The organism is Micromonospora sp. NPDC049801, from assembly GCF_040656575.1.
GTDB lineage: Bacteria > Actinomycetota > Actinomycetes > Mycobacteriales > Micromonosporaceae > Micromonospora.
In genome coordinates this window covers 1-53,886 of the sequence record NZ_JBFAMS010000028.1, presented here as the reverse complement: position 1 = coordinate 53,886, position 53,886 = coordinate 1, and the positions used below count along the sequence as shown (strand labels likewise).

Annotated in this window: 60 protein-coding genes (1 of these 60 only partly in view); 33 read left to right on the top strand and 27 right to left on the bottom strand. The window is 70.7% G+C overall.

Going from position 1 to position 53,886, the window contains the following annotated elements:
- On the bottom strand, window positions 1-246 hold the 5' end (the start) of the coding sequence (locus tag AB0I89_RS32225; RefSeq protein ID WP_357134459.1) for a family 10 glycosylhydrolase. Its footprint begins 1,401 nt before the window's first position; the window shows 246 of its 1,647 coding nt (coding positions 1-246); its start codon is at window positions 244-246; its stop codon lies beyond the left edge, outside the window.
- A 198-nt stretch (window positions 247-444) separates the two neighbouring features.
- On the opposite strand from AB0I89_RS32225, the gene AB0I89_RS32220 reads away from it, so the two are divergent.
- Together AB0I89_RS32220 and AB0I89_RS32215 are read left to right on the top strand one after the other, a co-directional pair.
- Window positions 445-1,941 (top strand): amino acid permease, encoded by a 1,497-nt coding sequence (locus tag AB0I89_RS32220; RefSeq protein WP_357134457.1) that lies wholly within the window; start codon window positions 445-447, stop codon window positions 1,939-1,941.
- Window positions 1,942-2,059: 118 nt separating this feature from the next.
- Complete coding sequence (locus AB0I89_RS32215; RefSeq protein ID WP_357134455.1) at window positions 2,060-3,067, top strand: LacI family DNA-binding transcriptional regulator; 1,008 nt, start codon at window positions 2,060-2,062, stop codon at window positions 3,065-3,067.
- On the opposite strand, the gene AB0I89_RS32210 is transcribed toward AB0I89_RS32215, so the two are convergent.
- From AB0I89_RS32210 to AB0I89_RS32200, 3 genes are all read right to left on the bottom strand, one after another.
- Window positions 3,064-3,789 carry a methyltransferase domain-containing protein gene (locus AB0I89_RS32210; protein ID WP_357134454.1) on the bottom strand — a complete coding sequence of 242 codons (726 nt, stop codon included), beginning with the start codon at window positions 3,787-3,789 and terminating at the stop codon, window positions 3,064-3,066. The two genes, AB0I89_RS32215 and AB0I89_RS32210, sit on opposite strands and share 4 nt — an antisense overlap.
- Before the next feature lie 312 nt (window positions 3,790-4,101).
- On the bottom strand, window positions 4,102-4,449 hold the full coding sequence (locus AB0I89_RS32205) for a hypothetical protein (RefSeq protein ID WP_357134453.1): 348 nt from the start codon (window positions 4,447-4,449) through the stop codon (window positions 4,102-4,104).
- Window positions 4,449-6,086 carry an ABC-F family ATP-binding cassette domain-containing protein gene (locus tag AB0I89_RS32200; RefSeq protein WP_357134452.1) on the bottom strand — a complete coding sequence of 546 codons (1,638 nt, stop codon included), beginning with the start codon at window positions 6,084-6,086 and terminating at the stop codon, window positions 4,449-4,451. Before AB0I89_RS32200 ends, AB0I89_RS32205 begins: the two co-directional genes overlap by 1 nt.
- Window positions 6,087-6,148: 62 nt before the next feature.
- Here AB0I89_RS32200 and AB0I89_RS32195 point away from each other — a divergent pair, with 62 nt between their 5' ends.
- The 3 genes from AB0I89_RS32195 to AB0I89_RS32185 all read left to right on the top strand — a co-directional run bounded on the left by AB0I89_RS32195 (window position 6,149) and on the right by AB0I89_RS32185 (window position 7,919).
- Entirely contained in the window at window positions 6,149-6,919 is a 771-nt protein-coding gene (locus AB0I89_RS32195) for an ROK family protein (RefSeq protein ID WP_357134451.1), read from the top strand.
- An 89-nt stretch (window positions 6,920-7,008) separates the two neighbouring features.
- The gene (locus AB0I89_RS32190; protein ID WP_234582401.1) at window positions 7,009-7,377 is read left to right on the top strand and encodes a tetratricopeptide repeat protein; all 369 of its coding nucleotides are present in this window, start codon (window positions 7,009-7,011) and stop codon (window positions 7,375-7,377) included.
- A 287-nt stretch (window positions 7,378-7,664) separates the two neighbouring features.
- The gene (locus AB0I89_RS32185; protein ID WP_088987488.1) at window positions 7,665-7,919 is read left to right on the top strand and encodes a Smr/MutS family protein; all 255 of its coding nucleotides are present in this window, start codon (window positions 7,665-7,667) and stop codon (window positions 7,917-7,919) included.
- Between the two features lie 142 nt (window positions 7,920-8,061).
- Here AB0I89_RS32185 and AB0I89_RS32180 read toward each other — a convergent pair whose 3' ends face one another.
- On the bottom strand, window positions 8,062-8,262 hold the full coding sequence (locus tag AB0I89_RS32180) for a hypothetical protein (protein ID WP_357134449.1): 201 nt from the start codon (window positions 8,260-8,262) through the stop codon (window positions 8,062-8,064).
- A gap of 216 nt (window positions 8,263-8,478) precedes the next feature.
- Here AB0I89_RS32180 and AB0I89_RS32175 point away from each other — a divergent pair, with 216 nt between their 5' ends.
- The 4 genes from AB0I89_RS32175 to AB0I89_RS32160 all read left to right on the top strand — a co-directional run bounded on the left by AB0I89_RS32175 (window position 8,479) and on the right by AB0I89_RS32160 (window position 10,557).
- Window positions 8,479-9,126: a hypothetical protein gene (locus tag AB0I89_RS32175; RefSeq protein WP_357134448.1), complete on the top strand. Its 648-nt coding sequence runs from the start codon at window positions 8,479-8,481 to the stop codon at window positions 9,124-9,126.
- The gene (locus AB0I89_RS32170; RefSeq protein WP_357134447.1) at window positions 9,126-9,425 is read left to right on the top strand and encodes a hypothetical protein; all 300 of its coding nucleotides are present in this window, start codon (window positions 9,126-9,128) and stop codon (window positions 9,423-9,425) included. Before AB0I89_RS32175 ends, AB0I89_RS32170 begins: the two co-directional genes overlap by 1 nt.
- 80 nt (window positions 9,426-9,505) lie before the next feature.
- Window positions 9,506-9,997, top strand: a complete 492-nt coding sequence (locus tag AB0I89_RS32165; protein WP_357134446.1) for a hypothetical protein — start codon at window positions 9,506-9,508, stop codon at window positions 9,995-9,997.
- A 248-nt stretch (window positions 9,998-10,245) separates the two neighbouring features.
- Window positions 10,246-10,557, top strand: coding sequence for a hypothetical protein (locus AB0I89_RS32160; RefSeq protein ID WP_357134445.1), 312 nt, complete (start codon window positions 10,246-10,248; stop codon window positions 10,555-10,557).
- A 403-nt stretch (window positions 10,558-10,960) separates the two neighbouring features.
- On the opposite strand, the gene AB0I89_RS32155 is transcribed toward AB0I89_RS32160, so the two are convergent.
- Window positions 10,961-11,383, bottom strand: a complete 423-nt coding sequence (locus tag AB0I89_RS32155) for a hypothetical protein (RefSeq protein WP_357134444.1) — start codon at window positions 11,381-11,383, stop codon at window positions 10,961-10,963.
- Window positions 11,384-11,451: 68 nt separating this feature from the next.
- Here AB0I89_RS32155 and AB0I89_RS32150 point away from each other — a divergent pair, with 68 nt between their 5' ends.
- Window positions 11,452-12,051, top strand: a complete 600-nt coding sequence (locus AB0I89_RS32150; RefSeq protein ID WP_357134442.1) for a helix-turn-helix domain-containing protein — start codon at window positions 11,452-11,454, stop codon at window positions 12,049-12,051.
- On the opposite strand, the gene AB0I89_RS32145 is transcribed toward AB0I89_RS32150, so the two are convergent.
- Together AB0I89_RS32145 and AB0I89_RS32140 are read right to left on the bottom strand one after the other, a co-directional pair.
- On the bottom strand, window positions 11,969-12,334 hold the full coding sequence (locus tag AB0I89_RS32145; RefSeq protein ID WP_357134440.1) for a helix-turn-helix domain-containing protein: 366 nt from the start codon (window positions 12,332-12,334) through the stop codon (window positions 11,969-11,971). The genes AB0I89_RS32150 and AB0I89_RS32145 overlap by 83 nt on opposite strands.
- Window positions 12,331-12,567 (bottom strand): hypothetical protein, encoded by a 237-nt coding sequence (locus tag AB0I89_RS32140; RefSeq protein ID WP_357134439.1) that lies wholly within the window; start codon window positions 12,565-12,567, stop codon window positions 12,331-12,333. The genes AB0I89_RS32145 and AB0I89_RS32140 overlap by 4 nt, the downstream gene beginning before the upstream one ends.
- Window positions 12,568-12,752: 185 nt before the next feature.
- Here AB0I89_RS32140 and AB0I89_RS32135 point away from each other — a divergent pair, with 185 nt between their 5' ends.
- Entirely contained in the window at window positions 12,753-13,934 is a 1,182-nt protein-coding gene (locus AB0I89_RS32135) for a Fic family protein (protein ID WP_357134437.1), read from the top strand.
- Between the two features lie 168 nt (window positions 13,935-14,102).
- Here the strand turns inward: AB0I89_RS32135 and AB0I89_RS32130 are convergent, their stop codons facing one another.
- The 10 genes from AB0I89_RS32130 to AB0I89_RS32085 form a co-directional block, all read right to left on the bottom strand.
- Window positions 14,103-14,261, bottom strand: coding sequence for a hypothetical protein (locus AB0I89_RS32130; RefSeq protein WP_357134435.1), 159 nt, complete (start codon window positions 14,259-14,261; stop codon window positions 14,103-14,105).
- A gap of 9 nt (window positions 14,262-14,270) precedes the next feature.
- Window positions 14,271-14,897, bottom strand: coding sequence for a hypothetical protein (locus AB0I89_RS32125; protein WP_357134434.1), 627 nt, complete (start codon window positions 14,895-14,897; stop codon window positions 14,271-14,273).
- A 60-nt stretch (window positions 14,898-14,957) separates the two neighbouring features.
- A complete protein-coding gene (locus AB0I89_RS32120) occupies window positions 14,958-15,245 on the bottom strand; it encodes a hypothetical protein (RefSeq protein WP_357134432.1) in 288 nt (95 codons plus the stop codon).
- Window positions 15,242-17,218 (bottom strand): phage tail tape measure protein, encoded by a 1,977-nt coding sequence (locus tag AB0I89_RS32115; protein ID WP_357134431.1) that lies wholly within the window; start codon window positions 17,216-17,218, stop codon window positions 15,242-15,244. Before AB0I89_RS32115 ends, AB0I89_RS32120 begins: the two co-directional genes overlap by 4 nt.
- Window positions 17,219-17,222: 4 nt before the next feature.
- Window positions 17,223-17,513, bottom strand: a complete 291-nt coding sequence (locus AB0I89_RS32110) for a hypothetical protein (RefSeq protein ID WP_357134430.1) — start codon at window positions 17,511-17,513, stop codon at window positions 17,223-17,225.
- A gap of 75 nt (window positions 17,514-17,588) precedes the next feature.
- The gene (locus AB0I89_RS32105; RefSeq protein ID WP_357134428.1) at window positions 17,589-18,302 is read right to left on the bottom strand and encodes a hypothetical protein; all 714 of its coding nucleotides are present in this window, start codon (window positions 18,300-18,302) and stop codon (window positions 17,589-17,591) included.
- Window positions 18,303-18,414: 112 nt separating this feature from the next.
- Complete coding sequence (locus AB0I89_RS32100; protein ID WP_357134427.1) at window positions 18,415-18,744, bottom strand: hypothetical protein; 330 nt, start codon at window positions 18,742-18,744, stop codon at window positions 18,415-18,417.
- 68 nt (window positions 18,745-18,812) lie between these two features.
- A complete protein-coding gene (locus AB0I89_RS32095) occupies window positions 18,813-19,511 on the bottom strand; it encodes an ATP-binding protein (RefSeq protein WP_357134425.1) in 699 nt (232 codons plus the stop codon).
- The gene (locus AB0I89_RS32090; protein ID WP_357134423.1) at window positions 19,508-20,422 is read right to left on the bottom strand and encodes a hypothetical protein; all 915 of its coding nucleotides are present in this window, start codon (window positions 20,420-20,422) and stop codon (window positions 19,508-19,510) included. The genes AB0I89_RS32095 and AB0I89_RS32090 overlap by 4 nt, the downstream gene beginning before the upstream one ends.
- Window position 20,423: 1 nt before the next feature.
- The gene (locus AB0I89_RS32085) at window positions 20,424-20,612 is read right to left on the bottom strand and encodes a helix-turn-helix domain-containing protein (RefSeq protein ID WP_357134421.1); all 189 of its coding nucleotides are present in this window, start codon (window positions 20,610-20,612) and stop codon (window positions 20,424-20,426) included.
- Window positions 20,613-20,743: 131 nt separating this feature from the next.
- Here AB0I89_RS32085 and AB0I89_RS32080 point away from each other — a divergent pair, with 131 nt between their 5' ends.
- The gene (locus AB0I89_RS32080; RefSeq protein WP_357134420.1) at window positions 20,744-21,559 is read left to right on the top strand and encodes a helix-turn-helix transcriptional regulator; all 816 of its coding nucleotides are present in this window, start codon (window positions 20,744-20,746) and stop codon (window positions 21,557-21,559) included.
- Window positions 21,546-22,760, top strand: a complete 1,215-nt coding sequence (locus AB0I89_RS32075) for a tyrosine-type recombinase/integrase (protein ID WP_357134419.1) — start codon at window positions 21,546-21,548, stop codon at window positions 22,758-22,760. The genes AB0I89_RS32080 and AB0I89_RS32075 overlap by 14 nt, the downstream gene beginning before the upstream one ends.
- Before the next feature lie 190 nt (window positions 22,761-22,950).
- Here AB0I89_RS32075 and AB0I89_RS32070 read toward each other — a convergent pair whose 3' ends face one another.
- Complete coding sequence (locus AB0I89_RS32070) at window positions 22,951-23,520, bottom strand: AAA family ATPase (protein WP_357134417.1); 570 nt, start codon at window positions 23,518-23,520, stop codon at window positions 22,951-22,953.
- A 60-nt stretch (window positions 23,521-23,580) separates the two neighbouring features.
- Between AB0I89_RS32070 and AB0I89_RS32065 the strand changes: the two genes are divergently transcribed.
- Window positions 23,581-24,057, top strand: a complete 477-nt coding sequence (locus tag AB0I89_RS32065; protein ID WP_357134415.1) for a DUF4279 domain-containing protein — start codon at window positions 23,581-23,583, stop codon at window positions 24,055-24,057.
- Window positions 24,058-24,109: 52 nt separating this feature from the next.
- Here AB0I89_RS32065 and AB0I89_RS32060 read toward each other — a convergent pair whose 3' ends face one another.
- Window positions 24,110-25,279, bottom strand: a complete 1,170-nt coding sequence (locus tag AB0I89_RS32060; protein ID WP_357134413.1) for a helix-turn-helix domain-containing protein — start codon at window positions 25,277-25,279, stop codon at window positions 24,110-24,112.
- 129 nt (window positions 25,280-25,408) lie between these two features.
- Between AB0I89_RS32060 and AB0I89_RS32055 the strand changes: the two genes are divergently transcribed.
- Window positions 25,409-25,564, top strand: a complete 156-nt coding sequence (locus AB0I89_RS32055) for a hypothetical protein (protein WP_357134411.1) — start codon at window positions 25,409-25,411, stop codon at window positions 25,562-25,564.
- Window positions 25,565-25,632: 68 nt separating this feature from the next.
- Window positions 25,633-25,860: a hypothetical protein gene (locus AB0I89_RS32050; RefSeq protein WP_357134410.1), complete on the top strand. Its 228-nt coding sequence runs from the start codon at window positions 25,633-25,635 to the stop codon at window positions 25,858-25,860.
- A gap of 147 nt (window positions 25,861-26,007) precedes the next feature.
- Here AB0I89_RS32050 and AB0I89_RS32045 read toward each other — a convergent pair whose 3' ends face one another.
- Window positions 26,008-26,823 (bottom strand): hypothetical protein, encoded by an 816-nt coding sequence (locus tag AB0I89_RS32045; RefSeq protein ID WP_357134408.1) that lies wholly within the window; start codon window positions 26,821-26,823, stop codon window positions 26,008-26,010.
- Between the two features lie 177 nt (window positions 26,824-27,000).
- Window positions 27,001-27,177 (bottom strand): hypothetical protein, encoded by a 177-nt coding sequence (locus tag AB0I89_RS32040; protein ID WP_355053517.1) that lies wholly within the window; start codon window positions 27,175-27,177, stop codon window positions 27,001-27,003.
- A 302-nt stretch (window positions 27,178-27,479) separates the two neighbouring features.
- On the opposite strand from AB0I89_RS32040, the gene AB0I89_RS32035 reads away from it, so the two are divergent.
- Together AB0I89_RS32035 and AB0I89_RS32030 are read left to right on the top strand one after the other, a co-directional pair.
- Window positions 27,480-28,280, top strand: coding sequence for a hypothetical protein (locus tag AB0I89_RS32035; RefSeq protein ID WP_357134406.1), 801 nt, complete (start codon window positions 27,480-27,482; stop codon window positions 28,278-28,280).
- Window positions 28,281-28,296: 16 nt separating this feature from the next.
- Entirely contained in the window at window positions 28,297-29,238 is a 942-nt protein-coding gene (locus tag AB0I89_RS32030) for a threonine/serine dehydratase (RefSeq protein ID WP_357134404.1), read from the top strand.
- Between the two features lie 4 nt (window positions 29,239-29,242).
- Here AB0I89_RS32030 and AB0I89_RS32025 read toward each other — a convergent pair whose 3' ends face one another.
- Entirely contained in the window at window positions 29,243-31,390 is a 2,148-nt protein-coding gene (locus AB0I89_RS32025) for a tetratricopeptide repeat protein (RefSeq protein ID WP_357134402.1), read from the bottom strand.
- A 284-nt stretch (window positions 31,391-31,674) separates the two neighbouring features.
- On the opposite strand from AB0I89_RS32025, the gene AB0I89_RS32020 reads away from it, so the two are divergent.
- The gene (locus AB0I89_RS32020) at window positions 31,675-32,166 is read left to right on the top strand and encodes a hypothetical protein (protein WP_357134400.1); all 492 of its coding nucleotides are present in this window, start codon (window positions 31,675-31,677) and stop codon (window positions 32,164-32,166) included.
- 69 nt (window positions 32,167-32,235) lie between these two features.
- Here the strand turns inward: AB0I89_RS32020 and AB0I89_RS32015 are convergent, their stop codons facing one another.
- A complete protein-coding gene (locus AB0I89_RS32015; protein ID WP_357134398.1) occupies window positions 32,236-34,656 on the bottom strand; it encodes a M28 family peptidase in 2,421 nt (806 codons plus the stop codon).
- Window positions 34,657-34,952: 296 nt separating this feature from the next.
- On the opposite strand from AB0I89_RS32015, the gene AB0I89_RS32010 reads away from it, so the two are divergent.
- The 7 genes from AB0I89_RS32010 (at window position 34,953) to AB0I89_RS31980 (ending at window position 43,652) form a co-directional block, all read left to right on the top strand.
- Entirely contained in the window at window positions 34,953-36,152 is a 1,200-nt protein-coding gene (locus tag AB0I89_RS32010) for a fused response regulator/phosphatase (RefSeq protein WP_357134396.1), read from the top strand.
- 5 nt (window positions 36,153-36,157) lie between these two features.
- Window positions 36,158-37,882: an ATP-binding protein gene (locus AB0I89_RS32005; protein ID WP_357134466.1), complete on the top strand. Its 1,725-nt coding sequence runs from the start codon at window positions 36,158-36,160 to the stop codon at window positions 37,880-37,882.
- Window positions 37,879-38,331 (top strand): response regulator, encoded by a 453-nt coding sequence (locus AB0I89_RS32000; RefSeq protein WP_088950306.1) that lies wholly within the window; start codon window positions 37,879-37,881, stop codon window positions 38,329-38,331. Before AB0I89_RS32005 ends, AB0I89_RS32000 begins: the two co-directional genes overlap by 4 nt.
- Window positions 38,324-39,133: an inositol monophosphatase family protein gene (locus AB0I89_RS31995; RefSeq protein ID WP_357134394.1), complete on the top strand. Its 810-nt coding sequence runs from the start codon at window positions 38,324-38,326 to the stop codon at window positions 39,131-39,133. Before AB0I89_RS32000 ends, AB0I89_RS31995 begins: the two co-directional genes overlap by 8 nt.
- 254 nt (window positions 39,134-39,387) lie before the next feature.
- Window positions 39,388-40,350: a hypothetical protein gene (locus AB0I89_RS31990; protein WP_357134464.1), complete on the top strand. Its 963-nt coding sequence runs from the start codon at window positions 39,388-39,390 to the stop codon at window positions 40,348-40,350.
- 36 nt (window positions 40,351-40,386) lie between these two features.
- A complete protein-coding gene (locus AB0I89_RS31985) occupies window positions 40,387-41,940 on the top strand; it encodes a fused MFS/spermidine synthase (RefSeq protein WP_357134392.1) in 1,554 nt (517 codons plus the stop codon).
- Window positions 41,941-42,011: 71 nt separating this feature from the next.
- Window positions 42,012-43,652 carry a serine/threonine-protein kinase gene (locus tag AB0I89_RS31980; RefSeq protein ID WP_357134390.1) on the top strand — a complete coding sequence of 547 codons (1,641 nt, stop codon included), beginning with the start codon at window positions 42,012-42,014 and terminating at the stop codon, window positions 43,650-43,652.
- A gap of 39 nt (window positions 43,653-43,691) precedes the next feature.
- Here AB0I89_RS31980 and AB0I89_RS31975 read toward each other — a convergent pair whose 3' ends face one another.
- Together AB0I89_RS31975 and AB0I89_RS31970 are read right to left on the bottom strand one after the other, a co-directional pair.
- On the bottom strand, window positions 43,692-44,324 hold the full coding sequence (locus AB0I89_RS31975; RefSeq protein ID WP_355053530.1) for a TrkA family potassium uptake protein: 633 nt from the start codon (window positions 44,322-44,324) through the stop codon (window positions 43,692-43,694).
- A gap of 52 nt (window positions 44,325-44,376) precedes the next feature.
- Window positions 44,377-45,711, bottom strand: a complete 1,335-nt coding sequence (locus AB0I89_RS31970; protein WP_357134389.1) for a potassium transporter TrkG — start codon at window positions 45,709-45,711, stop codon at window positions 44,377-44,379.
- A gap of 141 nt (window positions 45,712-45,852) precedes the next feature.
- On the opposite strand from AB0I89_RS31970, the gene AB0I89_RS31965 reads away from it, so the two are divergent.
- A complete protein-coding gene (locus AB0I89_RS31965; protein WP_357134387.1) occupies window positions 45,853-46,965 on the top strand; it encodes a glycerophosphodiester phosphodiesterase in 1,113 nt (370 codons plus the stop codon).
- A 647-nt stretch (window positions 46,966-47,612) separates the two neighbouring features.
- Here AB0I89_RS31965 and AB0I89_RS31960 read toward each other — a convergent pair.
- Entirely contained in the window at window positions 47,613-47,924 is a 312-nt protein-coding gene (locus AB0I89_RS31960; RefSeq protein ID WP_357134386.1) for a winged helix-turn-helix domain-containing protein, read from the bottom strand.
- Between the two features lie 287 nt (window positions 47,925-48,211).
- Between AB0I89_RS31960 and AB0I89_RS31955 the strand changes: the two genes are divergently transcribed.
- The 6 genes from AB0I89_RS31955 to AB0I89_RS31930 all read left to right on the top strand — a co-directional run bounded on the left by AB0I89_RS31955 (window position 48,212) and on the right by AB0I89_RS31930 (window position 53,796).
- Window positions 48,212-49,411, top strand: coding sequence for a substrate-binding domain-containing protein (locus AB0I89_RS31955; RefSeq protein ID WP_357134384.1), 1,200 nt, complete (start codon window positions 48,212-48,214; stop codon window positions 49,409-49,411).
- 3 nt (window positions 49,412-49,414) lie between these two features.
- A complete protein-coding gene (locus AB0I89_RS31950; protein WP_357134383.1) occupies window positions 49,415-50,158 on the top strand; it encodes an ABC transporter ATP-binding protein in 744 nt (247 codons plus the stop codon).
- On the top strand, window positions 50,158-50,880 hold the full coding sequence (locus AB0I89_RS31945) for an ABC transporter ATP-binding protein (RefSeq protein ID WP_357134381.1): 723 nt from the start codon (window positions 50,158-50,160) through the stop codon (window positions 50,878-50,880). The genes AB0I89_RS31950 and AB0I89_RS31945 overlap by 1 nt, the downstream gene beginning before the upstream one ends.
- Window positions 50,877-51,767 (top strand): branched-chain amino acid ABC transporter permease, encoded by an 891-nt coding sequence (locus AB0I89_RS31940; RefSeq protein WP_357134380.1) that lies wholly within the window; start codon window positions 50,877-50,879, stop codon window positions 51,765-51,767. The genes AB0I89_RS31945 and AB0I89_RS31940 overlap by 4 nt, the downstream gene beginning before the upstream one ends.
- The gene (locus tag AB0I89_RS31935) at window positions 51,764-52,861 is read left to right on the top strand and encodes a branched-chain amino acid ABC transporter permease (protein WP_357134378.1); all 1,098 of its coding nucleotides are present in this window, start codon (window positions 51,764-51,766) and stop codon (window positions 52,859-52,861) included. Before AB0I89_RS31940 ends, AB0I89_RS31935 begins: the two co-directional genes overlap by 4 nt.
- A 188-nt stretch (window positions 52,862-53,049) precedes the next feature.
- Entirely contained in the window at window positions 53,050-53,796 is a 747-nt protein-coding gene (locus AB0I89_RS31930; protein ID WP_357134377.1) for an SDR family oxidoreductase, read from the top strand.
- The last annotated feature ends 90 nt before the right edge of the window (window positions 53,797-53,886 follow it).

Here is a 53,886-nt window from a genome sequence, read left to right as displayed (position 1 = left end):
CAGCAGGCCGCGGTACTCGGCCTGCTGGGCGGCGATCCGGTCCGGGCTGGTCTGGGAGGCCTTGCTGGGCCAGTCGATGTTGACCACCGACGAGATCCACATGGCCCGGAACTGGCGCTTGGGGGTGGCCGGGTTGGTGACACAGGCGGCGGTGGTGGGGGTGGTGGCGCTGGCGGGGGTCGCGGCCGCGAGTGAGCCGAGCAGAATCGCGGTCAGGCCGGCGGCGGTGACGCGGAGTGCTTTCATGCGGTATGTCCCTTCGTTGGGGCTCCCGGCGCAGTCGGTATGCGGCAAGATTCGCCGCTGCCTATCTGCGTACAGAAGGAAATTTTCACAATCGCGTCGCCGCCGCAAGTGTTCGTGGTTGACCATTCGCCCCGCTGGGTAGCAACGCCGGTCACCGGCCGCCACGGTGGTGGTCGCGCGGTGTGAAGGGGTGAGCGCATGTCCGTGCTGCGAACCAAACCGATCAAGGACGTCATAGCCCAGGGCGAGGCCGACGGCAGCGACGGCGGAGTCGGACTCAAGCGGCGACTCGGCGCCCTCGACCTCACCGGCTTCGGCATCGGCATCGTGATCGGCACCGGCATCTTCACGCTCACCGGCATCGAGGCCCGCGACAGCGCCGGCCCCGGCGTGGTGATCTCCTTCGGGATCGCCGGCGTGGTGGCCCTGCTCGCCGCCCTCTGCTACGCCGAGCTGGCGTCCAGCGTGCCGACCGCCGGCAGCGCCTACACCTACGCGTACGCCACGATGGGCGAGATCGTCGCCTGGATCATCGGCTGGGACCTGCTCCTGGAGTTCGCGCTCGGCGCGGCGGTGGTGGCCCGCGGCTGGTCCGGCTACCTGGCCGAACTGCTCGACCTGCCGACCCGGTGGTTCGGCGAGGAGGGCAGCGTCGTCAACGTGGGCGCCATCGCCATCGTGCTGATCCTCGGCATCGTCGCGATCGTCGGCATCCGGGAATCCGCCCGGATCACCAACCTGCTGGTGCTGGTCAAGGTGGCGATCTGCGTCTTCGTGGTGGTCGCCGGCCTGTTCTTCGTCAAGGCCGCCAACCTCACCCCGTTCATCCCGCCGGCCGAGCCCGCCGGCAGTGGCGACGACGGCATCAAGCAGCCGGTGACGCAGGCGCTGTTCGGGTTGGAGCCGTCGGTCTTCGGCTTCGTCGGGGTGCTCAGCGCCGCCGCGGTGGTCTTCTTCGCGTACACCGGCTTCGAGGCCGTCGCGAACCTGGGCGAGGAGACCCGCAAGCCCAAGCGGGACCTCACCCTGGGTCTGCTCGGTACGCTGCTGATCTCCACCGTGCTCTACATCGGCGTCTCGCTGGTGGTCGTCGGCATGGTGCCGTACACCGAGATCGACCGGGGCGCCCCGATCGCGTCGGCGTTCGAGTCGGTGGGCGCCGGCTGGGCGGCGACGCTCGTCTCCATCGCGGCGGTCGCCGGTCTGACCAGCGTCATCCTGGTCGACCTGGTGGCGATGGGTCGGATCGGCTTCGCCATCGCCCGGGACGGGCTCATCCCGCCCTCGATCGCGGCCGTGCACCCGCGCTGGGGCACCCCGTACCGGATCTCGGCGATCATGACGGTGGCGGTCGCGCTGCTGGCCGGTTTCCTGCCGCTCTCCGCCCTGGCCGACCTGGTCAGCATCGGCGCGCTCTGCGCGTTCGTACTGGTCTCGCTCGCCGTACCGATCCTGCGCCGCAAGCGTCCGGACCTGGACCGGCCGTTCCGGGTGCCGTTCTCGCCGGTGCTGCCGATCGTCTCGGCGGTCGCCTGCCTCTACCTGATGCTCAACCTGTCCGTGGAGACCTGGCTGCGGTTCCTGGCCTGGATGCTGCTCGGCGCGGTGATCTACTTCGGCTACGGCTACCGCCGCAACCGCCTCGCCCGCCACGAACCGGCCGTCGCGCCGGAGCAGCGCGAGCCGAGCGCCTGACCCCTCCGGCACACCACAAGGGCCCCCGCCACGCGGGGGTCCTTCGTGCGTGCCGGACCCCTTCTACAACGTTGTAGAGCGGGTATCGTGCGCGGGGCTACATCGGGGAGGTTGCGGGGTGCGACACAGGCTCAAGGACGTGGCCGAGCGGGCCGGCGTCTCGGTGAAGACCGTCTCCAACGTGGTGAACGGCTACCTGCACGTACGTCCGGACACCCGGGCCCGGGTTGAGGAGGCCATCGCCGAGCTGAACTACCGGCCCAACCTCTCCGCCCGTCACCTGCGCAAGGGGCGGACCGGGGTGATCGCCCTGGCGGTGCCGGAACTGGACATCCCGTACTTCGCCGAACTCGCCCGGCACGTCGTCACCGCCGCCGCCGAGTACGGCTGGACCGTGCTCGTCGACCAGCAGGCCGGCGGCCGGCGTGAGCAGGAGCGGGTCGTTGCCGCCGGCATCACCGACCACCTGATCGACGGGCTCATCTTCAGCCCGCTGGCGCTCACGGCGGAGGATCTGGCCAGCCTCGACGGCACCCCGATGGTGCTGCTCGGCGAGCGCGTCGACCACGGCCCCGCCGATCGCGTGGTGATCGACAACGTCACCGCCGCCCGGGAGATCACCGACCACCTGATCCGGCTCGGCCGCCGCCGGATCGCGGCGATCGGCGCGCAGCGCACCGACGAGGGCGCCAGCGCCCGCCTCCGCCTGGCCGGCTACACCGAGGCGCTGCGCGCTGCCGGCCTGGCCTACGACGAAACCCTCGTGGCGTCCGCGGCGGCCTGGCACCGCGCCGACGGCGCGGCCGCGATGCGCGGCCTGCTCACCACGGGAGTACGCCCCGACGCCGTGTTCTGCTTCAACGACACGCTCGCCCTGGGCACCCTGCGCGCCCTGCACGAGGCCGGCCTGCGCGTGCCCGAGGACGTGGCGGTGGTCGGCTTCGACGACATCGAGGACGGGCGTTTCTCGGTCCCCACCTTGAGCACCGTCGCTCCCGACAAGGAGCAGATCGCCCGGCTGGCCGTCGAACTCCTCGCCAATCGCCTCGACGGCGACCGCGCTGCCCCCGCCCGCGCGCTCAAGGCCCCGTACCGGCTGGAACTGCGCGAATCCACCAGGTCCTAGTCGAAGAAGCGGGCCAGGTGGAAGTTCGGAGCGGGCTCGGCGTCGGCGGGCAGGGGCGTCAGGTCGGCGAAGATCGACGCGCCGTCGCACCCGGCGTGCAGCGGATACCAACGCGGCGTGCCCGGCGGTCGGAGCTGGCAGATCCCCTTGAAGGTCTGCACGTCCATCAGCCGGACGTGGGTGGGGTCGGCCACCGCGTTGACGTGCCCCCACCACGGGCTCATCACGTGCAGGACGCCACCCGGGCGCAGCACCCGGTGGCACTCGTCCACCAGGGGCAGGAAGTCGATCAGGTGCTCCAGGATGTGCACCGCGAACAGGACGTCCACCGAGTTGTCGGCCAGCGGCAGCGAGCCGGAGAGGTCCGCCACCGCGTCCACCCCCGGCGCGGGATAGATGTCCAGCCCGAGGTTGCCCGACCACTGCTTGGTCGGGCCGCAGCCGAGATCCACCACCACCGGCGCGCGTCCGCCGACCCCGACCCTGCACCAGACGCCGTAGACGCCGGCCAACCGTCCCACCAGGTCCCGCACCAGCCGTAGGTCGGCCGGCTCGGCCACCTCTCCGTTGAGGTGGGCGACCCCGCGGTCGAACCGCACCTCGACGGCCAGGCCCCGGAGCCGGTCGTCGTTCCGGACCTGGTCCGCCCACGCCTGCGCGAGGAATTCGTCGATCAACCGCAGCCGGTCGGCCGAGGGCGGAGTCTGTGCCAAAGCGACCATTCGGGCCACCTCCCGCCGCGCGTTACCCGCCTACGCGCCCGGTATTCCCGTTTCACCGTCGCGCGACCGCCGGTGGGCGTGTCGGGGCGTCCCGAGCACCTACCTGTCGAGCCTGATGACTGTGCGGCATCAAGATGCCCCATAGTCATCACGCCCGTCGGAGTGCCCGCGCTCCGGGCGCACGGCCCGCGCTCCGGGCGCAAGGCCCGCGCTCCGGGTCCAGGGCCCGCGCTCCGGGTCCAGGGCCCGCGCTCCGGGTCCAGGGCCTGCGCTCCGGGCCCAAGGCCCGCCCCGGCCCGGCACCGTCGAAGGTCAGCCCGACAGCGTCCGGCGACCCCCGCGCATCCGCTGGCGGGGTGGGGGAGTGGCGGGCTTCGGCCGCTTGAGGTGGTAGCGGTGCAGTTCGTGGTTGCCGGGCAGCGACGGGTCCTCACTCATCGCGACCAGCTCCCAGCCCTGGTCGCCGGCCCGGTTGAGGTGGGCCAGCGACGTGTCGCCGTACGGCGTGACGTCGACCATCGAGCCGTCCGGGCCGTACCAGACGAAGACGACCTCCCAGCCGAGGTCGTTGGTCGCGGCCTGGCGGCGGCGGACCAGCAGGGCGTACTCCCACTTGAGCATGGCGTCATTCTCACCCCGCGCCGGCCCGTGGACCGGCATCAATCCTCGGCGATCCGCCCACCGTCGACCCGCAGCCGCCGGTTGGTCTCGACGGCCGCCAGCATCCGCCGGTCGTGGGTGACCAGCAGCAGCGTTCCGGGGTAGCTGGCCAGCGCCGATTCGAGCTGTTCGATGGCGGGCAGGTCCAGATGGTTGGTGGGCTCGTCCAACACGAGCAGGTTGACCCCACGGCCCTGGAGCAGGGCCAGTGCCGCCCGGGTCCGCTCGCCGGGGGAGAGAGTCGCCGCCGGTCGGGGGACGTGCGCCGCGCGCAGCCCGAACTTCGCCAGCAGGGTCCGCGCGTCCGCGGGCGACATGTGGGGTACGGCCGCCTGGAACGCGTCGATCAGCGGCGCGTCGCCGAGGAACAACCCCCGGGCCTGGTCCACCTCACCGACCACCACGCCCGGCCCGAGCGAGGCGGTGCCCTCGTCCACCGGCAGCCGCCCCAGCAGCGCGGCCAGCAGGGTGGACTTGCCGGAGCCGTTCGCCCCGGTAACCGCGACCCGGTCCGCCCAGTCGATCTGGAGGTTGACCGGCCCGAGGGTGAAAGCTCCCCGGCGTACCACCGCGTTGCGCAGCGTGGCCACGACCGCGCCGGCGCGGGGCGCGGCGGCGATCTCCATCCGCAGCTCCCACTCCTTGCGGGGCTCCTCGACCACGTCGAGCCGTTCGATCAGCCGCTCGGTCTGCTTGACCTTGCCGGCCTGCTTCTCGGTGGCCTCGCTCCGGAACTTGCGGCCGATCTTGTCGTTGTCGGTGGCCTTGCGGCGGGCGTTCTTCACGCCCTTCTCCATCCAGCCGCGCTGGGTACGGGCGCGCGCCTCCAGACCGGCCTTCGTGTCGGCGTACTCCTCGAAGTCGGCGCGGGCGTGCCGCCGCGCCACCTCGCGCTCCTCCAGATAGGCCCCGTAGCCGCCGCCGTAGTGGTTGACCTGCTGCTGCGGCAGGTCCAGCTCCAGCACCCGGGTCACCGTGCGGGTCAGGAACTCCCGATCGTGGCTGACCAGCACCGTGCCGGCCCGCAGCCCGGTAACGAACTCCTCCAGCCGCTCCAACCCGGCCAGGTCCAGGTCGTTGGTCGGCTCGTCGAGCAGGAACACGTCGTACCGGCTGAGCAGCAGCGACGCCAACCCCGCCCGGGCCGCCTGACCGCCGGACAGCCCGGTCATCAGGTGGTCCAGGTCGACCGTGAGCCCCAGATCGGCGCTCACCTGGTCGGCGCGTTCGTCGAGGTCCGCGCCGCCGAGGGCCAGCCAGCGCTCCAGCGCGTCGCCGTACGCGTCGTCGGCGCCCGCCGACCCGGCCGTCAACGCCTCGGTCGCGGCGTCCAGCGCCGCCTGCGCGCCGGTCACCCCGGTCCGGCGGGCCAGGAACTCCCGTACCGTCTCGCCCGGCCGCCGCTCCGGCTCCTGCGGCAGGTGCCCGACGCTCGCGGTGGGCGGGCTGAGTCGCACGCTGCCGGCCTCTACCGGCAACAACCCGGCGAGGGTACGCAGCAGCGTCGACTTCCCGGCCCCGTTCGGCCCGACCAGGCCGACCACGTCGCCCGGGGCGACCACCAGGTCCAACCCGGCGAAGAGGGGGCGGTCGCCGTGCCCGGCGGCCAGGTCCTTGACGATCATCGTGGCGCTCATCAGGACGGCAGCCTATCGGGCCGCCCGCATGAGACCGGCCGCGAGCGGGCAGACTCCATGACGTGGTGACCACACTGGCGATCGACTGCGGTGGTGGCGGCATCAAGGCGTCGGTGCTCGACGAGGCCGGCACGATGCGCGCCCGACCGCTGCGGGTGCCGACCCCGTACCCGCTGCCGCCCGATCTGTTCGTGCGGACCCTGCTGGACCTCGGTGGGCGACTGCCCACGGCCGACCGGCTGACCGTCGGCGTCCCCGGGATGATCCGGCACGGCGTCGTGGTGGCCACCCCCCACTACGTCACCCGCAGCGGACCCCGGTCCCGGGTCGACCCGGAGCTGCTGGCCGAGTGGTCCGGCTGGGACGCGCGCGGTGCGCTCGCCGACGCGTTCGGGGTGCCGGCGCTGGTGCTCAACGACGCCGAGGTGCACGGGGCCGGTGTGGTGGCCGGTACCGGCTGTGAACTGGTGTTGACGTTGGGAACGGGGTTGGGCAGCGCCCTCTTCGACGGCGGCGTCCTCGCGCCGCACCTGGAGCTGTCGCACGCGCCCGTGCGGTGGGGCACCACCTACGACACGTATGTGGGCGAGCCGGAGCGGCGGCGACTCGGGGACGCCTTCTGGTCCCGCCGGATCCGGCAGGTCGTGGACGGGCTGCGACCGGTGTTCCGGTGGGACCGGCTCTACCTGGGCGGGGGCAACTCGCGGCTGATCCGACCGGAGCAACTCGCCCGGATGGGCGACGACGTGGTGGTGGTGCCGAACACGGCGGGGATCGTCGGCGGCGTACGGGCCTGGGAGCTGTCCGCCGGCCGCCGGGACGCCCGAACCTGACCCTATTTCGACCCGGGGAACAGTCGCCAAACGCCGAGTGTTGTGCCAGCGTCGGAACAGGTGACGGCGCGACCCGAGGAGGTGGGCAGATGGATCTCCTGGCGGACTACCGACGGGCGACCATGTTCTTCGAGACCGGTGACCCGAGCGGAGCGGCCCGACTGCTGGAGCCGATCGTGGACGCCGAGCCCGGCAACGCGGCCGTCCGGCAGTTGCTGGCCCGGGCGTACTTCCAGTCGGCCCAGCTCAACCGGGCCGAGGAGCAGTTGCGGGAACTTGTCGACCGGGACCCGAGCGACCACTACGCGCACCACGTGCTGGGTCGGACGCTGGAGCGGCTGAACCGACACACCGACGCGCTGCGGCACCTGCGGATCGCCGCCGCGATGTACGCGGCCAACGACGACTACCGGATCGCGCTCCAGCGGGTGGAGACCCGCGTGGGCGGCACCCGCTGAGCGGAGACCTGGTGACGAGGAAGGGGCGGTCCCACGGGCCGCCCCTTCGTTCGTCTGGTGGGTGGGCCGACGGGCGTGCCCAGGGCCCGTTTCATGAGGGCGGTCGAGTCGAGGCGGAGTCCGGGCGGCGGTCCGGCAAGGCGCGGTTTCGTCCGGATACCGGTGTTGTATCCGGACGAAACCGCAACGCGGCCGGTCGTCGTCCGGGCCCGCCGCAGGCCGGCCAGTCCTCATGAAACGGGCCCTAGGATGGCGGACATGGGACCTGACCGGCCGGGGGCTGCGGCATGAAGCTCAAGCTGGACCTGCACGACATCTTCAACAAGGGCCAGGACATCGACCGCGCGCTGCGCGGGATCATGGACGAGGCGGTCGCGAAGAAGGCCACCCTCGTCGAGATCATCCCGGGTAAGGGGTCGGGGCAGCTCAAAAAGCGGGTGCTGCGGTTCCTCGACCAGAAGGACGTCAAGCAGCTCTACCACCGGGTCGAGAAGGACTCGAAGAACTTCGGCCGCCTCTTCGTCCACTTCCGTTGGAAGTAGGCCGCGCGGTTACCTGACCTGCGAGGGGGTTTCCGATCTAGGCTCTGACCTGCGGAAATACCCCTCGCAGTCTTCCAGCGTCTTCCAATGTTGCTCGCTCTGGTTTGTCCCGGAGTTGTCCCCGACGATCTTGGACCCGTGGTTACTCTCCGGGTTCGACGCCGGCCGCCCGGCAGATCTGGCGGACGCGCTCGCGGGTGTAGCCGGTCGTCCGCACGATCTCGCTCTGCCTCACGCCGCCCCTTGCTGCCGCGACGATGGCGGCGGCGAGACGTGGGCGCACGGCGTCCAGTGCGGCCTTCGCGTCCCGGTACTCGCGGGCGACGTCTTCAAGCTGATCCATCCGCGCAGTGTCCCACAACCCGTGAGGCCAAACAATATGGCCAAGCTAGTTGACATGCCGACCAGCGTTAGGCCAAACTAGTTGGCGTAACCGCGAGCAAGGAGTTCCGGTCGGGGCCGGCAGCCAACGGCCCCGACCACCCCCAAAACCAGAGCGGGCCCGGCAGGTGTTCCAGCACCTGTGATCCGGGCCCTTGATCGCCGCTGGAGGCGACCCATGGGCATCATCGCATCTTCGTCCGTCCCGCCGGAGTCCCGGCTCCACGAGGCCGACACCAGGAACCTGACCGCCATCAGCCGGCCGGCCGACATCCGCTTCCCGGTGAACCCGGTCTACACCGGGCGTGCTGCGGTGGCGGTCGAGCAGGACCTGGCGGCGAAGGCCCGCGCCCTGTTTGAGGGCAACGCCACGGCGGCCGAGATGGCCGCGCAGCTCGGCGTGACCGAGACCGAGGCCGTCGACCTGGTTCTCGACGACATCGCCCGGGAGACCGGCTGGACGCGCGGCGTCGGGCTGCGGGCGAAGCCGGGGGGCGGCGGCAACCCGGACCTGTGCCCGTCGTGGTGCACGAAGACCCACACGGACCTCACCGACGAAGAGCTGCTGCACTCGTCGACCGCGACGAGCATCAGCATCGAGGACGGGACGCACCTGCGGGAGACAGTCACGATTGTCGTGCAGCTCGACGCGTTCGAGTCCCCGGCGCTGCCCGGCGGGATTGACCCGACGTCGGTCTACCTGTCGGCGAGCTGCGACCAGAACCCCGACACCTGGCTGTCGGGGAACATGTCGCCCGCGCAGGCCGAGCAGATCGGCCAGGCCCTGCTCGACGCGGCGCGTACCGCCCGCCAGGCCAGCGCCTGATGGCCCGCCCGGACTGCCCGGTGTGGTGCCTGCCCACGGCGCACAACCCGGACCCGAAGGTGCACATGTCCGTCCCGGTCGTGGTGGTCACGCCGGCGGCCCGGTTCGTGATGCACCTGGAATCGGCCGGCGGCCGGACGCCGTACCTGACCGTCGCGCAGTACTCGGAGAAGGTCGACGAGACCGACGAGCCGACCTTCGAGCCGGACAACCTGCTGGTGCTCAAGCTCGCCGAGGCGGCGGCCGTGGCCGGCGGCCTGGCCGAGCTGATCGGCCGTGCCCTCGGTGGTGACCGGTGAACCGGCTCACGACCGGCTCACGACCGGCTCACCAGACGGCTCACACCCCGGCTCACGAATCGACCACGGAAGGGCTCACGATGAACCGACGCGGACTGCTGGCCGGCCTGGCCACGGTGGCCACGGCCACCCTCTTGCCGGCGGCCGTGCCGGCTCACGCTGAACCGGCCATGGCCGGCCACGGACTGACCCTCACGGCCGGCGGTGAGCTGGTCCAGGGCGGCCACCGGGTGACCCGGCCGTGCCCGGTGTGGTGCGAGGAGGACCACGGCCCGGACGCGTACAAGGCCGGCCTGGAGCGTGACCTCGGGGAGCGGTGGCACAGCGCGTGCCTCGGTCGCGGTGAGGGTGACGTGTGCGTCCATCTGATCCGCGTCGACAAGCTGCTCACCAGTGAGTCGGTCGGTGAGCAGGTGGCCATCCACGTTGACGAGGACCTCACCGGGGCCGACGCTCTGCTGGTGTCCCGGATTCTGGTCGCGTCGGTGGACATCCTCGCCGGGCGGATGACGGTGGACCAGTGGCGGTCCACGTCCGGGGTGGACCATTGCCGGTCCAACCGCGCGGCCTAACCTGGCACACACGGCGGACCAACCAGCAGATCACTTCCGGTCCATGGTTGGTCCGCGGACCAGTTCATGACCTGCTGGTCCAGCCAAGCCAGTTGGACCGGTCACGTGGACCAGGAGCCGGCGCTCTGTGGCTGCGACCGGGTGGACCAATGCGTTGGACCAGGGCGGACGGGGGAATTCCCGAGCAGGTCGGGATGTTGATCACAGGCAATGGCTGGTGTCGACTGGCCACTGTCGAGAGGTAGTACATGAGAGCGAAGATCTATAACGGCAACCTGCGGGTCGATCTGCTCCACACGCCGGAGGACCTCGCGAAAGTCGTCCGGGTCGTCAGCGCCGCCGGCCTGATCAACATGCGGATCAGCCCTGAGGGCGAGGGCCCGAGCGTGGCCGTCGATGTGGCCATTCCGGACGGCTGGGCGACTCACGTCGGCGCGGCGCTGCTGTCCCTCGCCGCCGCGTTCGGTGAGCCGAGCCCTGAGGTTGCCCTGGCTCGGTGGCAGGAGCGGGTGCCGGAGTTCGCCGCGGCGGCGGAGCAGCTCAAGCACACGGAGTCGTAGTGGGATTTGTGGACAGGGCGGCGCTGCGCCGCCCTGTCCACAAATCCCCGCCCTGCGTGCCCGCTCCAACCTCTACCGAACGTCACCGGCCAGACCTCCAAGTCGGCACCTCCAAGTCTCCAACTTGGCGGCTTGGAGGTGCCTCTCCCCTAAGGGGGGCAGCCTGCCCGGCGGGGTTGGCGCCAAGTCTCCAAGTCACGGACGGTGGTCGACTTCACGCACTTCACGGACTTCACACTTCACGCACTTCACGGCCTGCTCCTCGCGCGCACGCGCGCGTAGAGGGACCGCTCGGCCCACCGTGAAGTCGTGAACAGCGTGAAGTCCGTGAAATGCCGCCGAGCGCGGCGAAGACGCCCCGATCGAGGCTGCTGCGGTCGGCCCGCCCCCTCGCCGCCTGACGCTAGACCTGGCCGTCGTCCTTGGCGAAGGGCCGCTCCTTGGCGTACTCGGCGAAGTCCTTGGCGAGCCGAGCGAACTGGGCGCGGTTCACCTCGAAGGTCAGGGCCTCCTCGTCGCCCTCCGCAGCGTTGCGGCGCTTGGCCTTCATCGTCACCACGTGGCGCGACTCCGTCTCGGAGCCGTGCGGGAACGACGTGCTGATCGCGATACCGCTGAACATCAGCTCACCGCTCTCGAGATCAGAGTCCATGAGGATCGCCCGGTGCTCCGGGCCGTCCCGCTGAACCCGCCACTCCTCTCCGCCGGAGATCCGGTCGGCGTGCGGAATGCAGACCGCGTACTCGACGCGCCTGCCCGGGGTTCCGGGGTTGTCGGTGATGACCGTCTCGGCGGAGTTCTGGCAGCGCAACACCATGCAGCTCATCCGAACAAGGTACGGCTTTCGACGCGGGAAGGCGGAGGAGGGCCAGGCGCCGATCCCAACCGACGGCAATGCCTCAACGCCCAATGCCTAACGCCCAGCCTCCGAAACGGGGAGGCATGCGCACGGGCGCGCAAAGGCATTGGGCATTTAGGCATTGGGTGTTGAGGCTGAAGGCTCGATCAGAAGCCAACCGCGGCGGCGGGAGACAGTGGGCTGCGACCGCCTCCAACGATCATGCTGGTGGGATGCCTGAACCTGAATCTCAGTACCTCGATGCCCGTAAGGTGGACGCGATCGTGGCCGGAAGGCTCGACGAGGCCCGTGACGCGATACGCGCTGAAGTCGACGGACTGCTGCGTGCCGCAGCTACCGCGCGCGCCGGCGCCGCGCGGCCTGCGGCCGAGAGAGCCCGGAAGCTGCTCTACAACGTGAACGAGGCCGCTGAGCAGCTCGGTGGAATCAGCAGACGGAGCCTGGGCAACCTGACCCGCTCCGGTGAGCTGGAGTCCGTGATGGTCGGGGGACGCCGGATGATCCCGGACGCAGCCCTGGTGGCCTATGTCGAGAAGCTCCGGACGGTGGCAGCTACTGCCGTCGAGGTCGACGCTGCCGTTGCTGCGCGACCCGGAGCCGGGTCAGGGCCAGCGCGGCGTCGCGTTCGGAGTTGAGGGCTGGTTCCTTCATGATCTCCTCCAACTCGCTGAGGTCCGCCGGGGTGAAGCGCACCTGCTTCCCGACGCGGTGGTGGGGTATCTCCCTGGCGGCCGCCCGTCTCTTTACCCACTCGGCTGAGACCTGGAGATGCTCGGCCAACTGAGGGATGGTCAGCCACCTGTCCGCCGCAAGCCGAGCCCGGATGTCGTCGATGAGCGGGCCGAGGATCGCTAAAAGCTGGATCATCTGCTGGTCGGTGAGCTGCGGGCGGCCCACGAGGTCCTCGGTGTCCGTCATACCCGGCCGCCGCGCCGCCGCGGTAGGTGCGCGATCCGGATCAGGTGCGCCCGGCGACGGCTGTCCGCCATCTGCTGCTGGGTCACCTGGTCCAGGTCGGGGAACTCTGCCTGGACCTCCTTGAGCCACTTCGAGGCGGCGGCCCGGCGGGCGGGCTCGGTCGCGGCGGAACGGTCGGGGGTGTTGCCCCAGCGGGTGTGTGCGCCGATGCGACCGGCAGCAGAGGGAGTCACAGCTTTCTCTACGGCTCAGGTGGGCCATCGGCTCACGGGCGGGAGCAATCACGAAGACACGGTGACTTAAACATGTCAAAGCAACCACAAAGTGTGACGAGTCGAGGGACACTATCCCGGACATTGCGAGGGACAAAAAAGGTGCTATAAATCGAGTCACCCCCCCACGCCCGCAGGAGTCGACCATGACGAGCACCGCACGATCAGGCTCCAGGTCTTACCAGAGCACGCACCCGTGGATCACCTTCCGCCTCGACCTCCGGGACCTCGGTTGGAAGACTTGGCTGTTGCTCGGCGAGGCCGAATCGAAGTGCCAGCATGTCGCTGGAGTGCCCCTCCGCCCTCAGATCGCCAAGGAGCTCTACCTCATCTACTTGAGCAAGGGCATCCATGGCACCGCCAGCATCGAAGGCAACACCCTCTCCGAGGACGAAGTGCTCAAGCGCGTCTCGGGTGACCTTCCCCTGCCTCCCTCCCGGGCATACCTCGGGCAGGAGGTTGACAACATCGTCGCCGGAGCGAACTCGATCCTGGCCGACGTCCGTCAAGACCGGCCGATGGAACTCACCCGCGAGCGCATCGAGAGCTTCAACCGGCAGGTGCTCGACGGGCTCGAGCTGGACGACGACGTGCTGCCGGGCGAGATCCGCAAGCACCGCGTCGGCGTGATGCGATACCTCGCGCCCGACCCGGACGACTGCCGTCATCTGCTGGACGAAATGTGCCGCTGGCTCAACGACTTCAACACCGACGAACCGGCGCTGAAGTTTCCCTACGCACTGCTCAAAGCGATCCTGGCTCACCTCTACATCGCGTGGATCCACCCCTTCGGCGACGGCAACGGCCGCACCGCCCGGCTGATCGAGTTTCAGTTGCTCGTTCAGGCGGGACTTCCCGTCCCGTCAGCTCACCTCCTATCGGACTTCTACAACAAGACGCGGGACGCCTACTACCGCGAGTTGGACCGCACAAGCCGCCAGCCCTACCCGATCGAGCGGTTCATCCACTACGCGGTCGAGGGCTTCGTGGATGAGCTGCGCGAGCAACTGGGCCGTATCGGTCAGGAGCAGATGCGGGTTACCTGGGAGAACTTCGTCCATCAGTCGATCCACTCCGACAGCCCCGCGAAACGCCGCCAGAAGGCTGTTGTCCTGGACCTCACCGAACAGCGGGATCCGGTGCCCACCAGCAAGATCCCAGAAATGACGCCGCGGCTTGCCGCGGAGTACGCGACCAAGGGTGAGAAGACGCTCAGCCGGGATATCAACGCCCTCGTGAAGATGAAATTGATCAAACGGGTCCGCGGTGGTCTGGTTGCCAACACGGACATCATCCGAGCGTTCCTCCCAGAGCGTTCCCAGGTCTAGACCGCTCACGTGCACCGCTGATCGAGGGCGTCACCGTTGTGGTGACGCCCTCTGCGCGTTGGGCCGGCTTGGCCACCCGCTGCGCCGTGTCCATTGTGTGCATCGATCTGACCGACGGTGGAGGGGCGCATGGCCTCTGCGGATCTTGGTGGGGAGCACCGGTGCCAACTACCGCCGGCCCGACCCCGCCTGAACTTGCCGCTTCAGTTCCCGGAATGCATCCGAGATGGCCTTCTTCATCTTCCGCTCCTGGTCCTCATGCCACTTGCGGTGCCTGAGTCCGTCCCCGATCGCGGCGCCGCAGGTCTGGCAGATCGGATACTCCATCGGTCGCTCCTAGAGGTCACGAGTGATGGGGTAGAAGTCTTGCGACTGGCGCTGCTTCCGGCCGTCCTGCCAGTCCACCACGACCTCCTCCGGGATCTTGTCGCCCAGTGCTGTCGCGTAGTTCATGTGCATCTCCTCGCCGGGGTGCAACAGGGGTGTCTCCGTGCGGTGGTTCCAGCCGCTGAGGCGCAGCTCGACCGGCTTGCCGTTGTGGAAGAATCCGACTCGCACAGCATGGGCCTCAGCCGGACCATGGTTCTTCACCACGAACCGGTATTCCGTCGCAACCTGATCGCCTCGCACCTTGCGATACTGCTCGCTGCGGACCTCGATGCTGGCCTTCCGCTCCTTCTGCGAACTCGCCTCCCTCTCCTCGGCAAGTTGCCGGCGGGCTTCATCAGCCGCCGCCCGTTCGTGCAGCAGCAAGGCAGCGGCGGCGAGAGCGGCAGCCAGTCCGGCAACGACGCCGAAGACGCCACCCCATGCCTGCATCCAGTCGGTCACCTTCGGCTGTTCCTCGCCGGCTGGCGCTCGGTAGACCGCAGCGATGAACCACATCGACCCGACGACCAGGAGCGCGCTGGTGGTGAACCACACGGCCAGGCGGCGTCCGATCCAGTCCAGAAGCTTCGTCACCGGGTCATCATGGCAACGGCCCGCCAGGATCACGCCTGGCGGGCCGTCGTGTGTCCGTGGTCAGTCGAGGGTCGGCATGGGCGTCAGGCGAGCCCAGAGACGCCACACGCCGTCAACCGCGGGCTCCCAACCGTCCGGCTCGGGGCCGTGCTGAATGAACCGCGCGATCCGGGAGCCGATGAACTCGACGGCCTGCTCGAAGGCGACCCGGTCCAGGTCGGGGCGGATCAGCCCCCCGTACCGGACCCCGCCCGGCGCCGACTCGACGATCGCGCACACCGTCAGCCCCGGGTCGCCAGGGAAGTCGGCGTCGACCACGACGGTGACCGGTACCGCCTCGGTGCTCATCCGGCGGCGGGGAGTAGTGCTGCCGGGGCGACGCCGATCCGGCTGGCGAAGTCGATGAGTTCCTCGCGGATGATCCGACCGTCGGGCCACTCCAGGACCACCCGATGCCGCAACTCCCCGCCCTGACCGCCAGCAGTCTCGCCGGGTCCAAGGGGATCCACTCGGGCGCCCTTGGGCAGGTAGACGGCTTCCTTGCCGCGCTCCCTGATGTACGCCATGCCGGCCTCGCGGGCGGTGCCACCGCCGGCCAGGTAGGGCAGGTCGGGGGTGTTCAGGGTGGCCCCGCCCCACACCTGACCGAGGCCGGGGACGCTCACGCCGGGGATGCGGAAGCTGAGCCCGTTCCACCGGCCGACGATCCAGTTGACGGCGGACCGGAAGGCTTCGCGGATGCCGTTGAACATGCCCCGCGCGGCCCCGCTGATCTTGCCGGGCAGTGAGCCGACCCAGCCGACGAACGCCGCGCCCTTGCTGATGATCCAGTTGAAGGCGTCGGCGGCGCCGCGGCCGATGGCGGAGTAGACGGTGACCATGGTGGACCACCACCGCAGCGCCCCACCCACCACTAGCTCGATCATGAATCGCCAGTAGGCCAGGATCCCGTCGACGGCCCCGGTCACCCCGGACACGATGCCGTCCCACACCATGATCCAGAAGTCGCGGAACGCGGCGGACTTCATCCACAGCAGGGTGATACCGGCGACGATCGCGATGATCGCCAGCACGAACAACCCGAGCGGGTTGAGCATCATGACCACGTTGAGGGCGGTCTGGACAGCCGTCCACACCTTCGTCGCCGCGACCACCGTGCCGATCACCACCGCCAGGGCACCGAGGGTGACCGCCAACGGCTCGACCACCGCACGGTTCTCACCCAGCCACTTCGCCAGCGACTCGACGTACGGCACGGCCTGCCCGAGCTTCTCCACGAGCGCGACCTGGAAGGCGCGCTTGAGCCGGTCCAGCTTCGCCCCGGCCGTCTCCGACAGCGCCTTCCCGGCGGCGTCGGTGGCACCCTCCACCTGACCCAGGGCGCCCACCGCCGAGCTGGGATCCAGCGACAGGAGAGCCTTCTGCATGTCCTCGCTCTTCGTGCCGAAGAGACCGAACTGGATCGCGGCCGCGTTGGACTGACCGCCCGTGCGCCGGATCGCGTCGAGCACCTGGTCCAGGGCGGCAGCTGCCCCGGGGCCACCCTTGGCGAAGATCGCCTGCATCTTCTCGGCGTCGAAGCCGAGGGCCTTGAAGGACGCGGCGGCTTCCTTCGATCCGTCTTTGGATCGGATTGCGAACTCCTTGAGCCCGTCTGCCACCGTGTCGAGGTCGCGGGCGCCGGCCTTGGTCGCCTGCGCCATCAACCCCATGCCCTGAGCCCCGGACAGCCCCAGCGCCTGGAACTGGACGCTGTACTCGGAGAACGTGTCGAGCAGGTCACCGGCCTGGTCGCCGGTGGTGCGCATCGCGGCCGTGAGAACATCCATGGCCTCGGAGGCATCACCGGCCAGCCCGGTCTTGACCATCTGCCCGGCCGCGCGTGCCGCCTCGGTGACGTCCAGGTCGAAGGCGTCGGCGAGGATCTGCGCCTGCCGGGCAACGGCCTTGATGTCCTCGGAGGCGGCGTCACGGTCGATGAGTCCGCCCTGGATGACCGCGCGGACGGTCTGCCCGAGGTCGGCCATGGACTCGCCGAATCCCTCCTTGTAGAGGTCCCCGGCGATCTTGCCGAAGCGGCCGGATTCCTCGGCGGTAAGGCCCATCTGCGCAGACAGCTTCGCCTGCGCCTTGTCGAGATTGAGCATCGAGGTGAGGCCGGCGGCCAGGGCGACCGCGGCGGCGGCACCCCCGGCGGCGGCCATGGGGCCGAGCCGGTTGGCGAAGCTGCGGAAGCGGCCTTCGGACTTGTCGAGCCCCTGCTCGAAGTCGCGGTCGTCGAGCTTGAGGACGGTGGAGAGTTCACCGAGTTTCAGCGCCACGGGGTCACCTCGGCCGGTTGAAGTTGTCGCCCGGCTGTGGGTCGACCGCGCCGTCGCGAAGCGGGCTGCTGAGCGTGACGACCCCGCTGTCCTTCATCGCCTGCACGGCGGCGGTGTACGGCGCCGGGGCGCTGGCGACCGTCTCGACGGTGTAGCCGCGGACGGTGGCGTACTCGACGAAGGGGTGGTTGTCGGCCACGTAGGTGACGCCGTTGACGAACCACACGGCCTCGCCGCTGTGGTTGGTCGGGCCGTTGACGAGGTGGCCGGGGGCTGTGCCGGTGAGCTTTCGCATGGGTGGTGCCTCGATTCAGGGTGTTGGTACCAGGGTGGCGGGGACCTCCGACAGGTCCCCGCCGTGTCGTGCTGGTTAGGCGTGCTGGCCGGCGAACCGGGAGGCGATTGCCGCGTCCAGGCCCATCGATCCGGACTGGGGTGCGCCGGCTGCGGTGAGTCGGGTGTGCTCGACCATCGGCGGCAGTTCGGCCAGGGTCACGGCCAGCTCCCGGTCGAAGATGATCGCGGCCCGTTGGTCGCCGCTGGTCAGCTCGGCCAGGCGTTCGTCGACGGCCCGGATGATCTGCGTGGCGTCGGGTTCCTCGAAGGTCAGGGCGTCCATGCCGCCCGGGGTGGGGCTCTGGGTCTGGATCCAGGTCGGGAATTCCTCCCGCATGGCCAGCAGCGCCTCCACGTCGCCCGTGGAGGCGATGACGGCCCGGGGGGTGCGGCCGGCGGCGAGCAGCGCCTCAGTGCGTCGCCAGGCGGTCTGGCGGGCCATGATGGCCTCCATGCCGGGCTGGGGCTGGGGCCGGTGCTCGGCGACGTACGCGCGGACGGTGTCGGCGTCGTCGTCGACCCGCGACATGAGGGCGTCGACCTGGCGCTCGGCGTCCCTGCGGGCCTCGGCGGTCAGGGTGTGGACCCGGGTGGTCTTGCCCTGCTCGCTCAGGCCCTGGTCGTCCGCCACGGAGCGGTGGGCGTCCTGGATCGCGGTGGTGAGGGTGGTGCGGATCTGCCGGAGGTCGGCGAGTGCCTGCCCAAGTCGGGCGCGGGCAGCGGACGCGGTGGCGTGGGTGGTCTTCACGGGTGGTTTCTCCTCGGGTTGTCCCGGGCGCCGGATGCGCCTCGGGGTGGGGTATCGGTCTGATAGGGAGCTAAACTGGCAGGCCCCTGACCTGCGGAAACAGGGGTGCGTCTCACGGGTTTCTCACACCGTCGACACGCTGGAGGGCCCGGTCGAGCTGCCTGGAGATCCGGGGAAGCCGACGCTCCACCTCGGCGGCGGCACGGCGGGCACGACCGGACGACTCGTTCGCGCGGACCACGGCGGCGCGCACGTACTCGGCGACCTCCCGCGCCAGCTCGGCACCGGCCAGTCGCGCGGCCGGGTCGGGGTCGCGGGCCAGGTTCGTCAACGCGGCACCGAGGGCGCGGTTGGCGTTCGCAAGTCCGGTCCGGCCCTCGTAACCGCACTGCCGGCCAGCACGGCGAGGCGGCACGGTGACGTCCGGGTCGTCGTCTCGCATCCGCGCAGGGCTGCGCGCGGACTCCCCAGGAACCGAGGGCGGTTCCTGGGGGGCCTCACCCCGACCGCTCACCACTCGGTCACCAGGTGTCGCTGCGGTGGGCCGTCGAGTACGACGATGCCGCCACCGTCGATGAGCCGTTCGACGATGGGGTCGCCGTACCGCTTCACGAGGTCTTCGTAGGCGGCCTCGGGGCCGTTGGCGGGGCTGTTGGTGGTGACGACCAGGCGCAGTTCGTGGGCGCAGCGGTGGTCGACGATGCGCTGTAGCTGCTCCAGCCACCAGTCGGTGACGCGTTCCCGGCCGAGGTCGTCGAGGACCAGGAGGTCACAGGTGGTGGCGTGGTCGTAGGCGTTCGCGTCGGCGTCGGGCTTGAGTGCGGCGGACAGCTCGGCGGCTGGCCAGACCGTCACCCAGAGGTTCTGGCCGTGGGTGTCGTTGGCGACGGCGTACGCAGCGAAGGTCTTCCCGGTGCGCGCAGGGCCGGCGATGACGAGGGCGCGGGGGCCGTGGGCGCGCCAGGCGCTGATGCGGTTGCCGGGGTTCTGCTCGGGCTTGAGCCGGGCGTACTGGGCTTCCGCGTACCTGCTCGGCCGGCGGCGGGTGTAGATCAAGGCCCGGTTGGCGGCCTGGCGGGTCCGGATCGCTTCCATCTCGGCGAGGTCGGCGAGGCGCATCAGTTCGGCCCCGCGGTCTGGGTTGGCCTCCTTCGCGCCGGCCTGCCAGCGGTCGAGCTGGGTGCCGATGGGCACGACGTTGGTCGTCATGGCTGTCTCCCTGGTGTGACCTGGCTGGCCCGGATGGCGCCGGCGAAGGGGTTCCTCGCGGCGCGTTGCTCGGGGGTGAGCTGGTCGACGTGTCGGTTCGCGCCGGTGGTGGCGTGCCCGTTGCTGGCGCGCTCGGTCTTCCACTTCTGCTGGTTGCCGAGCCACTTACGCCAGGCGGCGACCCAGTCGCGCTTGATGGCCTTGGCGCCGCTCTCTGCTCGCCAGTGGTCGAGGAACAGCGCCGTCTCGGTCGCGATGTCGACGTCGGGGGCGTGCTCCCGCCACCAGGTGCGCATGGTCGGGGTGACCGCGAAATCCTCGGGAACTCGTGTGCCTCGCTGGCTTGGTGCCTTTGGAGGGTCCTTCGGAGGGTCAAAGAGAGAGGGTCGCGTTCCACTTTCCGTACCGGTCCGGTCCTGATTTCCGTACTGGTCGGGCGGAAAACCGTACTGGTCTGAGCCAGAATCCGTACCGGTCCTGATTTCCGTACCGGTTCCACTTCCCGCACCGGTTCGGATATCCGTACCGGTTGCCAGCGGCAGTGCCAGTAGGTACACGGTGATCTGCTTGTGCCCCGGGCGGTGTCCTGCCGGCTCAAGCCAGCCGGCGGCCGTGAGCTCGGCATGCACCTTGGCCACCGTCTCCCGGGATCGGATGCCGGTCTGCGGCATGAGCCGCTGGTAGACCACCCAGGCGCGGTCGCGCTCGGGGAAGTTGCGGGCGTGGTTGCCGTAGCAGAGGGCCGTGATCTTCTGGGTGCTCGGCAGCGCGGAGTCCCAGACGGCGTCGATGTAGACCTGATCCGGTGAGAGCGGTGGCCGACGATTGGCCACCTGCTCGCGGTTTCGCTCGGCAACAAGGCGGCGCAGTCGGTCCGCTCCGGTTTCGGGGCTGGGACCGGTCGAGGGCATCTCAGGCGTCCGCCTTGGCCTGCTGGTCGAGCCACTTCTCCACGTCGTCCCAGCGGTAGCGGATGTGCCGACCTACCTTGGATCCGCGTGGGCCGATGCCACGGTGGCGCCACTGGTAGAGGGTGCGTACAGGCACGCCGAGGTGCTCACTGACCTGCTCCGGCGTTGCCAGGGGTCGTTTCGGGCTCACGGCTCTCTCCTTGAAGCGGAATGAAGTAGCTCGCTTCAACAGTGCTTGACGTGTGCCACTGGTGTCAAGCGAAGTCGACCAGTACGCTTCAAGCGTGTCTAGTTCATGGATTCGCTCGGGAAGCCCGATTGATGGCTGACGACGTACACGAGCGGTGGCAGCAGGAGTTGAACCTGGCACCGCCGTTCGCGCAGGCGCTCGGTGCCCGACTTCGTGAGGTCCGGGAGGGGAGGCAACCCCCGATGACCGCCGACCAAATCGCTGGCGCCGCGCGGTTCTTCGGCTTCCCCTGGCATCGGACTACGGTGGGCCAGATCGAGCGAGGTAGGCGGGTTGTGACCGCTGCTGAGCTGCTGATCCTTCCTCGGATCTACGCGGCCCCACTACGGGAACTGCTGCCCCAGCAGACCGTCTGGATCACCGATAAGACCGCCGTGACGTCGGCGGCACTGTGGCGGTCGATCGTGGATGAGGCCGGTAGGTGGTGGCCAGACGGCCCCGGAGGGTGGAGCACCGAGGCGGGCCGCGACTCCGCGCAGATGACGGCCGCCGAGCTGACCGCCCTGGTGAACGCCGTTCAGGCGGCGACCGATGGACAGTGGCCGCAGGATGCCCGCCCGGAGCACCGTACGACGCCGGACGAAGCCGAGAGCAAGGCGGCGGCCAGACTGGACACGACGCCCCAGTACGTGGCGTACGCGGCCCGGATGACCTGGGGGCGGGGCCTCAGCGATGAGCGAGACCGACGCCTGGGGGAGCGCGGCCAACCGCCGACAGACAAGCGGGCATTGCAGGCCGCCCGTGGCCACGTCACACGAGCTCTGCTAAAGGAGCTTGAGCCGGTGATCCGGGAACTGGAGGCCCACCGCAGCGACCAGGGCGAGCCGATCAACCCCAATGACTTAGGGTCGATCCGATTCACGCGAGGCGACGATGGCAGTCGATGACCTGTGGTACCTGAGCAAGCGCGGGCCGGACGGCCCGGACGGCGAGCCCGGCCCGCGGCTGGCCTCGAAGCAGCACGGCCGCGGGAAGCGGTGGCGCGTGCGCTGGGTGGACGACGCCGGCCGCGATCGGCGGCAGCTATTCGAGCGCAAGGCCGACGCCGAACGCTACGACGCCAACGTCCGGGCCGACCTGTCGCGCGGGCAGTACATCGATCCGGTGCAGGGGAAGACGACCGTCAAGGCGTACGGGGAGGCGTGGCGCGCTGGCCATCTTCACGCCGGCAACACAGCCGACCGGATTGAGCGGACACTGCGGCTGCACGTCTACCCGTACCTCGGCGATATGCAGCTCGCCCAGGTCCGGCCGACGCACATCAAGAACTGGGTCAAGGACCGCTCCAGGGTGCTCGCCCCGTCGTCGATGAAGGTCGTCTACAACGTGCTGTTCGGCCTGTTCCAAGCGGCTGCGCAGGACAGGAAGATCGGCGTCTCCCCGTGCTCCGGTGACATCAAGCTCCCTGCGGTGAAGGCAGAGCGGCACGTGATCCCGACGCCGGAGCAGGTCCATGGCCTGGCCATGGCGCTGCCTGAGCACCTCCGGGCGCTGGCGTACGTGGCGGCCGGTTGCGGCCACCGGCAGGGTGAGGCGTGGGGCATCGAACTGGAGCACGTCGACTTCCTTCGCCGGGAGATCCAGGTCGTTCAGCAGCTCTGCGCATGCGCTGGCCGGGAGCCGCACTTGGCGGCGCCGAAGACCGACACGAGTGTGCGGACGGTGGAGATGGGCCAGGTGGTGGCGGAAGCTCTGGCGCGGCACATCGAGCTGTTCCCGCCCGAGGAGGTGGAGATCCTCGACGAGACGGACCCGCGCAAGCCGGTGGCGCGGAAGGCGAAGCTGCTGTTCGTCAGCGCCAGGGGCAAGCCGATGCGCCGGTCCGGGTGGTCGTACCCGTGGGCGAAGGCTGTGAAGGCGTCGGGGTTGCCGGAGGGGTTCGGCTACCACGGGTTGCGGCACTACTTCGCCACGCTGTTGATCCACGCGGGGGCGAGCGTCAAGACGGTTCAGTTGGCGTTGGGCCACTCGACGCCGATGATCACGCTCAACACGTACGTCCACGAGTGGCCCGAGGCGGTCGACCGGACCCGCAACCTGGTTGACGCTGCGCTACGGCAGAAGCCGACGCTGAAGGTCGCGCGATGACGGCATTTCTGGGCTGGGTTGTCCCCGATCTGTCCCAGATGATCAAGGAGGCGGCATCGGTACAGGTCAGAGCCCTTGATCGTTCCATACCATCCACTTCCGTTGGAAGTAGCAGCGTGATGGCCTCTGACCGACGCTTCCGTACGCCCCGGACCGTCGAACCGTGACACCTTAACCACGGTCACGACTCTCAGGGCTGAGCTTCCCTCAGTGGGCCGAGCAACCAGCGATTGGCGGCTGCGTGACTGCGGAGGTGAACCACGGGAAGGTCCGGACGCCGGGCCGACAGGGCCTCGATACGTGTGGCCGTCTGAGGATGCGTGTTCCACGCCCAGCGAACGATGTGCTCGGAGTCGGTGAACAGGGTCCAGAGCGGCGGTTCCACGTTGCCGTTCCAGAGCTGTTGGCGTCGAAGGCGGCGTACGACGGTCCGCCGGACGACCTGGCGCATCACGGTGATCTTCGGCAGATCCAGCCACACCACCAGGTCGGCGAGGTCGGCGAGATGGGTGCGTACCGCCCTGTACTGCCACTCGGTCACCCAGGAGGGACCTGCGCTGAAGCGGCGTACGTCGTCTTCGAAGGACGGCCGTCTGGTCCACGACGGTCCGTGGAACAGGCCGTCGATCTCAATGTGCGGCGCTTGCAACGACGTGGCGATGCGGGAGGCGAGGGTCGTCTTTCCGGCGCCCGAGGTGCCGGCGACCAGCACGCGGCGGGGACGCCACGGCAGGGGATCGGCGGCGTGCAGGTGCGGCATGGCAATGAGGGTAGTTCGACCGGATCGGCTTGGTACCTACCGCGACTCTAGAGTGCCCGCATGCTCGTATCCCAGTACGCGTACCTCGCGCTGTCCTCCGTCCGGGTGTCAGCGGCCGAGATCACGAGCAGGTTGGGCATCAAGCCAGACGAGGTGCTCGTCCGTGGCAGTCGCCAGGCCGATCCGGTTCGGCCCACCGCTCATCGGTGGAAGATCGTCTGTCGCAAGCCCGGACTTACCGTGGACGAACAGCTTGCGGAGATCGTGGATCGCCTGTTCGACCACGCCGAGCGGATCGGGGAACTTGCCGCTGAGCTGGACCGCGTCGATGACGTGCCCGGTGCGAGTGTCCTGCAAGTCGTCCGGGTGTTCGAGCACCCGGACGGCGAGGAGGAAAACCTGACCAGTCCCGTCGACGGCATGCAGAAACTCGCGGGGCAACACCAGTTGCTGGGCTGGCACCTGAATGCCCAGGTGCTGGAATTCCTCCGGCTCACGCGGGCGGAACTGGACGTGGACGAGTACCTGTACGGATGAAGAGCCCACGCCGGCGATAGGGCGGAGATGACGTCAGCGCTTGCGGATGTGGCTACCGAAGAGCGTTCAGCGCGTCTCGGAAGTCGGCGGTGGCCTGCTCGCGGGGGTAGCGACGGTGAAGTTCGACGTCAACTTCACCGGCGACGAGCAGCAGCGAGGGCAGGGACCGCCGAGTAGCGGCGAACGCCGTCACCCCCTCCTCGACGGCCCGGTCCAGCTCGCCAGCGCGCAGGGCTGTGGCGGCGAGCGTGAGTCGGGCTTCGGCCATCCGCATGGGTGACCGCTCGGTGCCGTCCGATCCGGTGCCGAGACGCAGAACCTCGTTGGCGTAGTGCTTGGCGAGAGTGTCGTGTTCGGCGAGGCGGTAGGCGTCCATCGCGTAGAACAGCCATTTGCCGGGATCGACCTCGAAGTGGTTGTCGGGTCGGTCGGGCGCACCGAGGTCGTCGAGGAGCCGCCGACCTCGATCGAGCGCCGTCCGCGCGCCCTCAAGGTCGCCTAGTCGTGCCAGCGATTTGGCTTCCTGTGCGATCAGTTGCACCCCCACCCGCTGTCGACCGGCGGCTTCCTGCCCAGCTCGGGCGGCAGTCAACGCTGCCTCGTGCCGGGACTGGGTGAGTGCGAACCACGCCGTCATCTCCCACGCCCAGCCGGTGATGTCGGCGTGCCCGGCTTCCTCGCCGAGCTGACGGGCGGCAGTGCCGGTGGCCTCGGCACTGGCGCGTTTGCCGAGGTCGTATTCGACACAGCCGATCAGCAGCGCCAGCCAGCCTGCGCACACCAGCAGTTCGCGGTGCTGCCGCAGCCCGGTGGGTCGCTGTAGCAGTCGGGCGACCTCGCGCAGCCAACCCCGACCTTCGGCGCGGAGTTCCCCGGCGTCGCGCCACCCGTACTGGCAGCACAGCTCGGTCACGGTCGCCTGCAACGTCTCGATGGTGGCGGGGGCGGTGTCGCTGGCGTGCATTCGATGTAGCAGCTCGACGGTCTCCGACGGCCGGATGTCGGAGGCAGCGGCGATGTCCAGGGCGGCGCAGGCGATCAGCTCCCCACGAGCGGCCAGGACGTCGTCGATCCGGCGGGCCAGATCCTCACCCGGTCGACGACGGCCGTTCTCAAGCCGTGAGAGGTGACCCTTGTCGGCGGGCAGCAGCTCGGCGAGAGCGGCCAGGCTGAGCCCGCGCGCTTCCCGCGCTGTCCGCATTCGGGCGCCGAATGTTGGCATGTCTCGCGCCTCCCACCGGAGTTGCCAGGTTGCCGGTGCGCATTGGCAACGCGCAACCCGTCGACCGATGTGAGCGTACCGCCGCACGGTGTATCGGACGAGCACACGCAGTGATCGGCGGGAGGCGTGGTGGCGATTCGGGAGCGGTTCAAGCGCTGGTGGAGCAGGCGGAGGCAGGTCCAACTGGACGTGACCGGAGCAGCGACCTGTTACCCACAGCGGTTCGGCGCGTACGGGATCACGGTGCGGGACGGCAACCGCGACGGTGGGCGGGCGGCTCGGTGACGGCTGGAGAACGGCAGACTGTACGGGCCAATCGGGCTGAACGGTCGGTGTCAGCGCTGGATCGCCGGATGGACGGGGAGCACCTGCCGCGCCGCCCGCAGTGGCACTGCCAGACGTGTGTGGCAGACACGCCCTGGCCGTGCCATCCCGCGCGGGTGCGCCTCGCCGAGGCGTACGGGCGCGACCGCATCGGCCTTTCCATCTACGTCAGTGGGCTGCTCTTCGTCGTCGTCGTGGAGCTGCCCGAGGTGGCGCCGGCCGAGTTGTACGAGCGGTTCGTGGCCTGGACGCGCTGATGGGCAGCGTCCACCCAGGCGACGGGGTCATGTCCTACTCCGACTGGGCGCACGGTCACAGGCTGGCCGTGAGGAGGCCGCGCACCGCCAGCGGTAGCACCGCGCTCAGGTTGCCCACCAGGGCTTGTCCCATTCGGACTACTCGCGTCAGCCGCCGGGCTTACCGGTCGGGAGCGGCGGACCCGCGGTGACGAACCGGATCGTCGGTTTCAGCTTGGCGCAGAGCTTGCGGGGAAAGGCCGGCGCCGCCTTGATGATCGCACCGCACCCGCCCGACGTGGTGCGGGTGACGGTCGACCAACCGGCCGGCTCGTTACGCAGGAAGTAGCGCCGTACGGCGGTGTCCACCTCGCACCCGGGGCGCGGCTCGACGCCGCACGACGTCGGGTCGTCCGGCACCGTCATGATCAGCCAGTTCCCGTCGCAGGCCTCGACGTGGCCCTGCGAGTGGCGGGACACGTCCATCCCCCGTACGGCCGCACGCGTCCAGGTCGGGTCGCAGCGGTCCTCCGGTGGCTTGCAGCCAAGGTGCTCGTCACACCGGCTGTACGCGCCGTTCTTCAGCGCCCACGTCTTCTGGTTGAGCGACAGCGGGCGGTCGCCGATGGGCTCCGCCGACGTGAGGGTCACCTGGGCGGGCTCGGAGGTCGGGCAGGCGCCCACGGTGGCGGACCCGGCCGATTCCTCCACGATGTCGGCGAAGATGACGCCGTTCTCCTCGGTCTGGTTGTCGACCCGGACGTTGCGGGAGCAACCATCGCCACCAGCGAGCGCCTTGACCTGCACGGTCACCGCCCGGACACCCGGACCGGGCGTCACGCCGCTCACCTCGGCCTGGTAGGTGTCCCACGCGGCGGACGCGCTCGGTGCGGCGTCTTCGGGCCGGGTCTGCGGCGCCGCGCAGGCAGCCACTCCCGGCACGACGACAGTCAGCAGGCAGAGAACGGTTGCGAGCCGGCGCATGGGTGACATCCTGCCCGTCCGCGCCGCGTTTCGTGGTCCCGCTCGGGTGATCCACTCCAGTTTGGCGAACTGGGGCTATCCCCGCAGCAAGACGCCCCCAGTTCGCCGATCTGGAGTCGATCATCCGCGCGCGGAGGACGGCGCGACCAGCGGCCGAGGTGCGGGCCGGCGTGGGAGTCAGGCGTCGGTGCGGGAGGTGTGCGCGACCGGTCGTCGGGACCAGCACTGCGGGCGCTGGCGAACGGCCAGCTCCAGCGCGAGGTGGTCGGACTCGATCATTTCCCGGGCTATTCGACGCGCCATCTCGAGGCGGTCGACGTACGCGTCAAGATCGGTCGGGCCGGCGCCAGCCATAATCGAACTCCTCGTCCCATTCGAACTAGTCGCATCATGCACCGTGCCGGCGAGCCGCCACCATTCTCCGATCGGTGGAATCGATCCGCCGTACGGCTCTGGGTGTCGTACCCCCGGCTGGGCCGATGGTAACGGCGCGTCCACCACCTCGCCCGCGAACTGCCAAAAGTGTCCACCAGATACGTCGCGATCAATGGTGACGGGTGGATTTGCCGGTGCTCGCTACATTGCACGGTGCACGGTGCGCGGATCCGCAGGGCGCGACGTGTCCGGTGAGGGATCTTCGATACGAGAGGACCGCCGTGCGACAACCGAGCAGAACCGACCCGTTGTTCGTGGCCGTCGAGTCCGAAGCGATCACCCGCGCGGACGTCGCCGGTCTGGTCGCCGGGCGGATCGCCGCCGTCCGGGTGCCGGGGCTGCTGCCGGCGGCCTGCTGCCACGCCATCACCACCGCGCTCGCCGGCGCGGAGATGGACCGCTACGACGAGAGTCGCGTGTTTCCCGTCGTCGCGAAGTTCGGCCCGGCCATCAACGACCACCGCGATGGTGGGGAGCTGCGCGAGGACTACTGGGCGGCGGCCGACGCCGCGGAGAAGGGCTGGTCCACGTTGGGCCTGCCGGACTCGCCCCGCGAGCTGTGCCTGGCCGCGTTCCGGGCGGCCTGGCCGGACGTGTCGTCGGGGCGGCGGCAGGACCGGCAGATGCATGTCGGCATCGTCCGTGAGATCAACGCCGGCCTTCAGGTGCACTTCGATGACGCGGTCCGGGAGTACGCCGGCCGGCTGCTCGACAGCGAGGTGGTGGCCCAGTTGGCGTTCAACATCTACGTCCAGGTGCCGCCCAGGGGCGGGGAGACGGTGCTGTGGCGTCGCCGGTGGCAGCCGGACGACGAGGACCTGCGGATCCCCGGCGGGTACGGCTACCGGGAGTCGGTGGCCGACGGTACGCAGTCGTTGACGTTGCGGCCGACGTTGGGAGAGGGATTCCTCTTCGACCCGCGCCACTATCACACGGTGCGTCCGGCGACGGATGGCCGGCGAATCTCCATAGGATGTTTCGTCGGGCTCACCGACGACGGTCGACTGGCTCTCTGGTCGTAGTGAAGGGCGTTTCCCCATGGTGGACAGAAGCGACGTCGAGGCGGCTGCGGCGCGGGTCGAGGGGCGGGTCCGGGAGACGCCGGTCATCACGGTCGACGGTGCCGACCTGGGCGTCCCCGGGTTGCTCAGCCTCAAGCTGGAGCTGCACCAGCACACCGGTTCGTTCAAGCCGCGGGGAGCGTTCAACCGGATGCTCCAGGGGCCGCTGCCGTCGGCCGGGGTGATCGCCGCCTCGGGGGGCAACCACGGCCTCGCCGTCGCGTACGCGGCCCGTTCGCTGGGCGTACCAGCGGAGGTTTTCGTGCCGGTCACCGCCTCGCCGGTCAAGGTGCAGCGGCTGGCCGGGCTGGGCGCGCAGGTACGGCAGGTGGGTCAGCACTACGCCGAGGCGTTGGCGGCCAGCTCCGAGCGGGCCGCCGAGACCGGCGCGCTGGTGGTGCACGCCTACGACCAGCCGGAGGTGGTGGCCGGGCAGGGGACCGTGGGCCGGGAGTTGGAACGCCAGCTCGGCGGGGTCGACACCGTGCTGGTCGCGGTCGGTGGCGGTGGGCTGGTGTCCGGCATCGCCACCTGGTTCGACGGGTCGGTGCGTGTCGTCGCCGTCGAGCCGGAGCAGATCCCCACCCTGAACGCCGCCCTGAAGGCGGGCCGGCCCGTCGACATCGAGGTGGGCGGTATCGCCACGGACTCGCTGGGCGCCCGCCGGATCGGCGAGATCGCCTTCGACACGGCCCGTCGTACCGGTGTGGTCTCGGTGCTGGTACGCGACGACGACCTGACCCGCGCGCGTCGTCTGCTCTGGTCGGAGCTGCGGGTCGCCGCCGAGTTGGGCGGCTCCGCCGCGTTGGCCGCGCTGGTCGGCGGGGCGTACGTGCCCAGGGCGGGGGAGCGGGTCGCGGTGATCGTCTGCGGTGGCAACACCGACCCGAGTGACCTGGGCCCGTCAGCGCCCCACTGACTCCTCACCCGCCGTTGCGCAGGCGGCGCAGCGCATGTTCCACCTGGAGGGTGTCCAGGTGGAAGTCCCCGAGCAGCCGCCGTCGGTCGGCCAACAGGCGCTCGTACACGTCGATCGCCTCGTCGACCCTCCCGTCGAGCAGGAGCACCACGGCGAGGGTGGCCCGGATGGCGAGCACCTCGCTGCGGTCGGCGTGTCGGGGATCCACGGTGGCCAGGGTCGCCCGCAGCTCGGCCTCCGCCTCGGCGAGGCGGCCCTGCTCCTGCAGGCATCGGGCCAGCGTGTGCCGGGCCTGCCACGTTTCCGGCTGGTTCGACGGCCACCGCCGGTACCGAACCTCCAGGACCGCGTGCAGCATCTCCTCCGCCTCGGGGGCGCGGTGCTGGGCGAGGACGGCCAGCGCGAGGCTGTGCCGCACGACCATGGTCTCCCAGTGCTCGGGGCCGCGTACCTGTTGCTCCGCGGCGACGATCTGTCGTAGTTCCGACTCGGCCTCCGGCCACTGACGCTGCGCCATGATCGCCTTGGCGAGTTTGTGCCGGCTGGCGAGGGTGTCGGGGTCGCCGCTGCCCAGCACCCGGGTGCGGTCGGCGATCACGTCGCGCAGCACCCGGTCGGCCATCTCCGGCTGGTTACGCTCCAGCCAGGTGCGGCCCAGCTCGTGGCGCAGCGCCAGCACCTCGGGCCGGTCCAGCTCATGGTCGTACGAGGCGCAGCCGCGCACGATCGGGTCGAGGATGTCGAAGGCCGAACCGGGCAGGCCGACGGCGATGAGGTAGCGGGCGGTGAGCCGGGTCAGTTCCAGCGCCCGGCGTACCGTCTCGGGGTCGTGCTTGTGTTTCGGCGCCAGATATTCACGCACAGCCTCGACCAGGTGCGGCACGAGTACGTCCCAGTTCGACCAGACGGTCGGATCGTCCGGATTCTGGCCCTCGGTGGCGGCGAGCAGCAGCTTCATCACCACGCCGTGGTACTCGGCGATCTGCTCGCGGACCTCGTCGCGGTCGCGGAACATCGCGTGTACCAGCGGGTGCAACGACAGCACGTGCGCGAACGCCGGGTCGGTGACGTCCTCCTGGACGTCGAAGTCGACCAGGGCGAGGTCGCCGATGCCCTCCAGCACCTTCACCCGCTGCCGGGCGGTCAGCCCTTCGAACAGGGGCGATCCGGCCAGGATGGCCGGCTTGAGGACCACCTCGTAGGGCACCGGGGAGATGCTCAGGCAGGCCAGCACGTTGAGCAGCGGCCGGCTCTGCTCGAGCCCGCGGCGGGCCAGCAGGTCCAGGGAGATGTCGTCGACCTCGCGGACGATCTCCAGGCCGAGTGATTCGTCGAGGTCGACGTCGGGGGCGTCGAGCGGCGCGCGGAAACGGCGTTCCACCGCCCGGCGGTAGTCGGCGAAGGTGGTGATGGTGGAGGAGCCGCGCCAGACCGGGCTGGCGTTGACCGACCGCAGGTAGTTGCCGGCGGCCCGCAGGGCCAGTGGCAACCCGCCCAGGTCGCGCGCCAGTTCACGGGCGTCGTCGAGGCCGCCGGCCTGCGCGCCGGCGCGGTCGATGAGCACCTGCGCTCCGGCATCGGCGTCGAGTGGACGCACCTGGTGCAGGGTCGACCAGGTGCCCCAGGTGGCCCGGTTGCCGTCCCGGGTGGTCACCAGGACCATGCCGTCCTCGGCTTCCGGCCTGCGCAGCCAACCGGTGCCGTCGGCGAGCACGCCGTCGGTGGGGCCGAGCGTGGCGGGCTCGTCCGCGCTGTCGAAGATCAGCAGCCACGGCTGTCGGGCGTGGTTGAGGTAGCGCCAGACCAGGTCGGTGGCGCTGATCATGCCGGACCAGGCCTGGTCGACCTGGCTCTCGGACGCGCCGAGCTGGCTGACCACCTCGCGCATCCCGGAGTTCAGCCGGCCGGCCTGCACCCACCAGACGGTACGGCCGTCCGCGCGGGCCCGACGCGCTATCTCCAGGGCCACGTGACTCTTGCCGGAGCCGCCCATGCCGCACAGGATGTGCACCGACGGCTCTTCCCCGTCGGTGTCCGCCGGATGCATGATCTCGTCGATCAGGTCGTCGCGGCCGTGCAGTGGGCTGTCCAGGCGCCCGAGTGGCGGGTCGACGGAGACGCGGCTCGGTCGGTCGTAGGCCGGCCGGCGCACGCCCGCATCCTCGGGTGGAACGTCCGCAGTCAATGCGGTCCCCCTTCGGTGGCGAAATTGCGGCGCGGCGGGTGGCAGAAGAGATCATGTCCACTGGATGGACATTCGGAGGGGTCGTCACCCGCCCTACGTCAACCGCAAGGGTATCCACCGCCGTACTGGGTTGCACACTCTCCGTTTAGGTCACCCGACCGACCGGAATCGACACCGCCATTTACAATTCGTCGGCCATTCGAACCGATCCGCCGTCCTCGGCGTTCGCGCGGGGCATCCACGATGGACGCATGAACTGGTTGCCGTACGACGATGTGGCCGACTGGGGTTCGGTGCCGGACTGGTTCGGCGCGCTCGGCTCGATCGCGAGTGTGCTCTTCGTGTACCTCGGTCTGCGCCGGGAGATCCGCGCCCGTCGCGTCGACGAGATGCGGGTCCGGGCCACCCAGGCCCGGCTGGTCTCCACGGTCACCGAGATCCGGGGCAACGCGGTGCTGCGGGTGACCGTGACCAACGAGAGTGACGCGCCGGTGCTCGATGTGACGGTACTGCCGCGACTGGTGCCGTCCGAGGATCCGGACGGCCCGCCCGTCGACCTCGCCGGAGCGAAACAGGTCGGACGCATTCACGGCCGGAAAAGCGCGGAACTGTTCGTCACGGTCGCTGCCGCGCGTCGGCTGCACGCGGCGACCGACAGCGTTCTGGTGGAGCTGACCTTCACCGATCACGACGGAAACCGGTGGCGGCGTATCGGCTCCGGTCAACCCGAACCGGTGAACTGACGGAAACACGATTCACAAACCGGTGGTTCGGCGACACGCATCGGCCGCCGAACCACCGGTTTGTCTTTCTCAGATCGGATATGTGCGGGCGACGGCCAGCATCTCGGAGCTGTGCGACCCCACGACACCGACGGCCGGCGGCCGGGGCCGGAAGCCGGGCAGCGCGTCCAGCCCGTCGCTGGCGTCCATCGCCCGCAGCGCCACCTGCGCGGCGATCGGTCGCAGCGTCAGCGTGACCTCGACGCCCTCCGGTGGCGGGGCGTGGAAGACCAGACCGAACCCCCACCTGCCCGCGCGCGGCTCCACCGGCGCCGCGCGCCCGGCGACCTCGGCGCGCAGCACGGTGGCGGTCGTCGTGTCGACGTGCAGGGTGGCGAGGCGGACCGCCCGCTGCGGAGTGAGGCGCAGCCGCAGCGTGCGTTCACCGCCGGCACTGGTGTCGGCCAGCACGTCGAGCTTCGGCGCCGGCAGGCTGGCCGCCTGGGCCGGGCCGACCCGCAGCTCACCGTCGCCGAGGCCGGGGAAGTCGTCCGCCACGCTGGCCACCCCGTCGACGTAGCCGTCCGTCCACGGCTGCGGGTCGGTCTCGTGGCTCAGCCAGCGGGCCTGCCCGGTGCCGGCGTCCATGGCGTACATCAGGTGGGTGGGCGCGGGATGGGCGGCGTCGAAGCGGTCCACGACCAGCCCGACCCCGGCGAGCACCACCGCCGCCACGGCGGCGGCGCCGGCCGGCAGCGCGGCGCGTCGCCGGGCCCGCAGCGCCAGTAGGCCGCGCTGCCCGCCGGCCTGCGGATGCAGCAGGTCGACCACCGGTAGCGCGGTCAGGCCGAGCAGCACCGCGACAAGCGCGGCCACCCCGCCCATCGCCATCCCCAGCGCGGGGAAGAGCAGTACCACCGTCGGCAGGAGGATCACGACGCCGACCGCGGCGGCGGCCGTCACCGCCACCACCGGCCACGGCCCGGTCTGCCGGGTACGCAGCGCGACCAGGCCGCCGAGGGCGCCGGCCAGGGCCGGCAGGGTGGTCAGGTACGCCCCGCCGGGTACCGCCACGGCGAGCAGCACCCCGAGCAGGGCCAGCCAGGCCAGACCGCCCACGGCCAGCGCGGCCGGGCCGATCCGGCGGCGGGTCAGCGCGTACCAGGTGAAGACGATCGCGGTGGCGAGCGCCAGCACGGCCATCCGGTACCAGATCGGGCGGTACGGGTCGAGCAGCTCCGCGTAGCCCGGCCGGATCGTGGTGATCGCCAACCAGAGCAGTTGGGCGGCGACCGGCGCGGCCACGATCGGTACGAGGGCGAGGCCGAAACCGGCGACCAGTCGGCCGGTGCTGGCCCGTCCGCTGCGGCGGGTCAACCAACCCAGCGCCGCTACCGCGAGCACCGCGAGCAGGGCCAGCGGCAGGACGAGCCAGCCCGGGTAGCGGGCCAACCCGCCCGGCAGTGGGAAGTAGGTGGCGTCGTGCCCGGAGCGCAGGTCGGTCAGGTCGACCGCGCCGAACTCCCGGGCCAGGCCCAGCGCGTTGTCCCCGTGCTGCTGGAGGCTGCCCCGGTCCATGGCGGCCGGCGTGTCCAGCGGCGTGTGGTAGATCGCGCCGCCGTCGATGTAGGCCGAGTTCAACCCGACGAACTTCTGATCGAGGAAGGCGGTGAAGTCGGTGTCGTTGGGCAGCGCCCGATAGATCTCCACCGCGAACGAGGTGCCCACCGGGTGGGGTGCGGCCCGACCGAAGACGTCCACCAGCTTCGCGTTGTTCTTCGAGGTCTCGAACATGATCACCGGACCGGTGGAACCGCGCGCCTCAAGGTTGAGCACCACGCCGCCGTCGGCGGCGAGCGGGTTGCTCGCGGCGAACGCCGCCGCGCCGCAGAGGCACGCCTCCTCGGCGTCCGTCAGCACGAAGACGACGTCGTTGCGGGGCCGTGGGCCGGTGGACAGCGCGCGGGCCACCTCGAGGATGGCCGAGGTGCCGGCCGCGTCGTCGTTGCCGCCCGGTCCGGTCTGCACCGAGTCGTAGTGGGCGACCAGGAACACCCGGCCCGTCGGATCCGTCCCGGGCAGCCGGGCCACCACGTTGCGGACCCGGGCGAAGGTCGCGCCGCCGGCCGCCCCACTGAGCTGGCCGGCCTCCGGCGCGACGGTGTCCTGCACCTGCGTCTCCAGGCCCAGGCCGCGCAGCTTCTGCTCGACGTGCGCGCGAACCTGCTCGTTGGCGGGGCTGCCGGCGACGTGCGACCGGGCCGCGATCACCTGGACGTCCGCGTACGCCCGGGCGGCGCTGAACTCGCCCGTCGGCGCGTCCGCCGGCCGTGGCGCCGGGGTCCGCAGGTCGAGCAGGCTGCCGGCGCCGACGGCCGCCAGCGCGACCAGCGCCGCCGCGGCGGCCGCAAGGCGCCGTCGCGGTCGGGTCAGCGCGCGGTCGGCAGGGGGTACGCGCGGAGGTGCCTTGAGCGGTACGTCCGCCGTGACGGGGGTGGGGGGTGCGCCCATCCGAACTCCTCGAAGGTGGTGGGGCCTGGGGGTGGCACCATCCTGCCGGTCGGCGGGTGGGAGGGGGATGGCCGGGCGTACCCGGATCGTCGCGTCCGCTCGGTCCCCGATTCCCCCCGACGGCAGTGATCCTGCCCATCCCCGCCCCGTGCCGCGGCCATCGTGTTGTGTGCGACCGTTGTCTAATACAGGATCAGCAGGGCACTCGGAAGGAGCCCGACATCACCAGCGAACTCCCGCGTCTCGCGGCGGTGACCCGGCCCCACCGGGGAGGCGGCCTGGCCGGCTCCCCTGTCGTGCCGTACCCGCACGGCGGGCTGGCGCGGCACGGCAACCTGCCGCCCGGCGAGCGGCTGCGGGTGCTGCTGGTGGAGGACGACGAGGGCGACGCCTTCCTGGTCGGTGAGCTGCTCGCCGAGACGAACTCGATGATCGACCTGCTGGTCGCCACCAGCCTCCGGGAGGCACGGCAGCGGATCGGCGACGTGGACTGCGTCCTGCTCGACCTGGGCCTGCCGGACGCCCAGGGGCTGGACGGGCTGCGTCAGGTGCTGGAGATGTCCAGCGGCGCGGCGGTCTGCGTCCTGACCGGCCGTTCGGACGAGCACCTGGGCGTCGTGGCGGTCGCCGAGGGCGCACAGGACTACCTGGTCAAGGGCCAGGTGGACGGGGTGCTGCTGACCCGGGCGCTGCGCTACGCGGTCGAGCGTAAGCGCGCCGACGAGAACGCCCGCCGGCTGCGCGAGGTCGAGCTGCGCCAGGCCGAGTCGGCCCGCCTCGAACGCGGCCTGCTGCCGCAGCCGCTGATGACGACCGACCAGGTGGCGGTACACACCTTCTACCGGCCGGGCCGGCACGCCGCGCTGATCGGCGGGGACTTCTTCGACGTGGTGCAGACCCGTCCGGACCGGCTCGACCTGATCGTCGGGGACGTCTGCGGGCACGGGGTGGACGAGGCCGCGCTCGGTGTGGAACTGCGGGTGGCCTGGCGGGCCCTCGTGCTCGCCGGGGTGCCGGACGACGAGGTGCTGCCCGCCCTGGAACAGGTGCTGATGAGTGAGCGCCGCCTTCAGGAGATCTTCGCGACGGTGGCCACCACCCGACTCGACCTGGACGCCAACCGGGCCACCGTCCGACTCGCCGGGCACCCGCCGCCGCTGCTGCTCTCCGGCGGCCGGGTCGTCCCGGTGCCCGCCCCCGGCGGCCTGCTGCTGGGCGTACGACCCCGCCGGCCGATCGCCTTCGACCTGGAGTTCGACACCGATGACTGGTCCCTGCTGATGTACACGGACGGCCTGATCGAGGGACGGGTGGGCACGGGCAACGAACGGCTCGACGTGCCGGGCCTGAGTGGGCTGCTCGACGAGCCCGCCAACCGGGAGGTGTCGCTGCCCGAGCTGCCCGCCTGGCTGGTGGGCCGGGCCGAGCAGATCAACGGTGGTCCGCTCGCCGACGACGTGGCGATGCTGCTGGTCAGCCGCGGTGGTGGCCGGTGACGCCGATGGTCGGCGGCTGGAGTCTGCGCCGCCGGGTCATCACGCTGCTCACCGTTGTGGGTGTGCTGCTGATCGGTCTGGCCGTCGCGGAGGCGGCCATGGCCGCCCGCAACCGCACCCAGATCGACGCGATCCTGAACCAGACCGGGCCGCTGCGGGTGCAGTCGCAGGAACTGCTCAACGCGGTGCTCGACCAGGAGACGGCGGTGCGCGGGTACGCGGTCAGCGGTGACCCGGCCGACCTGGGTCCGTACGACGCGGGCCTCGAACAGGAGAAGGTCACCGTCGCCGGGATGCGGGCCCTGCTGCACGACTACCCGCAGATCGGTCAGGAGCTGCGGACCGTTGAGGAGCGTTCGGCGCAGTGGCGGGAGACCGTCGCCGAGCCGGTGATCACCACGACGGAGCGCGAGGGCACCCGGGCCGGTCAGGCGCTCGTCACCGAGCAGGCCCGGCAGCGGTTCGACCAGGTCAGGTCGGCCGTCGACGACCTGCAGAAGGAGATCCTGGACGCTCGGGAGCAGTCCGCCGCGGACGTCCGCAACAGCAGCAACGTGCTCGTCGTACTGCTGATCATTGCGGCCCTGGTGGTCGTCGTGGCCGGCGCGGTGCTGCTGCTCTCGCTGGACCGGATGGTGGTCCGGCCCCTGACCGGCCTCGCCGACCAGGTTCGCGAGGTCGCCGCGGGCGACTACCAGCACCGCGTCGCCACCGTCGGCCCACCGGAGTTCATCCAGCTCGGCGACGACGTGGACGCGATGCGCCAGAAGATCGCCTCCGACCTGGCCGAGGTGCGGGAGGCCCGCGAACGCATCGAGTGGGTCAACAGCCAGCTCCAGAAGCAGGCCGAGGAGCTGACCCGGTCCAACCGTGACCTGGAGCAGTTCGCGTACGTGGCGTCCCACGACCTGCAGGAGCCGCTGCGCAAGGTGGCCAGCTTCTGCCAGTTGCTCCAGCGCCGCTACGCCGGGCAGCTCGACGAGCGGGCCGACCAGTACATCGCCTTCGCGGTGGACGGCGCGCAGCGGATGCAGCGACTGATCAACGACCTGCTCGCGTTCTCCCGGATCGGCCGGCTCACCACCGGCTTCGTGGACGTCGACCTGAACAAGGTGATGGGCGACGTGGCCGGCCAGACCGAGGCTGCCCGGCAGTACGCGGACGCGGAGCTGACCTGGACCGGGTTGCCGGTGATCCGTGGCGAGGAGCCGCTGCTCACGAACCTGCTGGCCAACCTGGTCAGCAACTCGATCAAGTTCCGCCGTCCGGACCTGCCGCCGAAGGTGCACATCTCGGCTCGGTTGGTCGACGCCGAGTGGGAGATCAGCTGCCAGGACAACGGCATCGGCATCGAGCCCGAGTTCGCCGACAAGATCTTCGTGATCTTCCAGCGGCTGCACTCGAAGGACGCGTACCCGGGCACCGGCATCGGGTTGGCGATCGTCAAGAAGATCGTGGAATATCACGGCGGGCGGGTGTGGGTGGACACCGACGTGCCGGAGGGCACCGCCATCCGGTTCACGCTCCCGGCGCGTCCGGAGGACGTGGAGGCGGCTGCCGCCGGCGAACCGGTCGAGGAACCGCAGGACGGCTCGGCGGGCGACGTGACGCCCGCGGACGGGGCTTCTCCCGCGCTGTCGGAGCACTCCGCCGGGGCGGACCAGCCGGACCGGGCCGACGGGCCGCCGGAAGGCGGTAGAACGGGTGACATGAGGGAGACGGTGGGATGACCGCGCCGGCGGACGGCAAGAGCCCGATCGAGGTCCTGCTGGTCGAGGACGACCCGGGTGACGTGTTGATGACCCAGGAGGCGTTCGAGGAGCACAAGCTGCGCAACCGGCTGACCGTCGTCTCCGACGGTGCCGAGGCGCTGGCCTACCTGCGGCGCGAGGGTCAGTACGCGGACGCCGTGGCGCCCGACCTGATCCTGCTCGACCTCAACCTGCCGCGCCGGGACGGGCGGGAGGTGCTGGAAGAGATCAAAAAGGACGAGGAACTGCGCCGGATCCCGGTGGTCGTCCTCACCACCTCCCAGGCCGACGAGGACATCCTGCGCAGCTACCAGCTGCACGCCAACGCCTACGTGACCAAGCCGGTCGACTTCGAGCGCTTCATCTCGGTGGTCCGGCAGATCGACGAGTTCTTCGTCAGCGTGGTCAAGTTGCCGCCGCGTGGCTGACACCCTGCTCGACGACGTCGGCGACCTCCTCTCGGAGGCCGCCGACCAGGTCGTGCTGCCGCTGTTCCGCAAGCTCGACGACGACGACGTGTCGGAGAAGGCGCCCGGCGAGGTGGTCACCGTCGCCGACCGTCGCGCCGAGGAGCTGATCTCCGCCGGGCTGCGTCGGCTTCGGCCGGGCTCGGTGGTGGTGGGTGAGGAGGGCGTCGCCGACGACCCGGAGCTGCTGGGCCACCTGCGCGACACCGGGGACGTGTGGCTGGTCGACCCGGTCGACGGCACGGCCAACTTCGCCGCCGGCCGCCGACCGTTCGCCCTGATGGTCGCCCTGCTGACCGACGGGCGGCCGAAGGCGGGCTGGATCCTCGACCCGATGGCGGGGACGCTTGCCGCCGGCCTTGCCGACGAGGGCACCCTGCTCAACGGCCAGCCGGTCGGCACCGCCGACGTCGTGCCGTCCCTGGGCGACATTCGCGGCGTGGCGATGACGCATTTCCTGCCGCCGGAGGCCCGCGACCGGGTCCGTGCCGGTGGTCGACGGCTCGGCGAGCTGCTGCCCGGCCAGCACTGCGCCGGCCGGGAGTACCTGGACATCCTCACCGGCGAGCAGCAGTTCGCCCTCTTCTGGCGCACCCTGCCCTGGGACCATGCCCCGGGCAGCCTGCTGGTGCGCGCGGCCGGTGGCGTGGCGCGCCGGTTCGACGGCGTGGACTACCACCCGGCCGACGAGGGTCGCGGGTTGCTCGTCGCGGCCAACGAACAGGTCTGGGCCCAGGTCCACGAGGCGTTGCTCAGCTCCTGAACCGGAGCCCTCGCGTGCGGCGCGCTACGACGCCGGCACGCTGCGTCGACACCGGGGCCGGTGGGCGGTCGCGGGACTGGTCACCGGCGCGCGTTCCGGTATCGTGACCGGCGGTCTCCGCCAGCAGGCCGCCGCCCGGCGCCGGCGGGGACGCCGCCGCGCAGAGTTCACCGGGGGCCGGCGGTCGACGGAAGGACGCTTTCGTGCCCACCACCAGGCTCAGTCAGCCGCGCGTTCGCCGCGTACTGCTCCCTCTGCTCGCCGCCCTGGCACTGGTGCTCGCTCCAGGTGTGCCCGCATCGGCGGAGCCGGACGAGGGCGGCACCAAGAAGTTGCGGGACGCGCTGGAACTGACCGCCAAGGGCCACATCGAGGCCAAGGCCAAGCTGGACAACTCCAAGCGGCGGCAGACGGCGTTGAACGGCGAGCTGAAGGCCGTCGAGGTTCGCCTGGTCGGGTTGACCGCCCAGGTCGGCGAGGTGGCCGCGCAGTCGTACCGGGCGGGTCGGCTCACCCCGACGGCGATGCTGCTCAACACGGCGACTCCGCAGGCGTTCCTGCAACGGGCGGCCGACCTGGACCTGATGGCCCAGCGGGACAGCAAGCGGTTGCGTGATCTCACCGAGGCCCGGCAGCAGGCCCAACAGGCCAAGATCGCCATCGACACCGAGGTCCGTGAGCAGCAGAAGCAACTCGCCGTCATGGCCAAGAAGAAGAAGGAGGCCGAGGCGGCGCTGGCCGAGGTCAGCTCGGGCGGCAGCAGCGGGTTCAGCGGCGGCAGCTCGTCCTCGGCAAAGCCGGCGCCACGGAACTCCGACGGCTCGTGGCCGTCGGAGTCCTGCTCGGTGAAGGACCCGACGACCTCGGGATGCATCACCCCGCGCACCCTGCACGCGCTCAAGGAGACCCAGGCGGCCGGCTACAAGCGGCACGTCTCCTGCAAGCGCAGCGGTGGCGGTGGCGAGCATCCGAAGGGTCGGGCCTGCGACTTCTCGGCCGCCACGAACGGCTTCGAGGACAAGAACGCGACCGGCGGCGACAAGGCGTACGGGGACAGCCTGGCCGCCTGGCACGTCCGCAACGCCGAGCGTCTGGGTGTGCTCTACGTGATCTGGTACCGGCAGATCTGGCATCCCGGCACCGGGTGGCGTGCCTACAGTGGCAGCGGCAGTCCCGCCGCATCGCACACGAACCATGTTCATCTCTCGATGTACTGACCCGGAGCGGCAGCTTCGCTGCGTACCATCGCGACGATGAGTTTCCCATCGTCCGACGTAGCGGCTCCCGAAGCTCCGCCCGTGCCGGTCACCGGCGGGGCGCTGCCCAACGGCCTGGCCGCCTTCCTGGTCTTCTTCGCCAGCGGTGCTGTGCTGGTGCTGGAGACGGTCGCGCTGCGCCTGGTCGGCCCGTACGTCGGAGTGACCCTCCAGGTGACCAGTTCGGTCATCGGCATCGCGCTCGCCGCGATCGCCTACGGCGCGTGGTCCGGCGGCTGGTTGGCCGACCGGCGCGACCCGCGCGGCCTGCTGGCACCCGCCCTGGTGCTGGCCGGGATCGCCACCGCGATCACCCTGCCCGTGGTGCGCTACGCCGGCGAGGTGCTCCGTGGCGGGGCGGCCAGCGCCATCCTGCTGCTCGTGGCACTCGCCGTGTTCGTGCCGGCGGCGCTGCTGGCGGCGGTCACCCCGCTGGTGGTGAAGCTCCAGCTCGCCGACCTGCGCCGGACCGGCCAGGTGGTCGGCCGGCTGTCCGGCATCGGCACCCTGGGCGGCATCACCGCCACCCTGCTCACCGGCTTCGTGCTGGTCGCCGCGCTGCCCAGCACGGTCATCCTGCTGGCGCTGGCGATCTCCCTCGGCCTGGTCGGTATCGGTCTCGGCTGGTACCTGCGCCGTCAGACGCGTACCGACCTGCCGGGTCGGGCCCGGGCCCGCGCAGCGCTGGCCGTCCTCGGCCTGCTCGGGGCGGGACTGAGCACCATCGCGCCGAACCCGTGCGACATCGAGACGGCGTACCACTGCGCCCGTGTCACCACCGACCCGAACCGGCCCAGCGGCCGGATGCTGCTGCTCAACTCCGCCCAGCACTCGTACGTCGATCTGGCCGACCCGAGGCACCTGGAGTACGCGTACACGAAGTGGATCGGCGCGGTCGCCGACGTGGCCGCGCCGGCCGGGCAGCGGTTGGACGCCCTGCACCTGGGCGGCGGCGGCTTCACCGTGCCGACGTACCTGACCGCCACCCGGCCGGGCACCGACAACGTGGTGTTCGAGATCGACGGTGGCCTGGTCGAGCTGGGCGAACGGGAACTCGGCGTACGCCCGGGCCCAGGGCTGCGGACGGTCGTGGGCGACGCCCGGATGCTGGTCGCCGACGAGCCGGCGGACAGCCGCGACCTCGTCGTCGGCGACGCGTTCGGCCACCTGGTGGTGCCCTGGCACCTGGCGACCCGGGAGATGGCCGCCGAGATCCGGCGGGTGACCCGCCCCGGCGGGGTGTACGTGCAGAACGTCATCGACTACCCGCCGCTGCGGTTCATCCGCGCCGAGCTGGCGACGGTCGCCGCCGAGTTCACGAACATCGCGCTGATCGCCCCGCCGGAGGCGCTCGCCGAACAGCGGGGCAGCAACTTCCTCATCGTCGCCTCCGACGCGCCGCTGCCGCTGGCCGCCGTCCGCGCCCGCCTCGACGTGGTCGACGCGAGCGTCAGCCTGCTCTCCGGCGCGGACCTCACGGATTTCGTCGGCACGGCGATGGTGCTGACCGACGACTACGCGCCGGTGGACCAACTGCTGGCGACCGCCTGATCGGGTGATATTCCTGACCGATTCCGATCCTTCAGGTGTAGAGCGGTCCGTGGTGGGCAACAACGGCCACCATGGGCGGTGGGGACCGTAACGGCGCGCAACTCCTCGACGAGCGGTATCGGCTCGTCGAGCAGCTCGGCGCGGGTGGCATGTCGGTGGTCTGGCGCGGTTACGACGAGGTGCTGGGTCGCCAGGTCGCGGTGAAGGTGTTGGCGTCACGGCTGGCCACCGACCGGGCCTTCCGGCACCGCATCCGCGTCGAGGCGCAGGCCGCCGCGCGGCTCTGCCATCCCAACATCACCAACGTGTACGACTACGGCGAGTCCCACCAGGTCGGCCTGACCGTGCCGTACGTCGTGATGGAACTGGTCGACGGCGGTTCGCTGGCGACCCGGCTCGGCCGCGAACTGCGGCTGCCGTGGCGTGAGGCGGTGACGATCGGCGCGGAGGTCAGCTCCGCGCTGGCCACCGCGCACAGCCGTGGGGTCGTGCACCGCGACGTCACCCCGGGCAACGTCATGCTCACCCCGACCGGGGTGAAGGTGGTCGACTTCGGGATCTCCGCGCTGGTGGGCGAGAGCGAGAAGGGGCCGGACGGCGCGTTGCTGGGCACGCCCGCGTACCTCGCGCCGGAGCGGCTGGACAACGGCCAGGTGTCCCCGGCCACCGACGTGTACGCCGTGGGGCTGCTGCTCTACCGGATGCTCACCGGTCGGTTGCCGTGGGAGGCGACCACGACCACCCAGATGCTGCGGGCACACATGTACAACGACCCGGAGCCGATGCCGCCGGTGCCCGGGCTGCCCGACGAGGTGACCGACCTGGTCCGGCGCTGCCTCGCCAAGCGTCCCGCCGACCGGCCGGCCACCGCCGAGCTGGCCCGGACCCTCGCCGAGGCGGCCGGAATGCTGGCGGCGGTACCGGTCTCACCGGCGGGCGGTCCGCTGGACCCCGCCGCGCTGGCCAACGCGGGCACCACGATCCTGCCCTGGTCGGCGGAGACGGACGCTCTTCCGCTGTCGCGGACCCGGCGAGGCCGCATCCGGCAGGCGAACCGGCGTCGGCGGGTGGAGGCCGGGGTAGCAGCCGTCGGGTTGATCGCGGTCACCGGGGCGATGTGGGGGCTCACCTCCCGCAGCCCGGCCAGCGGCCAGGACCGGCCCACCACCGAGGCGCGGATGGGTCTGCCGGAGAAGGCGCCCTGCGAGGTGGCGTACGCGCTGCGCACCGACTCCGGCAAGGACTTCACCGCGGAACTGACCCTGACCAACACCGGCGACCGGGCGCTGAGCGACTGGACGATGAGCTTCACGTTCCCCGGCCAGCAGAAGGTGACCAAGGCCGAGCCCGCCCCGGCGCAGCAGCAGGGCGGCGCGGTGCAGATTCGCCCCGCGGCGCAGGGCAAGACGCTGGCGCCCGGCGCGGCCGAGAAGCTGACCCTGGCCGGTACGTACACCGGGGCGAACCCGCTGCCGGTGGAGTTCCGGCTCGGCGACGCGACCTGCGGGGTACGCGTCTCCGGGGTGGCCGGGTCGGTCCCGTCCACCGCCCCGGCCGTCAAGGTCGCCCCGACCAAGGCCGCACCGAAGAAGACGACGAAGACCACCACCAAGGTCGCTCCGAAGGCACCCGCGCCACCGAAGGCACCCGAGCAGCCGAAGGCGCCGAAGGCGAACAAGGGCAAGGGGCCGGGTGGTCCGGGAAAAGGGTGACAGCGCCTGAGGGGCACGCGCGCCACCCGAAGTGAGGTGTCAGCGCCGCCCCGCGAACCGCTGCACCTGGTCTATCCCGCCCTCCACGACAAGTACTCCGCCGTCCACGAGCGCCGTGTCGTCCGAGGCGTACCGGAAACGCTCGCCCGGCACCTTCGCGCCGATCACCCGGACCCCGTCGCGCTCGTGCGGACGCAGGTCGTGCAGTGTCCGACCGACCAGGGACGGCGGAACCCGGACGGTGGCGATCGCGAAGTCGTCGTCGAACTCGATGAAATCGAGCAGCCGACTGACGATCAGGTGCGCCACCCGGTCACCGGTCTCCGCCTCCGGGAAGATCACATGGTGCGCGCCGACGGACGACAGGATCTTGGCGTGCTTCTGCGACGTGGCGCGGGCCCAGATCTGCGGCAGACCCAGCTCGACAAGCGCCAGCACGGTGAGCACGCTCGCCTCCACCGACGCCCCGATGGCCACCACGGCCCGACCGAAACTCGCGACGCCGAGCTGCCGCAACGCCCCCTCCTCCGTCGCGTCCGCCTGCACCACCCGGTCGAGCTGGGCCGAGAAGCGCTGCACCTGGTCCGGATTGCGGTCGACGGCCAACACCTCGCGTTCCATCCGGGCGAGGGACCCGGCCAGGTGACAGCCGAACCGGCCCAGCCCGATCACGACGACGCCACCGCCGTCCGCTCGTCTCGTCGACACCTCGACCTCCTCGTCGCTAGCCGACAATCGGCTGTTCCTGGGGATAGCGGTAGAGCCGGCGTCGGGTGTTCAAGGCGATCGCCGACCCGAGGGTGAGCGGCCCGACCCGACCGATGAACATCAACACCGTCAGCACCACCTGACCACTGCTCGGCAGTTCGCCGGCCAGGCCGATGGTCAGCCCGGTGGTGCTGAACGCGGACGTGACCTCGAACAGCACCGCGACGAACCGCACGCCCTCGGTGAGCAGCAGCAGGAGCATCGTCCCGGCGGTGACCAGCGCGACGCTCAGCAGAGCGACGGTGACGGCCTGCCGTTGGCTGGCGGTGGCCACCCGGCGGTGCCCGACCGTCACATCGGGCTCCCCGCGCAGCTCCGCCCAGATGGTGAACGCCAGCAGGAAGAACGTGGACACCTTGATGCCGCCGGCCGTGCTGGCGCTCCCGCCACCGATGAACATCAGGACGATGAGCAGCGGGTAGCTCTCCTCCTGCAGGTCGGCGATGTGCAGGACACTGAACCCGCCCGTCCGGCTCAACGCGATCTGCGTGAACGACGCGAGCGTCTTCCCGGCGGCGTCGTACGGGCCGATGGTGCTGGCGTTGGTCCACTCGGCGGCGAGCAGACCGACGAAGCCGAGCAGCAGCAGCGCCACGCTGCCCCAGATCGTCAGCTTGGTCGCGACCGCCCAGCCCGCCGGCCTGCGCCACTCGCGCACCGCCTCGAACAGGGCGGGGAACCCGAGACCGCCGACGATGGCGCCGAACGCCAACGGCAGCGACACCCACGGATCACGGTCGAAGGCCAGCAGGCCGTCCGAGTAGAGCGCGAACCCACCGTTGTTGAACGCCTGGACGGAGTGGAACACCCCCGACCAGAGGGCCCGGCCGGGCGGGTAGTCGTACGCCCACCAGAGGCGGCCGGCGACCAGCGCCGTCATCACCGCCTCGCAGGCGAAGACGGTCGCCGCGATCCGGCTCAGCAGCCGGGTCACGTCTCCAACGCCGAACTCCGCCGTCTCGGCCTGCACCAGCAGCCGGTTGCGCAGGCCGAGCTGACGGGAGACCACCAGGATGACAAGCGCCGCGACGGTGAGGATGCCGAGACCGCCGAGCTGCGTGAGCAGGGTGATCACCAACAGGCCGCCGCCGGACCAGTAGTTCGGGGTGTCGGTGACCACCATGCCGGTGACGGACACCGCCGAGGTGGCGGTGAACAGCGCGGTGACCAGGGGCGGTCGCTGGTGCTGGACGGTCGACCAGCGCGTCATCAGCAGCCCGGTGCCGAGCAGGATCGGCACCAGGAACCCCAACGGCACGAGCCGCACGGGGTTGCGGAGTAACCGACGCACCAGACAATCTTCCTTTTCCGTACGACCGCCGGAGTCGGAACGCCCATTCCGGAGGTTCACCTGCCGGCCAGACATCGACCAACTCCCGGCCAATCGCACCGGGTCTGCTGTCTGCGACACCCTCGATGACAGGAGACGGCGTTGCGACGTACCCTCTCGACCCTCGGTGTGGCCGGCGCGCTGCTCGCCGCCGCCGTGGCCGTGCCCACCATGGCCGCCGCCGGCCCCTCGTCCGACGCGGACCGCGCCCGGCCCACCGACCGGCCGATCGTCATCGGTCACCGTGGGGCCAGCGGTTACCGGCCGGAGCACACCCTTGAGGCGTACCGGCTGGCGATCCGGATGGGGGCCGACTACATCGAGCCGGACCTGGTGTCCACCTCCGACGGCGTGCTGGTCGCCCGGCACGAGAACGAAATCTCCGGCACCACCGACGTCGCGGCCCACCCGGAGTTCGCGGCCCGCAAGGCGACGAAGACCATCGACGGCGTCGCCGTGACCGGCTGGTTCACCGAGGACTTCACCCTCGCCGAGCTGAAGACGCTGCGAGCCAAGGAGCGGCTGCCGCAGGTACGCGTGGCGAACACCGCCTTCGACGGCCGATTCGAGGTGCCCACCCTCCAGGAGGTCATCGACCTCGCCCGGACCGAGGGGCGGGCACGGGGCCGCACCATCGGCATCTACCCGGAGACCAAGCACCCGAGCTACTTCACGTCCATCGGCAAGCCGCTGGAGGAGCCGCTGCTGGCGGTGCTGCGGCAGAACAAGCTGGACCGGAAGAACTCGCCGGTCTTCATCCAGTCGTTCGAGACGGCCAACCTGCGCCGCCTGAGCCGGCTGACCGAGGTGAAGCTGATCCAGCTCCTCGACGCGACCGGCCGCCCGTACGACTTCACCGCCGCCGGTGACACCCGCACCTACCAGGACCTCGCCACGGCCGCCGGCCTGAAGTGGATCGCCGGGTACGCCGACGGCATCGGCGCGAACAAGAACCTGATCGTGCCCCGCGACGCCGCCGGCAACCTGCTCGCCCCGACGAACGTGGTCCGTGACGCGCACCGCGAGCGGCTGCTCGTGCACTCGTGGACGTTCCGCGCGGAGAACCAGTTCCTCCCCGTCGACTTCCGCATCGGCACCGACCCGAACGCGCGCGGCGACATCACGGCCGAGTACGAACTGTTCTTCGGCCTCGGGTTGGACGGCGTCTTCAGCGACCACCCGGACACGGCGGTCGCCGCCCGCGCCGGCCGCTGACCCCGCCGACACCGCCCCGGGCCGCTGATCCACCGCTGGTCCTCGGCCCGCCCGCTGATCCACCGCTGGTCCTCGGCCCGGAGCTGGCCCACCGCTGGTCCTCGGCCCGCCCGCTGACCCGCCGCTGGTCCTCGGCCCACCCGCTGACCCGCCGCTGGTCCTCGGCCCGGAGCTGGCCCACCGCTGGTCCTCGGCCCGCCCGCTGACCCGCCGCTGGTCCTCGGCCCGGAGCTGACCCGCTCCGAGTCGACCACCGGGCCGATCACGCCCGGCCCACACGCTGGCCCGTCGTCCGTCACCTCGGACGCCGGGCCAGCGGCGTCCCGGGCGCGGGCGCAAGATCGTGCTCGATCCAGGAAGTAGTGGCATCGCCTCGCCCCCGAGGCCACTACTTCAACGATCGAGCACGATCTTGATGGGGTGAGGCGGCATGGGGGCAGCAACTTCCCTGTTGTTGCTGCTTCCGCCGGCCCTGAAGCAGCAACAACAGGGAAGTTGCGCGGATCTTCGCCGCTCGACCTCGCCAGCCGCAGCTTCGGCCTCGGCGACGGCGGCCGGGGCGGGAGGGGCGACGCGGGAGGAGTGCGGAGGGTGGGCGGGGCGACGCCGGGGGAGTGCGGAGGGTGGGCGGGGCGGAGGGTGGAGCGTCAGCGGTCGGGGTGCTCGGCGACGTAGGTGCCGCGCCCAGGCTGGCCGGTGATCAGCTCGCGGTCGTGCAGCAGGGAGAGCGCCCGCGACGCCGTGTTCATGTGCACGGCGTAGCTCTCGGCGAGTTCCCGAGTGGAGGGCAGCTTCTCGCCCGGCTTCAAGTCGCCGCTCTTGATCTTCGCGGCGATCGCCGCTGACCTACCGGCGGCGTTGCGGTTCGCGCGGGCGATCACGCCGCGCTGGGTTTCCTCGCCGACGTGGACCGGGCGGAGACGACGGTGTCGGAGGAGGATGCTCAGTGCGTACGACATCGGGTGTTCTGTGACCACCTGCTCGGCGGCCGGCGGCGGTGCCCGCGCCCGGCGGACCACGCCGGGCCGTGCGGTTGACGGCGGATGGCTCGGGGCGACACACCTGTCGATCCGTCCGTGGCGCTGCGGGCCATCGGGGGATCCGGGTCGGGGGTGGTAGTGCGGCCGGTTGTAACCCCGGGCCACCCCCCTGGCGTTACTTGTGTGTTTCCGCCACATAGCCCGTGGGTGACGTCACTTCTAGCGTGAGCCGACAACCAAGCATCCTGTCCTCACCTGGAGTCGCGATGACGGTCCGGCACACGCGGCGGGCGTTCCTCTCCGCCGCCACGATGATGGCCGCGGCGCTGGCCGCCACGGCCTGCGGTAGCCCGCAGGACACCGCCACCGGCGGCGGCGACAGTGCCGCCCCGGTCAAGGTCGGCCTGGTGTACTCCCAATCGGGAGCCCTGGCCAGCTACGGCAAGCAGTACATCGAGGGTTTCAAGGCGGGGCTCGACTTCGCCACCAAGGGCACCGGCAAGGTCGGTGACCGGAAGATCGAGTTGACCGAGGTCGACGACGCCGGTGACCCGGCCAAGGCGGTCTCCGCCGCGAAGGACCTGATCGGCAAGGGCACGAAGATCATTGCCGGCTCGACCGCGTCCGGGGTGGCGTTGCAGGTCGCGCCGATCGCGGCGCAGAACAAGGTTCTCTTCATCTCCGGCCCGGCCGCGACCGACGCGGTGACCGGGGCGAACAAGTACACGTTCCGGTCCGGTCGGCAGTCCTACCAGGACGTGGTGACGGCCAAGTCCTTCATCGGCGACCCGACCGGCAAGAAGGTCGTGGTCTTCGCCCAGGACGGCGCGTTCGGCGACGCCAACGAGGCGGCCGTCAAGACCGTCATCGGCGGCGCGGGCGCCACCGTGAGCAGTGTGCGGGCACCGGCCAGCGCCACCGAGTTCACGCCGTTCGCCAGCCAGATCAAGGCCGCCAAGCCGGACCTGCTCTTCGTCGCCTGGGCCGGCACGACCGCCCCGGCCATGTGGCAGACCCTCGACCAGCAGGGCGTGCTGTCGTCCACCACGGTCGTCACCGGCCTGGACATCCGCGCCTCCTGGCCCACCTTCGGGGCGGCCGGCGCGAAGATCTCCTTCCTGTCGCACTACTTCGACGGCGCGTCCGACACCGAGGCCAGCAAGGCGCTCAAGGCCAAGGTGAACACCATCGACCTGTTCCACCCGGACGGCTTCGCCGCCGCCCAGATGGTGGTGCGGGCCGTGCAGGAGGGTGGCGACGACGTCGAAAAGATGGTCAAGGCTCTCGAGGACTGGAGCTTCGACGGGGTCAAGGGCAAGATGACCATCCGCGCCGCCGACCACGCGCTGCTCCAGCCGATGTTCCAGGCCAAGCTCACCGGCAGCGGCACCGACTTCACGGCCACCGCGCAGAAGAGCCTCACCGGCGACGAGACCGCGCCACCGGCCGTGGCCATGAAGGGCTGAGAAATGCTCGCCACCCGCGGTCTGACCTGGCGGATCGGTGAGGTCGCCATCGTCGACAGCGTCTACCTCGACCTGGCGCCGGGAGAGTTCCTGGGCGTGATCGGGCCGAACGGCGCCGGCAAGACCTCACTGTTCAACCTGATCACCGGCCTGCGCCGGGCCACGGAGGGCCGGATCACCCTGGACGGGCAGGACATCGGAGGGCTCCCGCCGCACCGGCGGGCCCGCCTCGGTCTGGGCCGTACCTTCCAGGCGTCCTCGGTCTTCGGCTCGCTCAGCGTGCGGGAGAACGTCCGGCTCGCCGTGCAGGCGCACCGCGGGGGCTCGATGGCGCTGTGGCGGCGGGCGGCGGCCGACCGGGAGGTCGCCGCCGCCGCCGACGCGGCGCTCGACCGGGTCGGCCTCGCCCACCGGGGTACGGCGCTCGCCGGCACCCTGGCCCACGGCGAGAAGCGCAAGTTGGAGATCGCCCTGCTGCTCGCCGGTGAACCACGGGTGATGCTGCTCGACGAGCCGATGGCCGGGGTCAGCGCCGAGGACGTGCCCGAGCTGGTGACGGTCATCAAGTCGTTGACCGGCGACAGCGGCCGGTCGGTGCTGATGGTCGAGCACCACATGGACGTCATCCTGGAGCTGGCCGACCGGATCGCCGTCATGCACCACGGCGCTCTGCTGGCCTGCGACACCCCGGAGACGGTGATGGCCAACCCCACCGTGCAAGAGGCCTACCTGGGGGAGTCGCTCTAGTGGAACCGATCCTCACTGTGGAGGACCTGTCGGTCCGGATCTCCGGGCTGCACATCCTTCAGGGCGTGTCCTTCACGGTCGCCCCGACCGGCGTGACCGTCCTGCTTGGCCGCAACGGCGTCGGCAAGACCACCACGCTGCGCGCGATCGTCGGCCTCACCCCACCCGCCGGGGAGGTGCGCGGCACCATCCGGATGGGCGCGCAGAGCCTGCTGGCCCGGCCCACCCACCGGCTGGTCCGCGGTGGGCTCGGCTACGTACCGGAGGACCGGTGCGTGTTCGCCGGCCTCACCGTCGCCGAGAACCTGCGGCTCGCCGAACGGCGCGGCACCACCCCGGCGTACGACAAGGTCTTCGCTCTCTTCCCGGAGCTGGACCGGCGCGGACGCCAACGGGCGGGCTCGCTCTCCGGCGGGCAGCAGCAGATGCTCGCGATCGGGCGGGTGCTGCTCAACGACAACCGGCTGCTGCTGGTCGACGAGCCGACCAAGGGGTTGGCGCCGAAGGTGGTGACCGAGGTGGCCGAGGTGTTGGAGCGGGTCGCGGAGTCGGTGCCGGTGCTGCTGGTCGAGCAGAACCTGGCCGTCGTACGCCGACTGGCCCGCGACGCCGTGGTGCTCTCCGCCGGCCGGGTCGCCTGGACGGGCGACGCCCAGGACCTGCTGCTGGAGACCGCGCTGACCAAGTCGCTGCTGGGTGTGGGTGCGGAGGTCAAGGCATGAGCACGGTAATCCTCCTGGCGCTGACCGGGCTGGGCCTGGCGGCGCTGTACTTCCTGGTCGCGTCGGGCCTGTCGCTGGTCTTCGGCCTCGCTGACGTGCTCAACTTCGCGCACGGGCTGTTCCTCGGCGTCGGCGCGTACGGCACCTGGTGGGCGGCGGGCAACCTGCCGGGCGCGGGCCCGGACGGGTTCGGCTTCGTGCTCGCGGTCGCCTTCGGGGTGGCCGCCGGCACGCTCGTCGCGGTCCTGGTCGAGCTGGTGCTGATCCGGCCGCTCTACTCCCGCACCATCGAGCAGGTGCTGGTCACCGTCGGACTGTCGCTGGCCGGGGTGGCGCTGCTCCAGGCCACCTGGGGTGCCGACGCCCGGCCGTTCCCGCGCCCCGACTGGACCCGACAGGTGACCGGGATCCTCGGCGCGCAGGTGCCGAACGGCGGCCTGCTGCTGATCATCGCGGCGGTGCTGGTGCTCGGCGCGATCCTGGCCTTCCTGCGCTGGACCCGGTACGGCCTGGTGATCCGGGCCGGGGTGGAGAACCGGGAGATGGTGACCGCGCTCGGCATCGACGTCCGCAAGGCGTTCACGCTGGTCTTCGCGATCGGTGGGGCGGCTGCCGCGCTCGCCGGAGCACTGGGTGGGGTCTACTTCGGCACCGTCTCACCCGGGCAGGGCGGCTCGTTGCTGATCTTCGCGTTCATCGTGGTGGTGATCGGCGGGATGGGCTCGGTGGTCGGCTCCGCGTACGCGGCGGTCGTGGTCGGGCTGGTACAGCAGTTCGTCAACTACTACGGCACGTCCGGGCTGGGCGACATCTGCGTGGTCGGGCTGCTGGCCGTGGTGCTGCTGCTGCGCCCGCAGGGCATCGCCGGAAAGGTGGCAACGGCATGACGCTCCTCGAGGCAACACCGGCACCGGCGCCCACCTCGCCGCGACCGGGCCGCGCGCACCGGGTCCGCCCGTTCCTGCCGCTGGTCGCGCTGGCGGTGATGGCGATCCTGCCGTACTCGACGATCTCGCTGCCGGGGATCTTCGAGGGACCGGTCAACTCGCCGGGCACCCTGCAGATCCTCGCCATCTGCCTGATCTTCGGCGGGCTGGCGGCCGGCTACGACCTGCTCTTCGGCCGGACCGGGATGCTCTCGTTCGGGCACGCGCTCTACTTCGCGGCCGGCGTGTACGGCACCGACATCCTCGTCACCCGGGCCGGACTTCCGCTGTGGCAGGCGGCGCTGCTGACCATCAGCGGTGGCACAATCCTCGCGGCGCTGCTCGGCGCGGTGGCCCTGCGGACCGTGGGCATCGCGTTCGCCATGGTCACGTTGGCGTTCGCCCAGGTCGGGGCGATCCTGGTGGCCCGGGACTTCGGCGGGCTCACCGGTGGCGAGGAGGGTCTACCGCTGGACGTGTCCGGGCTGCCGGCCGGACTGGTCGGGGTGACCAACACGGTCAACCTGTACTGGTTGGCGCTCGCGTACCTGACCCTCGTGGTCTTCGTGGTGCACCGGGTCAGTGGGTCACCGACCGGTCGGGTGCTCGCCGGGCTGCGCGACGACGAGCGACGGATCGGCGTGCTCGGGCTGGACCCGTACCGCTACAAGCTGGTGGCGTTCACCCTGGCCGGTGGGCTGGCGTCGGCCGGCGGGGTGGTCTACGTCCTGATCGTCGGCGGCGCGTCGCCGCACATCACGTCCTCCGAGCTGACCCTCTCGCTGCTGGTCATGGTGGTGCTCGGCGGACCGGGCACCCGGTGGGGACCGGTGCTCGGCGGCGTCCTCTACATGTACCTGGACCACCGGCTCACCGCGTTCGGCACGAGCGACGCGGTCGACAACCTGCCGGCCGTCCTCAGTCACCCGTTGAGCCAGCCCCTGTTCGTCCTCGGCACGGTCTTCATCCTGGCGGTGTACTTCTTCCCCGGCGGCCTGACCAGCCTGGCCCCCCGCCTGACCGCCCTGACCAAATCCCTCCGCCGCCCCCGCTAAGCCCTCCCCGGTCTCACCGTCCCCCGGGTCTCACCGTCGCGGGGTCTCACCGCCCCCGGGTCTCGCCGTCCCCGGTGATCATGAAGTTATTGTCACGACACGCCGTGCCGGATGGCGATAACTTCATGATCGACGGGGTTCGGCGACGGGGTTCTCCGATGGGTTCGGGGATGGGGAGGTAGGTCGAGATGGGATCGCGGCTTGCGGTGGTTAGCGGGGGTGGGACCGGGATCGGGGCGGCCATCGCGGGGTCGCTCGCTCGGGACGGGTACGACGTTCTTGTCGTCGGGCGGCGGGCGGACGTGTTGGCGGCGGCCGCCGAGCGCATCGGCGTCGACTGTGGACGGCCGGACGCGGTCACCCCGGTGACCGCGGACCTGACCGACCCGGAGCAGCTCGACCGGGTCCTGGCTGCGGTCGACGGTCGGGCGGTCGACGCGGTGGTCAACAACGCGGGCGGCTACCTGGGCGGGGAGACCGACACGCTGGCCGGGACCGCCGCACACTGGCGGGCCAACCTGGACGCCAACGTGCTCACCGCGGTGCTGTTGACCGAGGCGTTGCGGCCGGCGCTGCGTCGACCCGGTGGGCGGGTGATCCTGGTCAGCTCGATCTCCGCCCAGCGGGGTGGCGGTGGCCCCTACTCAGCGGGCAAGGCGGCCCTGCACGGTTGGGCGTACGACCTGGCGGCGCAGCTCGGTCCGGAGCAGATCACGGTCAACGTGGTGAGCCCGGGCTACGTGGCCGAGACCGAGTTCTTCGGCGACCGAATGACCCCCGAGGGGCACGCGAAGCGGGTCGCGGAGACGCTCGTCAAGCGTCCCGGACTGCCGGACGACATCGCCGAGGCGGTCCGCTACCTCGCCAGCCCCGCCGCCGGCTACGTAACCGGCCAGGTCCTCGGCGTCAACGGCGGCTCAGTCCTAGGCCGCTAACCCCACCCCCCCAACCCCCACCCCACCCCCCACCACCAACCGCGTTGATCAAGAGGTTCGCGTCAGGATCCGGCCGGATTCTGACGCGAA

Excerpts from the sequence above, each read along its gene's own strand:
- AB0I89_RS32220 (WP_357134457.1), top strand. The coding sequence starts at position 445 with ATGTCCGTGCTGCGAACCAAACCGATCAAGGACGTCATAGCCCAGGGC.
- AB0I89_RS32210 (WP_357134454.1), bottom strand. The coding sequence starts at position 3,789 with ATGGTCGCTTTGGCACAGACTCCGCCCTCGGCCGACCGGCTGCGGTTG.
- AB0I89_RS32205 (WP_357134453.1), bottom strand. The coding sequence starts at position 4,449 with ATGCCGGTCCACGGGCCGGCGCGGGGTGAGAATGACGCCATGCTCAAG.
- AB0I89_RS32200 (WP_357134452.1), bottom strand. The coding sequence starts at position 6,086 with ATGAGCGCCACGATGATCGTCAAGGACCTGGCCGCCGGGCACGGCGAC.
- AB0I89_RS32190 (WP_234582401.1), top strand. The coding sequence starts at position 7,009 with ATGGATCTCCTGGCGGACTACCGACGGGCGACCATGTTCTTCGAGACC.
- AB0I89_RS32185 (WP_088987488.1), top strand. The coding sequence starts at position 7,665 with ATGAAGCTCAAGCTGGACCTGCACGACATCTTCAACAAGGGCCAGGAC.
- AB0I89_RS32180 (WP_357134449.1), bottom strand. The coding sequence starts at position 8,262 with ATGGATCAGCTTGAAGACGTCGCCCGCGAGTACCGGGACGCGAAGGCC.
- AB0I89_RS32175 (WP_357134448.1), top strand. The coding sequence starts at position 8,479 with ATGGGCATCATCGCATCTTCGTCCGTCCCGCCGGAGTCCCGGCTCCAC.
- AB0I89_RS32170 (WP_357134447.1), top strand. The coding sequence starts at position 9,126 with ATGGCCCGCCCGGACTGCCCGGTGTGGTGCCTGCCCACGGCGCACAAC.
- AB0I89_RS32165 (WP_357134446.1), top strand. The coding sequence starts at position 9,506 with ATGAACCGACGCGGACTGCTGGCCGGCCTGGCCACGGTGGCCACGGCC.
- AB0I89_RS32160 (WP_357134445.1), top strand. The coding sequence starts at position 10,246 with ATGAGAGCGAAGATCTATAACGGCAACCTGCGGGTCGATCTGCTCCAC.
- AB0I89_RS32155 (WP_357134444.1), bottom strand. The coding sequence starts at position 11,383 with ATGAGCTGCATGGTGTTGCGCTGCCAGAACTCCGCCGAGACGGTCATC.
- AB0I89_RS32150 (WP_357134442.1), top strand. The coding sequence starts at position 11,452 with ATGCCTCAACGCCCAATGCCTAACGCCCAGCCTCCGAAACGGGGAGGC.
- AB0I89_RS32145 (WP_357134440.1), bottom strand. The coding sequence starts at position 12,334 with ATGACGGACACCGAGGACCTCGTGGGCCGCCCGCAGCTCACCGACCAG.
- AB0I89_RS32135 (WP_357134437.1), top strand. The coding sequence starts at position 12,753 with ATGACGAGCACCGCACGATCAGGCTCCAGGTCTTACCAGAGCACGCAC.
- AB0I89_RS32130 (WP_357134435.1), bottom strand. The coding sequence starts at position 14,261 with ATGGAGTATCCGATCTGCCAGACCTGCGGCGCCGCGATCGGGGACGGA.
- AB0I89_RS32120 (WP_357134432.1), bottom strand. The coding sequence starts at position 15,245 with ATGAGCACCGAGGCGGTACCGGTCACCGTCGTGGTCGACGCCGACTTC.
- AB0I89_RS32110 (WP_357134430.1), bottom strand. The coding sequence starts at position 17,513 with ATGCGAAAGCTCACCGGCACAGCCCCCGGCCACCTCGTCAACGGCCCG.
- AB0I89_RS32100 (WP_357134427.1), bottom strand. The coding sequence starts at position 18,744 with ATGCGAGACGACGACCCGGACGTCACCGTGCCGCCTCGCCGTGCTGGC.
- AB0I89_RS32095 (WP_357134425.1), bottom strand. The coding sequence starts at position 19,511 with ATGACGACCAACGTCGTGCCCATCGGCACCCAGCTCGACCGCTGGCAG.
- AB0I89_RS32090 (WP_357134423.1), bottom strand. The coding sequence starts at position 20,422 with ATGCCCTCGACCGGTCCCAGCCCCGAAACCGGAGCGGACCGACTGCGC.
- AB0I89_RS32080 (WP_357134420.1), top strand. The coding sequence starts at position 20,744 with ATGGCTGACGACGTACACGAGCGGTGGCAGCAGGAGTTGAACCTGGCA.
- AB0I89_RS32075 (WP_357134419.1), top strand. The coding sequence starts at position 21,546 with ATGGCAGTCGATGACCTGTGGTACCTGAGCAAGCGCGGGCCGGACGGC.
- AB0I89_RS32070 (WP_357134417.1), bottom strand. The coding sequence starts at position 23,520 with ATGCCGCACCTGCACGCCGCCGATCCCCTGCCGTGGCGTCCCCGCCGC.
- AB0I89_RS32065 (WP_357134415.1), top strand. The coding sequence starts at position 23,581 with ATGCTCGTATCCCAGTACGCGTACCTCGCGCTGTCCTCCGTCCGGGTG.
- AB0I89_RS32060 (WP_357134413.1), bottom strand. The coding sequence starts at position 25,279 with ATGCCAACATTCGGCGCCCGAATGCGGACAGCGCGGGAAGCGCGCGGG.
- AB0I89_RS32050 (WP_357134410.1), top strand. The coding sequence starts at position 25,633 with ATGGACGGGGAGCACCTGCCGCGCCGCCCGCAGTGGCACTGCCAGACG.
- AB0I89_RS32045 (WP_357134408.1), bottom strand. The coding sequence starts at position 26,823 with ATGCGCCGGCTCGCAACCGTTCTCTGCCTGCTGACTGTCGTCGTGCCG.
- AB0I89_RS32040 (WP_355053517.1), bottom strand. The coding sequence starts at position 27,177 with ATGGCTGGCGCCGGCCCGACCGATCTTGACGCGTACGTCGACCGCCTC.
- AB0I89_RS32030 (WP_357134404.1), top strand. The coding sequence starts at position 28,297 with ATGGTGGACAGAAGCGACGTCGAGGCGGCTGCGGCGCGGGTCGAGGGG.
- AB0I89_RS32020 (WP_357134400.1), top strand. The coding sequence starts at position 31,675 with ATGAACTGGTTGCCGTACGACGATGTGGCCGACTGGGGTTCGGTGCCG.
- AB0I89_RS32015 (WP_357134398.1), bottom strand. The coding sequence starts at position 34,656 with ATGGGCGCACCCCCCACCCCCGTCACGGCGGACGTACCGCTCAAGGCA.
- AB0I89_RS32005 (WP_357134466.1), top strand. The coding sequence starts at position 36,158 with ATGGTCGGCGGCTGGAGTCTGCGCCGCCGGGTCATCACGCTGCTCACC.
- AB0I89_RS32000 (WP_088950306.1), top strand. The coding sequence starts at position 37,879 with ATGACCGCGCCGGCGGACGGCAAGAGCCCGATCGAGGTCCTGCTGGTC.
- AB0I89_RS31985 (WP_357134392.1), top strand. The coding sequence starts at position 40,387 with ATGAGTTTCCCATCGTCCGACGTAGCGGCTCCCGAAGCTCCGCCCGTG.
- AB0I89_RS31980 (WP_357134390.1), top strand. The coding sequence starts at position 42,012 with ATGGGCGGTGGGGACCGTAACGGCGCGCAACTCCTCGACGAGCGGTAT.
- AB0I89_RS31960 (WP_357134386.1), bottom strand. The coding sequence starts at position 47,924 with ATGTCGTACGCACTGAGCATCCTCCTCCGACACCGTCGTCTCCGCCCG.
- AB0I89_RS31955 (WP_357134384.1), top strand. The coding sequence starts at position 48,212 with ATGACGGTCCGGCACACGCGGCGGGCGTTCCTCTCCGCCGCCACGATG.
- AB0I89_RS31950 (WP_357134383.1), top strand. The coding sequence starts at position 49,415 with ATGCTCGCCACCCGCGGTCTGACCTGGCGGATCGGTGAGGTCGCCATC.
- AB0I89_RS31940 (WP_357134380.1), top strand. The coding sequence starts at position 50,877 with ATGAGCACGGTAATCCTCCTGGCGCTGACCGGGCTGGGCCTGGCGGCG.
- AB0I89_RS31935 (WP_357134378.1), top strand. The coding sequence starts at position 51,764 with ATGACGCTCCTCGAGGCAACACCGGCACCGGCGCCCACCTCGCCGCGA.
- AB0I89_RS31930 (WP_357134377.1), top strand. The coding sequence starts at position 53,050 with ATGGGATCGCGGCTTGCGGTGGTTAGCGGGGGTGGGACCGGGATCGGG.